52 protein-coding genes (1 of these 52 running past the window's edge) are annotated in these 57,671 nt (G+C 63.2%); 27 read left to right on the top strand and 25 right to left on the bottom strand.

Translation table 11 applies throughout. The annotated features are described in order from the left end of the window. The 5 genes from AC1DX0_RS02145 to AC1DX0_RS02125 form a co-directional block, all read left to right on the top strand. On the top strand, positions 1–2,298 hold the 3' portion of the coding sequence (locus tag AC1DX0_RS02145) for a sarcosine oxidase subunit alpha (protein WP_477220087.1). The gene continues 711 nt to the left of window position 1, outside the view; only the last 2,298 of its 3,009 coding nucleotides appear in the window; the start codon falls outside the window, past its left edge; the stop codon is at positions 2,296–2,298. After that, positions 2,291–2,875 (top strand): sarcosine oxidase subunit gamma, encoded by a 585-nt coding sequence (locus AC1DX0_RS02140; protein ID WP_477220086.1) that lies wholly within the window; start codon positions 2,291–2,293, stop codon positions 2,873–2,875. The genes AC1DX0_RS02145 and AC1DX0_RS02140 overlap by 8 nt, the downstream gene beginning before the upstream one ends. A 59-nt stretch (positions 2,876–2,934) precedes the next feature. After that, complete coding sequence (locus tag AC1DX0_RS02135) at positions 2,935–3,165, top strand: hypothetical protein (RefSeq protein ID WP_172348645.1); 231 nt, start codon at positions 2,935–2,937, stop codon at positions 3,163–3,165. A gap of 78 nt (positions 3,166–3,243) precedes the next feature. Then, the gene (locus tag AC1DX0_RS02130) at positions 3,244–4,029 is read left to right on the top strand and encodes a ThuA domain-containing protein (RefSeq protein WP_477220085.1); all 786 of its coding nucleotides are present in this window, start codon (positions 3,244–3,246) and stop codon (positions 4,027–4,029) included. Positions 4,030–4,060: 31 nt separating this feature from the next. Beyond that, a complete protein-coding gene (locus AC1DX0_RS02125; protein WP_477354150.1) occupies positions 4,061–5,110 on the top strand; it encodes a Gfo/Idh/MocA family protein in 1,050 nt (349 codons plus the stop codon). A 49-nt stretch (positions 5,111–5,159) separates the two neighbouring features. On the opposite strand, the gene AC1DX0_RS02120 is transcribed toward AC1DX0_RS02125, so the two are convergent. The 6 genes from AC1DX0_RS02120 to AC1DX0_RS02095 form a co-directional block, all read right to left on the bottom strand. Beyond that, on the bottom strand, positions 5,160–5,408 hold the full coding sequence (locus AC1DX0_RS02120; protein WP_477220083.1) for a DUF680 domain-containing protein: 249 nt from the start codon (positions 5,406–5,408) through the stop codon (positions 5,160–5,162). Between the two features lie 187 nt (positions 5,409–5,595). Beyond that, positions 5,596–6,240: a TetR/AcrR family transcriptional regulator gene (locus AC1DX0_RS02115; RefSeq protein ID WP_477220082.1), complete on the bottom strand. Its 645-nt coding sequence runs from the start codon at positions 6,238–6,240 to the stop codon at positions 5,596–5,598. A gap of 92 nt (positions 6,241–6,332) precedes the next feature. Next, positions 6,333–7,109, bottom strand: coding sequence for an SDR family NAD(P)-dependent oxidoreductase (locus AC1DX0_RS02110; protein ID WP_477354146.1), 777 nt, complete (start codon positions 7,107–7,109; stop codon positions 6,333–6,335). Further along, positions 7,109–8,143 (bottom strand): phosphotransferase, encoded by a 1,035-nt coding sequence (locus AC1DX0_RS02105; protein WP_477220080.1) that lies wholly within the window; start codon positions 8,141–8,143, stop codon positions 7,109–7,111. The genes AC1DX0_RS02110 and AC1DX0_RS02105 overlap by 1 nt, the downstream gene beginning before the upstream one ends. Then, a complete protein-coding gene (locus AC1DX0_RS02100; RefSeq protein WP_477354143.1) occupies positions 8,140–8,625 on the bottom strand; it encodes a MaoC family dehydratase in 486 nt (161 codons plus the stop codon). Before AC1DX0_RS02100 ends, AC1DX0_RS02105 begins: the two co-directional genes overlap by 4 nt. A 39-nt stretch (positions 8,626–8,664) precedes the next feature. Continuing rightward, positions 8,665–9,480, bottom strand: a complete 816-nt coding sequence (locus AC1DX0_RS02095; protein ID WP_477220078.1) for an SDR family oxidoreductase — start codon at positions 9,478–9,480, stop codon at positions 8,665–8,667. Between the two features lie 121 nt (positions 9,481–9,601). On the opposite strand from AC1DX0_RS02095, the gene AC1DX0_RS02090 reads away from it, so the two are divergent. The 7 genes from AC1DX0_RS02090 (at position 9,602) to AC1DX0_RS02060 (ending at position 16,054) form a co-directional block, all read left to right on the top strand. Further along, positions 9,602–10,843: an acyl-CoA dehydrogenase gene (locus AC1DX0_RS02090; protein WP_477354140.1), complete on the top strand. Its 1,242-nt coding sequence runs from the start codon at positions 9,602–9,604 to the stop codon at positions 10,841–10,843. 58 nt (positions 10,844–10,901) lie between these two features. Then, on the top strand, positions 10,902–11,939 hold the full coding sequence (locus tag AC1DX0_RS02085; protein ID WP_477220076.1) for a zinc-binding dehydrogenase: 1,038 nt from the start codon (positions 10,902–10,904) through the stop codon (positions 11,937–11,939). A 71-nt stretch (positions 11,940–12,010) separates the two neighbouring features. Further along, the gene (locus AC1DX0_RS02080; protein ID WP_477220075.1) at positions 12,011–12,490 is read left to right on the top strand and encodes a hypothetical protein; all 480 of its coding nucleotides are present in this window, start codon (positions 12,011–12,013) and stop codon (positions 12,488–12,490) included. A gap of 184 nt (positions 12,491–12,674) precedes the next feature. Beyond that, a complete protein-coding gene (locus AC1DX0_RS02075; RefSeq protein ID WP_477220074.1) occupies positions 12,675–13,856 on the top strand; it encodes a glycosyltransferase family 87 protein in 1,182 nt (393 codons plus the stop codon). Continuing rightward, positions 13,849–14,832: a glycosyltransferase family 2 protein gene (locus AC1DX0_RS02070; RefSeq protein ID WP_477220073.1), complete on the top strand. Its 984-nt coding sequence runs from the start codon at positions 13,849–13,851 to the stop codon at positions 14,830–14,832. Before AC1DX0_RS02075 ends, AC1DX0_RS02070 begins: the two co-directional genes overlap by 8 nt. Next, positions 14,829–15,647, top strand: coding sequence for a ChbG/HpnK family deacetylase (locus AC1DX0_RS02065; RefSeq protein WP_477220072.1), 819 nt, complete (start codon positions 14,829–14,831; stop codon positions 15,645–15,647). Before AC1DX0_RS02070 ends, AC1DX0_RS02065 begins: the two co-directional genes overlap by 4 nt. Further along, complete coding sequence (locus AC1DX0_RS02060) at positions 15,644–16,054, top strand: GtrA family protein (RefSeq protein WP_477220071.1); 411 nt, start codon at positions 15,644–15,646, stop codon at positions 16,052–16,054. The genes AC1DX0_RS02065 and AC1DX0_RS02060 overlap by 4 nt, the downstream gene beginning before the upstream one ends. 34 nt (positions 16,055–16,088) lie before the next feature. Here AC1DX0_RS02060 and AC1DX0_RS02055 read toward each other — a convergent pair whose 3' ends face one another. From AC1DX0_RS02055 to AC1DX0_RS02045, 3 genes are all read right to left on the bottom strand, one after another. After that, positions 16,089–19,220 (bottom strand): efflux RND transporter permease subunit, encoded by a 3,132-nt coding sequence (locus tag AC1DX0_RS02055; RefSeq protein WP_477220070.1) that lies wholly within the window; start codon positions 19,218–19,220, stop codon positions 16,089–16,091. Next, entirely contained in the window at positions 19,217–20,377 is a 1,161-nt protein-coding gene (locus tag AC1DX0_RS02050) for an efflux RND transporter periplasmic adaptor subunit (RefSeq protein WP_477220069.1), read from the bottom strand. The genes AC1DX0_RS02055 and AC1DX0_RS02050 overlap by 4 nt, the downstream gene beginning before the upstream one ends. Before the next feature lie 203 nt (positions 20,378–20,580). Beyond that, positions 20,581–21,408: a MurR/RpiR family transcriptional regulator gene (locus AC1DX0_RS02045; RefSeq protein ID WP_027030940.1), complete on the bottom strand. Its 828-nt coding sequence runs from the start codon at positions 21,406–21,408 to the stop codon at positions 20,581–20,583. Between the two features lie 137 nt (positions 21,409–21,545). Here AC1DX0_RS02045 and AC1DX0_RS02040 point away from each other — a divergent pair, with 137 nt between their 5' ends. From AC1DX0_RS02040 to AC1DX0_RS02000, 9 genes are all read left to right on the top strand, one after another. Beyond that, the gene (locus tag AC1DX0_RS02040; protein WP_477220068.1) at positions 21,546–22,364 is read left to right on the top strand and encodes an N-formylglutamate amidohydrolase; all 819 of its coding nucleotides are present in this window, start codon (positions 21,546–21,548) and stop codon (positions 22,362–22,364) included. Between the two features lie 23 nt (positions 22,365–22,387). Further along, positions 22,388–23,929 (top strand): amino acid permease, encoded by a 1,542-nt coding sequence (locus AC1DX0_RS02035; protein ID WP_477220067.1) that lies wholly within the window; start codon positions 22,388–22,390, stop codon positions 23,927–23,929. A 92-nt stretch (positions 23,930–24,021) separates the two neighbouring features. After that, positions 24,022–25,392: a glutamine synthetase family protein gene (locus AC1DX0_RS02030; protein ID WP_172224395.1), complete on the top strand. Its 1,371-nt coding sequence runs from the start codon at positions 24,022–24,024 to the stop codon at positions 25,390–25,392. Between the two features lie 88 nt (positions 25,393–25,480). Further along, the gene (locus AC1DX0_RS02025; RefSeq protein WP_477354137.1) at positions 25,481–26,869 is read left to right on the top strand and encodes an aldehyde dehydrogenase family protein; all 1,389 of its coding nucleotides are present in this window, start codon (positions 25,481–25,483) and stop codon (positions 26,867–26,869) included. Between the two features lie 18 nt (positions 26,870–26,887). Beyond that, the gene (locus tag AC1DX0_RS02020; RefSeq protein WP_477354134.1) at positions 26,888–28,060 is read left to right on the top strand and encodes an iron-containing alcohol dehydrogenase; all 1,173 of its coding nucleotides are present in this window, start codon (positions 26,888–26,890) and stop codon (positions 28,058–28,060) included. Between the two features lie 243 nt (positions 28,061–28,303). Next, positions 28,304–29,410, top strand: a complete 1,107-nt coding sequence (locus tag AC1DX0_RS02015) for an ABC transporter substrate-binding protein (protein ID WP_477354132.1) — start codon at positions 28,304–28,306, stop codon at positions 29,408–29,410. A gap of 78 nt (positions 29,411–29,488) precedes the next feature. Continuing rightward, positions 29,489–30,403 (top strand): ABC transporter permease, encoded by a 915-nt coding sequence (locus AC1DX0_RS02010; RefSeq protein ID WP_477354129.1) that lies wholly within the window; start codon positions 29,489–29,491, stop codon positions 30,401–30,403. Continuing rightward, positions 30,400–31,191: an ABC transporter permease gene (locus AC1DX0_RS02005; RefSeq protein ID WP_477220063.1), complete on the top strand. Its 792-nt coding sequence runs from the start codon at positions 30,400–30,402 to the stop codon at positions 31,189–31,191. Before AC1DX0_RS02010 ends, AC1DX0_RS02005 begins: the two co-directional genes overlap by 4 nt. Positions 31,192–31,221: 30 nt before the next feature. Further along, positions 31,222–32,286: an ABC transporter ATP-binding protein gene (locus AC1DX0_RS02000; protein ID WP_477354126.1), complete on the top strand. Its 1,065-nt coding sequence runs from the start codon at positions 31,222–31,224 to the stop codon at positions 32,284–32,286. Positions 32,287–32,479: 193 nt separating this feature from the next. On the opposite strand, the gene AC1DX0_RS01995 is transcribed toward AC1DX0_RS02000, so the two are convergent. Continuing rightward, on the bottom strand, positions 32,480–33,106 hold the full coding sequence (locus AC1DX0_RS01995) for a glutathione S-transferase family protein (protein WP_477220061.1): 627 nt from the start codon (positions 33,104–33,106) through the stop codon (positions 32,480–32,482). A gap of 124 nt (positions 33,107–33,230) precedes the next feature. On the opposite strand from AC1DX0_RS01995, the gene AC1DX0_RS01990 reads away from it, so the two are divergent. The 3 genes from AC1DX0_RS01990 to AC1DX0_RS01980 all read left to right on the top strand — a co-directional run bounded on the left by AC1DX0_RS01990 (position 33,231) and on the right by AC1DX0_RS01980 (position 36,760). Then, a complete protein-coding gene (locus AC1DX0_RS01990) occupies positions 33,231–34,784 on the top strand; it encodes a cation:proton antiporter (RefSeq protein WP_477354122.1) in 1,554 nt (517 codons plus the stop codon). 214 nt (positions 34,785–34,998) lie between these two features. Further along, positions 34,999–35,907 carry an endonuclease/exonuclease/phosphatase family protein gene (locus AC1DX0_RS01985; protein WP_477220059.1) on the top strand — a complete coding sequence of 303 codons (909 nt, stop codon included), beginning with the start codon at positions 34,999–35,001 and terminating at the stop codon, positions 35,905–35,907. Positions 35,908–35,914: 7 nt separating this feature from the next. Continuing rightward, positions 35,915–36,760 carry an EamA family transporter gene (locus tag AC1DX0_RS01980; protein ID WP_477354119.1) on the top strand — a complete coding sequence of 282 codons (846 nt, stop codon included), beginning with the start codon at positions 35,915–35,917 and terminating at the stop codon, positions 36,758–36,760. On the opposite strand, the gene AC1DX0_RS01975 is transcribed toward AC1DX0_RS01980, so the two are convergent. The 14 genes from AC1DX0_RS01975 to AC1DX0_RS01910 all read right to left on the bottom strand — a co-directional run bounded on the left by AC1DX0_RS01975 (position 36,757) and on the right by AC1DX0_RS01910 (position 52,848). Continuing rightward, on the bottom strand, positions 36,757–37,980 hold the full coding sequence (locus AC1DX0_RS01975) for an MFS transporter (RefSeq protein ID WP_477220057.1): 1,224 nt from the start codon (positions 37,978–37,980) through the stop codon (positions 36,757–36,759). The genes AC1DX0_RS01980 and AC1DX0_RS01975 overlap by 4 nt on opposite strands. A gap of 89 nt (positions 37,981–38,069) precedes the next feature. Further along, positions 38,070–38,387, bottom strand: coding sequence for a Dabb family protein (locus tag AC1DX0_RS01970; RefSeq protein WP_477354117.1), 318 nt, complete (start codon positions 38,385–38,387; stop codon positions 38,070–38,072). 11 nt (positions 38,388–38,398) lie between these two features. Then, on the bottom strand, positions 38,399–40,027 hold the full coding sequence (locus tag AC1DX0_RS01965; RefSeq protein WP_477220055.1) for a GMC family oxidoreductase: 1,629 nt from the start codon (positions 40,025–40,027) through the stop codon (positions 38,399–38,401). 12 nt (positions 40,028–40,039) lie between these two features. Beyond that, positions 40,040–40,801 carry a 3-ketoacyl-ACP reductase gene (locus AC1DX0_RS01960; RefSeq protein ID WP_477220054.1) on the bottom strand — a complete coding sequence of 254 codons (762 nt, stop codon included), beginning with the start codon at positions 40,799–40,801 and terminating at the stop codon, positions 40,040–40,042. Further along, positions 40,798–42,300 (bottom strand): GMC oxidoreductase, encoded by a 1,503-nt coding sequence (locus AC1DX0_RS01955; RefSeq protein WP_477354114.1) that lies wholly within the window; start codon positions 42,298–42,300, stop codon positions 40,798–40,800. The genes AC1DX0_RS01960 and AC1DX0_RS01955 overlap by 4 nt, the downstream gene beginning before the upstream one ends. An 89-nt stretch (positions 42,301–42,389) precedes the next feature. Continuing rightward, positions 42,390–43,505, bottom strand: a complete 1,116-nt coding sequence (locus AC1DX0_RS01950; RefSeq protein ID WP_477220052.1) for an ABC transporter ATP-binding protein — start codon at positions 43,503–43,505, stop codon at positions 42,390–42,392. A 21-nt stretch (positions 43,506–43,526) separates the two neighbouring features. Then, entirely contained in the window at positions 43,527–44,471 is a 945-nt protein-coding gene (locus AC1DX0_RS01945) for a carbohydrate ABC transporter permease (protein ID WP_477220051.1), read from the bottom strand. After that, a complete protein-coding gene (locus AC1DX0_RS01940) occupies positions 44,468–45,418 on the bottom strand; it encodes a carbohydrate ABC transporter permease (protein WP_172224447.1) in 951 nt (316 codons plus the stop codon). The genes AC1DX0_RS01945 and AC1DX0_RS01940 overlap by 4 nt, the downstream gene beginning before the upstream one ends. Positions 45,419–45,571: 153 nt before the next feature. After that, on the bottom strand, positions 45,572–46,825 hold the full coding sequence (locus tag AC1DX0_RS01935; protein WP_032938068.1) for an ABC transporter substrate-binding protein: 1,254 nt from the start codon (positions 46,823–46,825) through the stop codon (positions 45,572–45,574). A 58-nt stretch (positions 46,826–46,883) separates the two neighbouring features. Then, entirely contained in the window at positions 46,884–48,395 is a 1,512-nt protein-coding gene (locus tag AC1DX0_RS01930) for an aldehyde dehydrogenase family protein (RefSeq protein WP_477354111.1), read from the bottom strand. 14 nt (positions 48,396–48,409) lie between these two features. After that, complete coding sequence (locus AC1DX0_RS01925) at positions 48,410–49,186, bottom strand: enoyl-CoA hydratase/isomerase family protein (RefSeq protein WP_477220049.1); 777 nt, start codon at positions 49,184–49,186, stop codon at positions 48,410–48,412. After that, a complete protein-coding gene (locus AC1DX0_RS01920; protein WP_477354109.1) occupies positions 49,179–50,780 on the bottom strand; it encodes an acyl CoA:acetate/3-ketoacid CoA transferase in 1,602 nt (533 codons plus the stop codon). The genes AC1DX0_RS01925 and AC1DX0_RS01920 overlap by 8 nt, the downstream gene beginning before the upstream one ends. Beyond that, positions 50,777–51,793 (bottom strand): Gfo/Idh/MocA family protein, encoded by a 1,017-nt coding sequence (locus AC1DX0_RS01915; RefSeq protein ID WP_477220047.1) that lies wholly within the window; start codon positions 51,791–51,793, stop codon positions 50,777–50,779. The genes AC1DX0_RS01920 and AC1DX0_RS01915 overlap by 4 nt, the downstream gene beginning before the upstream one ends. Next, positions 51,790–52,848 (bottom strand): LacI family DNA-binding transcriptional regulator, encoded by a 1,059-nt coding sequence (locus tag AC1DX0_RS01910; RefSeq protein WP_477220046.1) that lies wholly within the window; start codon positions 52,846–52,848, stop codon positions 51,790–51,792. The genes AC1DX0_RS01915 and AC1DX0_RS01910 overlap by 4 nt, the downstream gene beginning before the upstream one ends. A gap of 241 nt (positions 52,849–53,089) precedes the next feature. Between AC1DX0_RS01910 and AC1DX0_RS01905 the strand changes: the two genes are divergently transcribed. From AC1DX0_RS01905 to AC1DX0_RS01895, 3 genes are all read left to right on the top strand, one after another. After that, entirely contained in the window at positions 53,090–54,244 is a 1,155-nt protein-coding gene (locus tag AC1DX0_RS01905; protein ID WP_477354106.1) for a dihydrodipicolinate synthase family protein, read from the top strand. A 193-nt stretch (positions 54,245–54,437) separates the two neighbouring features. After that, positions 54,438–55,412 (top strand): GDP-L-fucose synthase, encoded by a 975-nt coding sequence (gene fcl, locus AC1DX0_RS01900; RefSeq protein ID WP_477220044.1) that lies wholly within the window; start codon positions 54,438–54,440, stop codon positions 55,410–55,412. A 6-nt stretch (positions 55,413–55,418) separates the two neighbouring features. Continuing rightward, positions 55,419–56,834, top strand: a complete 1,416-nt coding sequence (locus AC1DX0_RS01895) for an O-fucosyltransferase family protein (RefSeq protein WP_477220043.1) — start codon at positions 55,419–55,421, stop codon at positions 56,832–56,834. 41 nt (positions 56,835–56,875) lie between these two features. Here the strand turns inward: AC1DX0_RS01895 and AC1DX0_RS01890 are convergent. After that, positions 56,876–57,671, bottom strand: a 796-nt coding sequence (locus tag AC1DX0_RS01890) for a rhomboid family intramembrane serine protease (RefSeq protein ID WP_477354103.1), incomplete at its 5' end; no start/stop codon positions are given.

The raw sequence follows: 57,671 nt of genomic DNA, 5'->3' as shown, positions 1-57,671 counted from the left end.
AATGTCCGCGTCCTCTCGCGCACGACCGCCTTTGGCTATTACGCGCAGAATTTCGTCGGCCTGGTCGAGCGCGTCAGCGATCATCTGAAGGCCCCCGGCCATGATTTGCCACGCGAGCGGCTGTGGCAGGTGCGCGCCAAGCGCGTCGTGCTGGCCTCGGGCGCCATCGAGCGCCACATGGTGTTCGCCAACAATGACCGGCCGGGCATCATGCTGGCCGGTGCGGCCCGCACATTCCTCAACCAGTATGGCGTGGCGGTCGGCAGGAATGTCGGCGTCTACACGGCCAATGATTCCGCCTACGCGGCGGCGATCGACCTGAAGAAGGCCGGCGTCAATGTCGCGGCGATCGTCGATCTGCGCGACAACCCGACCGGACCGGTGATCGACGAGGCGCGGGCGCTCGGCATCGAGATCAATTTCGGCCGCGCTGTGATCCGCGCCGGCGGCAAATTGCGTGTATCCTCTATGACCGTGCAGCCGAAGAATGGMGGCGGCGAGCGCACYATTCCSGTCGATGCGATCCTGATGTCGGCCGGCTGGACGCCGTCGGTGCACCTGTTCTCGCAATCGCGCGGCAAGGTCGCCTTCAACGACGAGACCAAGCGCTTCGTGCCCGGTACCTATGCGCAGGACTGCGTCTCGGTCGGCGCCTGCAACGGCACTGACGGGCTGTCAGCGACAGTGGACGAAGCCTATGCGGCTGGGGCCAAGGCAGCGAAAGATGCCGGCGCGAAGGATTCCAGCGCCAAGACCGCCAAGGGCACGAAGCCGAAGGTCGACGCCTCGGAAAGCTGGTCGCGCGGCATGCTGGGCGCGGCACCCGGCGCCGGGCCAGACACCACGGTCAAGGCCTTCGTCGATTTCCAGAACGACGTTACCGCCAAGGACATCCGCCAGGCGGTGCATGAAGGCATGCGCTCGATCGAGCACGTCAAGCGCTTCACCACCAACGGCATGGCGACCGACCAGGGCAAGACCTCCAACATGCACGGCCTGGCGATTGCGGCCGAGACGTTGGGCAAGCCGATCCCCGAAGTCGGCCTGACCACGTTCCGCGCGCCCTACACGCCGGTCACCTTCGGCGCGATCGTCAGCCATGCGCGCGGGCCGCTGTTCGACCCGACGCGCAAGACCGCGATCCATCCCTGGGCCGAAGCGCAAGGCGCGGTGTTCGAGGATGTCGGCCAGTGGAAGCGCGCCTGGTATTTCCCGAAGGCCGGCGAGGACATGCATGCGGCGGTCGACCGCGAATGCGTAGCGGTGCGTACCAATGCTGGCCTGTTCGATGCCTCGACGCTCGGCAAGATCGAGGTCGTCGGGCCGGATGCGGCCAAGTTCATGGAACTGCTCTACACCAATCCGTGGGAGAAGCTGGAACCCGGTCGCTGCCGCTATGGCATCATGCTGCGCGAGGACGGCTTCATCTATGATGACGGTGTCGTCGGCAGGCTGGCGCCGGACCGTTTCCATGTGACGACGACGACCGGCGGCGCGCCGCGCGTCATGAACCATATGGAGGACTATCTCCAGACCGAGTTCCCGCATCTCAATGTCTGGCTGACCTCGATCACCGAGCAGTGGGCGGTCATCGCGGTGCAGGGTCCGAAGTCGCGCGACATCATCGCCCCGCTGGTCGAAGGCATCGACATGTCCGACGAGGGGCTGCCGCATATGTCGGTGCGCGAAGGCAAGATCTGCGGCGTGCCGACCAGGCTGTTCCGCATGTCGTTCACCGGCGAGCGCGGCTTCGAGGTCAATGTGCCGGCCGATTACGGCCAGGCCGTCTGGGAAGCGCTGTGGGCCGAGGGCCAGAAGCATGGCGCCGCCGCTTACGGCACCGAGGCCATGCACGTGCTGCGCGCCGAAAAGGGCTACATCATCGTCGGCCAGGATACGGACGGCACCGTGACGCCGAACGACGCCGGCCTCGACTGGGCGGTCGGCAAGAAGAAGACCGACTTCGTTGGCATCCGCGGCCTGACGCGGCCCGATCTGGTCGCCAAGGGCCGCAAGCAGCTGGTTGGTCTCAAGACCAAGGACCCGAAGGTGGTGCTGGAAGAGGGCGCGCAGATTGTCGAGGATCCCAAGCAGCCGATCCCGATGAAGATGATCGGCCACGTCTCCTCGAGTTACTGGTCGCAGAATTGCGGCCGCTCGATTGCGCTGGCGCTGGTCGCCGGCGGTCGCGACCGTATGGGCGACACGCTCTATGTGCCGATGCCGAACGGGGTGATCGAAGTGGAGGTTACCGGCATGGTGTTCTTCGACGAGACGGGAGGCCGCCTCAATGGCTAAGGCTGCTGCGAAAAAAGTAACAACCACCGCAACGCCTTCGGTCGAGCGCCGCCCTGCACTGGCTGGACGCACCGTCTCCGCGACGGGTGTCAAGGTCGCGGTGCTGCCGCCGGCGGAGCGCATCTCATTGCGCGCGCCGGAGGCTTCGGTCGCTGCCCTATCGAAGGCGCTTGGCCTGACCTTGCCGAAGAAGCCGAAGACTTCGGCGTCGAAGGCAGGGCGCACGGCGCTGTGGCTCGGCCCTGACGAGTGGCTGGTCATCGACGAAGCCGGCAAGGACCCGCTGGCCGATTGCGCAGGGGTTGCCGCGTTGCATTCGGCGGTCGGCATCTCTCACCGCAACATTGCGATATCGGTCACCGGTCCGGCGGCCGAAGCCGCGATCAATTCGGGCTGCCCGCAGGACCTTTCGCTCGATGCCTTCCCGGTGGGCGCGGCCTCGCGCACCATTCTCGGCAAGACTGAGATCGTGCTGTTGCGCACGGCCGAGGACGCCTTCCGGGTGGAGTGCTGGCGTTCCTTCTCGGACTATGTCTTTACTTTCCTGTCCGAGGGAGCACGCGACGCGGCGGGCTGATCCCGGAACGTTTGCCGCCCGCGCCCGTTGTGCGGCAACAGGTCGAGGGAGAAGTGCCGATGCCATCAAAATCCGCGCCGAAGTCGCCGGTGAAAAAGACGTCGGCAGTCCGTTCGCTCGAGCATGAGCAACACGAAGCGCCAAGCGCTGAACAGGAACTCGAGGAAGGCCTCGAGGACACCTTTCCGGCCAGCGACCCGGTGTCCATCACCAGTTCGGCGATCCCCGGCGCGCCCGCAAAGCCGGGTAAGGCCAAGACCGTCCCCGGGCGGAAACCCCGCAAGCCCTGATTTTCCGCAATTTTGGTTGAAAGGCATCTTCCCAAGGCATCGCCAGTTGAGATATTCAAAGCGCTTTGGAGAGGAAAAATGCCGATCAAAGCTGTCGTCTGGGGCGAGAACGTCCATGAGCAGACCAATGCCGCCGTGCGTGACCTCTATCCCCTGACCATGCATGGCACGATTGCCGCGGCGCTCAACCAGGACAAGGGCATCGAGGCGACCACAGCCACCTTGCAGGAACCCGAGCACGGCCTGAGCGAGAAGCGTCTTGCCGCCACCGATGTGCTGCTGTGGTGGGGCCATGCGGCGCATGGCGAGGTCAAGGACGAAATCGTCGAGCGCGTGCAGAAGCGGGTCTGGGAAGGCATGGGGCTGATCGTGCTGCATTCCGGCCATTACTCGAAGATTTTCAAGCGGCTGATGGGCACGCCCTGTTCGCTGAAGTGGCGCGAGGCGGGCGAGCGCGAGCGGGTCTGGGCGATCAACCGCAGCCACCCGATCGCGCAAGGCATCGGCGAATGCCTGGAGATCGGCGAAACGGAAATGTACGGCGAGCCGTTCGCGGTGCCGGAGCCGCTGGAGACGGTGTTTGTCTCCTGGTACGAGGGAGGCGAGGTGTTCCGGTCGGGGCTGACCTACCAGCGTGGCGCGGGCCGCATCTTCTATTTTTCACCCGGCCACGAGACCTATCCGATCTATCACAATGAAGGCGTGCGGCAGGTGCTGCGCAACGCCGTGCACTGGGCGCACAACCCGGCGCCCGCATGGTCCGGCATCACCAACGCGCCCAACGTGCCGACGGACAAGGCCAAGGAGAAGATCGTCCAGAAGGGCCTGCGCCTGCATGCCGATGGCGACAAGGGCCTGAGTTGATGGGGGTTGAGTTAATGGGGGACCTGATCTGATGCATCGCCTGCTCTTGCTCGGCACCGGCTGGATCGCCGGACATCATATCGAAGAGTTCGCAAAAGTTCCTGGCTGCAGCATTGTCGCCTGTGTCGATCAGCTGCCTGGCCGCGCGGCGGCGTTTGCCGCCGCCAACAAGATCGGCGACTTCTTCGAGAGCCTTGAAGCGGCGATCGCCTGGGGCGATTTCGACGCCGCCATCAACGCCACTCCGGACGGTGTGCACAAGGCGACGACGCTGGCGTTGCTTGCCGCGGGAAAACATGTCTTTTGCGAAAAGCCGCTGGCACCGAACCACGCCGATGCACTTGCCATGACCGAAGCGGCAGAGGCCGCCGGTCTCGTCAACATGGTCAATCTAACCTACCGCAATTCACCGGCGATCCAGGAAGCACGGCGTCTGGTGCTGGCAGGCGCGATCGGCGAATTGCGCCATGTCGAGGCGAGCTACAAGCAGAGCTGGCTGGTCAGCAAATCCTGGGGGGACTGGCGCGTCGAGGACAAGTGGCTGTGGCGCCTGTCGAGCCGGCACGGTTCGACAGGCGTTCTGGGCGATGTCGGCATCCACATTCTCGACTTCGCCACCTATGGCGCGGCCCAGGATATTGTCAGCCTGCACGCCGATCTGGTGACGTTTCCGAAGGCCGACGGCAACCGGATCGGCGACTATGTGCTGGACGCCAATGACAGTGTGGCGATGACGGCACGGCTGACATCCGGCGCGCTGGCGACGATCATGGCGAGCCGCTACACAACCGGCCATGGCAATGATTTGTCTCTGGCGCTGCATGGCACCAAAGGAGCGCTCAAGGTCGAGACCGATGGCAAGGTGGYACGGCTCTCGGCTTGCCTGGGAGAGGACGTCGATGTTCAGCTCTGGCGGGAGCTAGCCCTGCCGGATGTCAAGCGCAACGCCCAGCGTTTTGTCGATGCGCTGGATGCCGGGCAGAATGGCGCCCCGTCCTTCCGGCGCGCCGCGGACATGCAGAGGCTGATCGACGCGGCCTTTGAAAGTTCAGCCGCCAGACTGCCGGTTACATCAGGCTGAAATATCCGCCTGGCCGGCTTGTGCCGGCCAGAAGTGTTTCACGCAAATCTTAGAACGCGCTCGGCACGATCCACGGGTTGATGCTGATGCCGAGGCGCGGGCCGTTGCCTTCAGCGGTATTTTCCGTGGCGCCCTTCTTCTCGACCGACCCGGTCGAGGCGCAATCGAGCTTCACATTGGTCTTGGTGTCGACGCAGCTCGCGGCCGGCACGTGCTTGACCGGCTGGGTGGCGCTGGCGGCAAAGGCCGAGCCGGAAAGGGCCAACACGGCGGCGAGGGTGAGGAGGGTCTTTTTCATCGTCAGTCTCCGTTTTCAACGGTTAAATTCTTTCCGTACATGTACGGTATGACGTACAAATACGACCGCTGATCGCGAAGTTCAAGTCAAAATCGTACGCGTACGATAAATTGTTTGTTAACCAAGAAATTGCCCTCGGTTTGGTTGGGAGGGATGGCGAGGAGGTGTGGAGCGAAGGAGATGTCGTTCAGCAGTCGACCGGAGTCTCGGTCAATGGCGGCACGTTCTGGGTGCTGAGTGCGGCCAGTTGGAGATCGCACATCCGTTTCACGAAAGCATATGGGTCGCCGAAGGGGTAGAAGGGGAAGGTGATCAGCAGCGAGATCGTGCCGTGGCCGACCGCCCACAGCATGGTGGCGATGGCGCGCGGATCGCCTTGCAATTTGCCGGCGACGACGCAGGCTTCGACCCGGGTGATCAGCGCCTTCATCGCCGGGTTGGCCTCGTGCATTTCTTCAAAACTCCGGCCTTCCGGCAGCGTGGTCTTTTCGGTCATGAAAACGGTGCGGTATTCATTGGGATTGCCGAGGCCGAAAGCGGCATATTCAGTCATCACCGCCCGCAGGGCCTCGATCGGATCGTCGGACGGATGCTCCTCGATGCGGCGGGCAAGCGTCTCGAAGGCGTCTTCGGCAAGTGCAAACAGAATGTCCTGCTTGTCGGCGAAATAGGAATAGACCGACATCGGCGCATAGCCGACCCGCTTGGCAAGTTTGCGGATGGTCAGGCCCTCATAGCCTTCTTCCTGGACGAGCTTGTGCGCGGCTTCGAGCAGTTCGGAGCGCAGTTCGGCCTTTTGTTTTTCGCGGCGTTTCTGGACGCTCGGCGGCAAAATCTGGTGCCTTCGTTTGGTTGGTGCGTGGCTAAATCATATACGCTGTACGGAAACGGACAAGGGCACGGGAAGTTCCCATGCGGCATGGTTCAGATGGCGCCAACACCGCCGTCGATGGCCAGTGCGTGGCCGGTCATGAAGGAATTGGCCGGGTCGGCGGCGAACAGGATGGCGGTGATGACTTCGTCGACTTCCGCCACGCGCTTCATCGGCACGCCGCGTGTCAGTTCGGCCAACGCCTCTGCCTCCGGCGCGCCGGATASGYGCACGAAGCYGTCGACCATYGCYGTYCTGGTGTGGGCMGGGCAGATGGCGTTGATGCGCACRCCCTTGGTGGCGTATTCGGCGGCSGCCGATTTGGTCARSCCGACGACGCCATGCTTGGCGGCAGCATAGACCGAAAGTTTCGGCGCGCCGACCAGCCCGGCAACCGAGGCGATGTTGACGATGGCGCCACCCTTGGCCGTAGCCTTGAACTGCCGCTCCATCTGCGGGATCTGGTGCTTCATGGCATAGAAGACACCGAACAGGTCGATCTCCAGGATGCGGCGGGCTTCGTCCGACGCGACCTGCGGCAGGCGCACGAAACTCTGGACGATGCCGGCATTGTTGACGGCGACATCCAGCCGGCCGAATTGTTCGACAGCCAGCCTGACCAGATCCTCGGAGAGTTTCTCGTCGGCTATGTTGCCGGCCAGGATCGCCATTTCGGCCGGCAAGGTCGAGGCAAGATCGGCGAGTGCCTTTTCGTCGATGTCCGACAGCACCAGCCGCGCACCCTCGGCGGCAAAGCCTTTCGCGGCGCCACGGCCGAGCCCGCCGGCGGCACCCGTGATCAGCACTGTTGCCCCGTCAAAGCGGCCCATCACGCCGCCTTATCGATCAGTCTGGCGGCGAGATGCGAAAGCAGCTTTACCGCTTCGCCGTAGGTTCTGGCCTTTTCGGGATTGGAGGCGTTGCCGTCCAGCGCGCGCTTGTAGACGCCCTGGCAGATCGCCGCCAAGCGGAAGAAGGAGAAGGCGAGGAAGAAGGTCCAGTTGCCGATGCCGCTGAGCCCGCGCCGCCGGCAATAGGCGGCGACATAGTCTTCTTCGGAGGGCAGGCCGAGCGCAGCGCGGTCGATACCGCCTAGGCCGCGAAAACCGGAGGCATGCGGCAGGCGCCATTGCATGCATTGATAGGCGATGTCGGCGAAGGGGTGGCCCGATGTCGACAGTTCCCAGTCGAGCACCGCGATGACCCTTGGCTGGTCCGGCGCGAAGATCAGATTGTCCAGTCGGTAGTCGCCATGCACCAGCGATATCAGGCCGTCGTCTGCGGGCATGTGCGTTTCCAGCCAGGCGATCAGCTGGTCCATGTCGGCAATGCTGCCGGTTTCCGAGGCGCGGTATTGGCTGGTCCAGCGCGCCAGCTGCCGTTCGAAATAATTGCCTGGCCGGCCGAAATCGCCGAGACCCACGGCCTCGACATCGACGTCGTGCAGGGCCGCGAGCGTGCCGTTCATGGCGTCATAGATCGCGGCGCGCTCGTCGTTGTCGCACGCTTCCGGCAGCGCCGGATCCCAGAAGATGCGGCCGTCGAGGAAATCCATGACATAGAACATGCGGCCGATCGGCGAGTCCTCTGCCGACAGATGCAGCATTGCGGGCACCGGCACGGCGGTGCCGGCGAGCGCCTTCATCACCCGGAATTCGCGGTCGACCTGATGCGCCGATTTCAGCAATTGCCCCGGCGGCTTGGCGCGCAACACATAGCGGCCGCTGGCCGCCGTCAGCAGATAGGTCGGGTTGGACTGGCCGGATTTGAACTTTTCGATGGCAGCGAGCCCGGAAAAGCCCGGGATTTCCGCCTCGAGGTAAGGCGCAAGCGCTGCCTGGTCGAGCGCGTTGGCGTCGTTCATGCGGTCTCGGGCTGGCGTTCGATCAGGGTGAGCGTCAGCCAGCGGGCGGTCAGCGCCGGTTTCTTGGAACCTTCGATTTCGATCGTCACGTCATGCGCGGTCTGCACCCAGCCTGACGGCCTGACCTTGACGTCGGCCAGCACGAAACGGGTGCGGATGCGCGCACCGGTCTTCACCGGCGCCAGGAAGCGCAGCGAATCGAAGCCGTGATTCACACCCATCTTGCCGTTTTCCAGCGGCGGCATGGTCTCGAAGGTCATTGCCGAGAGCAGCGACAGCGACAGGAAGCCGTGGGCGATGGTGCCGCCGAACGGCGTCTCGCGCTGGGCCCGCTCGGGGTCGCAGTGGATGAACTGATGGTCGTCGGTGGCGTCGGCGAATTGGTCTATCATGCGTTGCGTCACCACCCGCCAGGGTGAGACGCCRACTTCCTTGCCGACACTGGCCAMAAGCACATCGAGACTGATCGGTTCCAAGCTCATGTCCTCCAGTTCACCTCCGGCTTCTACGGCCGGAAAATGTCATTCCTTGAACAAGGTCAATCCATGCTGCACCGACTGCCCGCCGTCGATCGGCAGGATGGCGCCGGTGACATAGCTGCCTGCACGGCTGCACAAATAGAGCGTTGCGCCGGCAATGTCATCCGGCGCGCCGATACGGCCGATCGGAACATGATTGCCGACATGCCTGGCCTGTTCATCCGTACCCGTGGCAAAGGCCGTCATCCGGCTCTGGAAGGGGCCGGGAGCGAAGGCGTTGACGGTGATGCGGCGTGCGGCAAATTCGAGCGCGAGCGTGCGCGTCAGATGATGCACCGCGGCCTTGGACGCGGTGTAGGAATAGGCGTCGTCGGCCAGCGGCTGCGTGCCCATCACCGAACCCAGATTGATCACCCGGGCCGGATCGGCGTCGCTGGCGGCGGCTTCGAGCAGCGGCAGCAATTCGCGCGTCAGGTGGAAGACGGCTGTAACATTGACGCCAAGCACCTTGGCCCATGCCGAATAGGGGAAGCTCTCCAGCGGCGCGCCCCAGGAAACGCCGGCATTGTTGATCAGAATATCGAGCTTGCCGGTCCGCGCCTTGACCTCGGCGACAAGTGCGGCGATGCCGGCTTCGCTGGAGACGTCGCCGGTGAAGCCTTCGGCTGGGCCAGGCGCGCCAAGCCCGTTCAATTCATTGGCGACCTTGATGCAATCCTCGCCCTTGCGCGACGCGATCATGACGCTGGCGCCGGCTTTCACCAGTGCTGTTGCCGCCATCCGGCCGATGCCGGTTGCCGCTCCCGTCACCAGCGCGGTCTTGCCGGCCACGGAAAACAGCTCGTCGAGATAGGCCATCCCAATCCTCCGCGCTCTGCCTCGACATGCGGGCAAAGAGTTCGCGTTGACAAGGCTATCCGAAGTACGGTCATCCTTGCCACTGACAAAATGCCGGGCCTCTATGAAGGGTTAGCGACCGATGACGGAGATGAATCTCGGCATGACCGAGCGGCTGAAGCCGATCCATGCGCGCGTCGCGGCCATGGTGCGCGACGAGATCATGCCGCTCGACAAGGAATTCCTGGGCGAGGTGGGCAACGCAGGCGATCGCTGGGTCTACAGCACGCGCCAGAGCGAGATCCTCGAAGGGCTGAAGAAGACCGCCAGAGAGCGCGGCCTGTGGAACTTCTGGCTGACCGGCTCGGAACGCGGCTACGGCCTGTCCACTGTCGAATATGCCTATCTCGCCGAGGAGATGGGCAAGGCGCATCTCGGCGCCGAGACCTTCAACTGCTCGGCGCCCGACACCGGCAATATGGAGGTGCTGGAACGCTACGGYTCRGYSGACCACAAGAAAACATGGCTTGAACCGCTTTTGGATGGAAAAATCCGCTCGGCCTATCTGATGACCGAGCCKGATGTCGCCTCWTCCGACGCCACCAACATCGCGATGCGCTGCGAGCGGCAAGGCGACGACTATGTGCTCAATGGCGAGAAATGGTGGGCGTCGGGCGCCGGCGATCCACGCTGCGCCATCTACATCGTCATGGTACGGACCGGGGGCGACGGAGAACCGCAGCACCGCCGCCATTCGATGATCCTGGTGCCTGCGGACACCAAAGGCGTGACCAAGGTCCGCGCCATGCAGGTCTATGGCGACGATGACGCGCCGCATGGCCATATGCACCTTCGCTTCGACAATGTCAGGGTACCGGCCTCGAACCTGATCCTCGGCGAGGGCAGGGGGTTCGAAATCGCGCAGGGGCGGCTTGGCCCCGGCCGCATCCATCACTGCATGCGCGCCATCGGCCAGGCCGAGATGGCGCTGGAGATGCTGTGCCAGCGTTCGGTGCGCCGCGAGGCCTTCGGCCAGAAGCTGGCGAAACTCGGCGCCAATTTCGACATCGTCGCCGAATGCCGCATGGAGATCGAGATGGCSCGGCTGCTYTGYCTCAAGGCGGCGTGGATGATCGATCAGGGCGATGCGCGCGCCGCTGCCCCGTGGATCAGCCAGATCAAGGTSATCGCGCCGCGCGTCGCGCTCAAGGTTACCGACGAGGCGGTGCAGATGTTCGGCGCGCAAGGCATCAGCCAGGACACGCCGCTGGCGCGTTCGTGGACGCATCTGCGGACATTGCGCCTCGCCGATGGGCCCGATGCCGTGCATCGCCGCCAGGTGGCGCGGACGGAGCTGAAGAAATACACGCAGGAGAAGATCTGAGCGGCAGCTCGGCCCGCTGCGCTATGGTCCTTCTGCCAGCAACCAAGGAGTGTCACCGATGACCATTCCCTCCGAAATGAAGGCGCTGCTTCTGGTCGGCGACGGCTACACCAAGACGCCGAGCGGCAGTGTACTTGAGGCGATGGAGCCCTATCTCGAACCAGGCAGTATCGCTGTGCCGACGCCTGGACCGAGCCAGGTGCTGATCAAGGTCAGCCTGGCCTCGATCAATCCATCCGACGTCGCCTTCATCAAGGGCCAGTATGGCCAGCCGCGCGCCAAGGGCCGGCCGGCGGGCTTCGAGGGTGTCGGCACGGTTGTCGCCGGCGGCGACGAACCCTATCCCAGGAGCCTCGTCGGCAAGCGCGTCGCCTTCGCCACCGGCCTCAGCAACTGGGGTTCGTGGGCCGACTTTGCCGTCGCCGAGGCGGCAGCCTGCATTCCGCTTCTCGACACGGTTCGTGACGAGGATGGTGCGGCGATGATCGTCAATCCGCTCACCGCGATCGCCATGTTCGACATCGTCAAACAGGAGGGCGAAAAGGCCTTCATCATGACCGCCGGCGCCAGCCAGCTCTGCAAGCTGATCATCGGCCTGGCCAGGGAGGAGGGCTTTCGGCCAATCGTCACCGTGCGCCGCGATGAGCAGATCGCGTCTCTGAAAGAGATCGGCGCTGCGCATGTGCTCAACGAGAAAGCGCCGGATTTCGAGACCTCACTGCGCGAGGTGATGAAGGCCGAACAACCGCGCATCTTCCTCGACGCGGTCACCGGGCCGCTGGCCTCGGCCATCTTCCATGCGATGCCGAAACGGGCGCGCTGGATCATCTACGGCCGGCTCGACACGGACGCCACCATCATCCGCGAACCCGGCCAGCTGATCTTTCAGCACAAGCACATCGAAGGTTTTTGGCTGAGCGAATGGATGCGGCAATCCAAGGAGCGGCGTGGTCCGGCGATCCTAGAAGCGCAGAAGCGGTTTTCCGACGGGCGCTGGTCTACCGATGTGACGGCTATCGTGCCGCTCGCCGAGGCAATCGCGCGGGTGCCGACGGAACTGGCCAAGCCCAACGGCAAGGTTTTTATACGGCCTTGAGTGACCATGGCTGGGTGAGATGAAGTCCGGCAACTGAAAGAAATGGGCTGCTTATGAGAAGATGGTGGTTTGTGCCGATCGTCCTGCTGTCGATGGTCGGCACTATCGGCGCACAGGCGGCCGACAAATTTCCGCCGTTTTGGCGCAAGGCCATGACGAACGATCCGAATACGAATTACTTTCTCAAGAAATATTCCGCTCCCCTGGACGACCCCGCCGCGACCGCGGTCAGGAACATCATGCTGGCGCGGGTGATCGGCGCCGAATGTCAGTCGTCCAGGCTCAACAAGGCCAAGGTCAAAGCCTACCGCGACAGGACGATCGGCCCGCTCACGCCCGAGCAACTTAAAGCAGCAGCGTTCGAAGGCGGTAGTGCGTTGCGCAGTTTCAACTATCAGGATCTCGCTTACCTCTGTGCCGGCATCGACTATCAATTCGGACCGAAAGGGGTGCTGATCCCGGGTGCCGTATCGACTGGCAAGGGTGAGCCAAAGGATCCATACGACCCGCGCAATCCCTATTTTCGCCTGCCTGAATTTACAGGTGACTAGTCAGGTCGCCTGCTTCGGGTTGGCTAAGATGAAGACGGGTTCCGACATTCGAGGCGAATGAAGGTGTGGCCTTAGCGCCGATCACCCCCCTATGCCGCGCCGCTTTGTCCGTGATATGCCGCCGCCATCGAATGCCGGGATAGTGCTGGACTGAGCCTGTTCCGGGGTGTTGTGGGGTGTCTTGATGACGATGTCCAAGCCGGTTTTCGACCGTTTGGGACTTGGCCTGTGGATCGGAGCGTTCCTGATCGTTCTTGCCTTGGTCCTGTGGTCTCCGCACACGCGGACGGTCTGGCAAGCCTATATAGACGGCAGTGAGGCGCTGCTGGCCCGCCGGCCGCTCTACAATCTCCAATCCGAGATGGGCTATCTCTACGCGCCGGCCTTTGCCGCGCTTTATGTTCCATTGGTAAAGCTCGGTCCGCATCTCGGCGGCCTGCTGTGGCATATTATCGGTTTCGCGGTGCTGACCTTCGCCGCGATGCGGCAGGTGCGCAAGCTCGGCGGCGGGGAATTGCCATGGCTGCTGTCCTTCGGGCTGTTCCTCGCTCTGCCGATGGCGCTGGGTGCGATCCGCAACGGCCAGGCGACGATCCTGTTGACCGGCGCCTGCTGGCTCCTCACTTTGTCTGCGCTCGAAGGCCGGCGCGCCGAAACCTTCTTCTGGGCCTCGCTTGCCATCATCGCCAAGCCGACCGCGATCATCATGCTGTTGTTGGTGGGAGCCCTGCGTTTCCGGCTGATACCGGTGCTGGTGCTGGCCGTGCTGTTCGTGCTCGCTTTGCCCTATGCTTTCGCTCCCGCCAGCTATCTCAACGACCAGTATCTTGCTTTTGCCGGGATGTTGACCTCGATGGCTGTCGACAACACCAGCCACTTCGTTCCCACCGACTTCACGGCGCCCTTCACGAAAATGGGGCTGCCCATCCCGGAATTCGGCGCTACGATCGTGCGGGTCGTGATGGCCCTGTTCACGCTCTCCGCGGTTATCTGGTTCGACCGCAAGCTCGAACGCGGGACCGCCGGGCTCGCCATCTTCCTGACGGCGACGTTCTACATGTGCGTCTTCAACCCGCGTGTCGAGCCCAACACCTATGCCATGATCGCCGTGCCTGCCGGTCTCGCTATCGCCTTGTTGTGGCGCGAGGAACGAGGCGGGGTCCTGGCCTCGGTGCTGGCGGTGACCCTGTTCCTCACAGGGCTAACCGGCGTCGAACGCCATATCCAGGATTTGACGTATCCCTGGTTCCGGCCGATCACCGTCACGGTTATCGCCGGTTCCCTGATCTGGTGGTTCTGGGCGAAAGCACGAGACAAGGTGACACGAGACAAGGTGATGAATGAAAGGCCTGTGGCAAATGGCTGAGTCGCGGCCTGTTCTCGATATCGTGGCGCCGTTCTTCAACGAGGCGCAATCGGCATCGGCGTTTGCCGCATTGCTCGACAAGCTGGAAGCCACGGTGGCGCAGCGCTTCGGCATGGCAGTCCACAAGATCCTGGTCGACGACGGCAGCCGCGACGATAGCGCGGAGCGGTTTTCGCGGGCACTGTCGGGGTCCTGGGAGATCGTGCGGCTCAGCCGCAATTTCGGCAAGGAGGTCGCGGTGCTCGCCGGCCTCGACCAGTCGCGCGGCGACATGGCGCTGGTCATGGACGCCGACCTCCAGCATTCGATGGACACCAGCCTGAAGATGATCGCCGAGCTGGTGGAAAACCGCGATATCGATGTCGTCTACGCGCAGAACGACCGCCGCGAGGCCAGCTGGCGGCGCAGCCAGCTGGCGCGGCTTTTCTACAGCCTGATCAACAGCAGCCAGCGTTTCGACATTCCCGAGAATGCGGGAGATTTTCGCGTCATGCGCGGTGCCGTGGTGCGCGCGCTGACGAGCCTGCGCGACAAGCGGCGCTTCAACAAGGGCCTGTTCGCCTGGGCGGGCTTTCGCCAGAAAGCCATGCCCTATTCGCCGGAGAATCGCGCCAGCGGCACCTCGAAATGGAGCCGGCTCAACCTGATTGCCTTCTCGCTGGAGGGATTTACGTCCTTTTCCGTCATCCCGTTGCGCATCATCAGCCTGAGCGGGATGCTGGCGGCATTGGCGGGCCTCGTTTACGGCGCCAAGGTGTTCTTCGAGGTGATGTTCTACGGCATCGCCGTCCCCGGCTATCCCAGCCTGATGGTCGCCGTCGTCCTGCTCGGCGGCCTCAACCTCACCTTGCTCGGCCTGATCGGCGAATATGTCTGGGTCACGCTTTCGGAGAGCAAGGATCGGCCGGTCTATATCGTGCGCGATGTCCTGCGCGGCGACGTTCCGGACAGGCCGACAGGCGCGCCCGGCGCATGACGCGGCGCATCCGCCTGATCGCTGACGACTACGGCCTGGCGCCGGGCGTCTCCACCGGGATTCTCGACCTGCTCGATCGCGGCCGCCTGACCGGCACCAGTTGCATGACCGGCTTTCCGGAATGGCCTGATGCGGCGACGCGGATCAAGCCGCTGTGCGGCCGCGCGGCGGTCGGGCTGCACCTGACCCTCACCGACCAGCCTGCCGTCACCGGCCGGTCGAGCCTGGCGCCGGAGGGCCGACTGCCGCCGCTGCGTTCGCTGGCATTGCCGGTCCTGCGCGGCAGCATTGACGAGCGGGATGTCCATGCCGAGCTCGACGCCCAGCACAACCGTTTCGTCGAGGCGCTTGGCCGCCAACCTGACTTCATCGACGGCCACCAGCACGTGCATTTCCTGCCGGTCGTGCGCAAATGGCTGCGCGCGCATTTTTCCGAAGCTGGCGGCAGGCCGATACTGCGCGGTGCGCCGGCACTTGGCAATGCCGTCGTGGCGCCGAAAGTCGCGGCAATCGCCGCCGTGGCTGCCGGTTTCAATGGGTCGATGCGGCGCGCCGGCTTCAGCCTTTTCGAGCCGCTCGCCGGCATCTATGACTGGCGGCAACCCGAGAGATTTGCGCCGGTTCTGCAGGCCGCCGTCGACGCACTGCCGGAACGAGCGCTATTCATGTGCCACCCCGGCCATGTCGACGAGACGCTGCGGGCGCGCGACCCGATGCAAGGCGTGCGCGAGGTGGAGTTCGCGGTCCTGGCCTCGGACGATTTCGGCGACAGCCTGGCCCGCGCCAATGTCGAGATCATGGACGGCCAGGGATGAGCGGCGCGGACCAGCCCCGACGTTCGACCGGCAGCAAGATCGTTCGCTTTGCCATCGTCGGACTGGTCAATACGGCCATCGACCTTGCCGGCTTCTTCGTGTTGCTCAAGCTGCATGTCCCGCCGCTGCCGGCCAATGTCACCTCCTGGTTCATTGCCGTCATCTTCTCTTTCACCGCCAACAGTTTGTGGTCGTTCGAGCGCGATCGGACCATTCGGCTGCGCGATGCCTTCCTTCGCTTCGTCTCGCTGGGTGCGCTGATTTCGCTCGGCGTCTCCAGCCTTTCGCTCGCGCTGTTCGCCGGCATCGCCGGCGTGTGGCCGGCCAAGATCGGCGGCGTCATCGTGGCGGCGGTGCTGAATTTCCTCGCCGCACGCTGGTCGATCGAGGGCCGGCTGCTGAAATAGACGGAAAACCGCAATCCATCTTGCCGGGATTGCTCTACTCCGCCGGCTCCATATTGGTGTAGGCGGCTTCCTCGAGCTCACGCTTGAGGCGCGCTTCTTCATGCGTCTTCGGGGTGACGAAGCGGCCAAGCAGGAGATAGGCGACCGGCGTCAGGAATAGCGTCGAGACGGTGGCCAGCCCCAACCCGCCGACGATCACCCAGCCGAGTGCCACGCGTGCCTCGGCCCCGGCGCCTGCCGCCAGCACCAGCGGTACGCCGCCAAGTATGGTGCAGATCATCGTCATCATCACCGGCCGCAAGCGGATGATCGAGGCCTGCTCGATCGCCTCGCGCACACCAAGCCCGCGGTCGCGCAGCTGGTTGGCGAATTCGACGATCAGGATGCCGTTCTTGGCCATGACGCCGACCAGAAGCACTAGGCCGATCTGGCTGTAGGCGTTGAGGCTGGTGCCCGACAGCAGCAAGGCGAAGATGGCGCAGGCGAGGCCAAGCGGCACCGTCGCCATGATGATGACGGCACTGACGAAGCTTTCGAACTGCGCGGCCAGCACCAGCAGGATGATGACCAGCGCGAAGCCGAAGATGGTGACCATGGCGCTGTTGGTTTCGCCCAGCGTCGCGGCCTCGGCCAGCGGCAGGATGCGGCTACCCGGCGGCAGCAGCGGCGTGGCGATCTCTTCGGCTTGGCTCAGCGCATCGCCAAGGGCGAAATTGCCTGAGAGGTTGGAGGTGATGGCCACCGATGGCTGCTGCTGTTCGCGCGACAGCGACGGCGGCACCGCGCGTTCGGTCAGCGTGGCGATGGTCGACATCGGCACGAAGCGGCCATCGGCTGTCTTCAGGAAGACATTTTCCAGATCGGTCGGATCGTTGATCGGATTGGTGGTCGAGACCAGCTTCACACCATAGCTGCGGTCGGCGATGTAGACGTCGACGACGTCGTTGCCGTCGAGCATGGCCTGCATGGTGTTGGCGAGGCCCGTAATATCGATGCCGAGGTCGGAGGCGCGCTCGCGGTCGATGGCGACGGCCAGCTGCGGCTGCGTCGGGTCGATCGACAGGCGCGGCGTCTGGAAGCGCGGGTCCTTCTGCATTTCGGCTATGATCTTCACCGCCGCGTCGCCGAGCGCCTTTCGGTCGTTGCCGACCAGCGCGAATTGCAGGCCGTTGCCGGCGCCACGGATGCCGAGGCTGTTGGGCTGCACCGGGAAGATGCGCACGCTCGGCACCTGCTTGGTCAGCTGGCTGATCTCGGCCATGATCTCCTGCTGGCTGCGGCTGCGCTCGTTCCATGGCGCCAGCGTCATCACCATGAAGCCGGAATTATAGGAGCCGTTCTGGCCGGCATTCTCGAAGGTCGAACGGATCTCGCCGGAATCGCGCATCGGCTGGATCAGCTTCTCGATCTTCTGCATCTGCTGCGTCGTGTAATCGAGGCTGACGCCTTGCGGGGCATTGATGCGCAACAGCACGGCCGCGCGATCCTCGGTTGGCGTCAGTTCCTGGCGGATGGTGCCGAACAGCGCGAAAGCGGTGCCGGCAAACAGCACCGCAACCAGAACCACGATCCAGGGCGCATCGAGGCAAGCGTGCAGGATCCGCTTGTAGGCGGCATTCAACGCGCCGCCGATACGAGCGCCAATGCCGTGGCCGCCTTCATGGTGGAGCGAGGCGCTGGTCAGCATGCGCGAGGCGAGCATCGGGCAAAGTGTCAGCGCCACCACGCAGGACAGAAGCACCGACATGGCAAGCACGAAGCCGAATTCGCGGAACAGCCCGCCGGTCTGGCCGGGCAGGAAGGAGATCGGCACGAAGACGGCGACCAGCGTCAGCGTCGTGGCAACGACGGCGAAGAACACTTCCTGCGCGCCGAGCACGGCAGCCGCACGCGGCCCCATGCCTTCGTTGCGTCGTCGCACGATGTTTTCCAGGACGACGATGGCGTCATCGACGACAAGGCCCGTGGCCAGCACCATGGCGAGCAGCGTCAGGATGTTGACGGAGAAGCCGGCCAGGTAGATGGCGGCGATGGTGCCGATCATGGCGACCGGCATCGACAGGCCTGGGATGAGCGTGGCGCGCCAGTCGAGCAGGAAGATGTAGATGACGATCAGCACCATGGTCACCGACAGGCCGAGCGCGATTTCGACCTCGTGCACGGCGCCCTTGACGAAGACGGCGTCGTCGCTGGTGATCTTGATCGCCATGCCCTTGGGCAGGTTTTCCTGCAATTTGGCGACGGCGGCCTGGACGCCGGTGGAAATATCCAGCGTGTTCGATTCCGCCTGGCGGATGATGCCGATACCGATGCCGGTCTTGCCGTCCGAGCGCAGCGTGGTCTGGCCGACATCGGGGCCGAGCGTGACGGTGGCGACGTCGCGGATGCGCGTCGTGCCGCCGATGATGATGTTTTCGAATTCCTCGGGCGTCGTCACATCGGCCGTCGTGCGGACGATCAGGTCCTGGTTGGTGGTGGTGATCGACCCGGCCGGGGAATCGAAGGCGACCGAGGCAAGGGCTGTCCTGAGATCGGCCACCGTGAAGCCGAGGCTGGCGAGCTTGTTCTGGTCGACGTCGATGCGGAAGATCTTGTCGCGGTCGCCATAGACCTGGACGTCGGCAACGCCAGGCACGGCGGCCAGTTCATCCTCGATCTGGTCCTGGACGACGACCGTCATGTCCTGGATCGACATGTTGTCGGAGGTCACCGCCAGGCGCATCACAGCGTCGGAATTGGCATCGGCCTTGACGATGCGCGGCGGGTCGGCGGTGTCCGGCATCTGGTTGGCGACGCGGCCGACGGCGTCACGCACATCGGAGGCGGCGACATTGAGGTCGACACCGTCGTTGAATTCGATGGTGACGCGGCTCGAGCCGAAGGAGGAGGAAGACGAGATCGACTTGACGCCGGAGACGCGGGCTACAGCGCCCTCGATCGTGTCGGTCAGTTCGCGGTCGACGGTTTCGGCAGCCGCCCCTTCGAAGGTGGTCGAGACGGTAACCACGGCGCGGTCGACGTCGGGCAATTCGCGGATCTCGACGCCGTAGAAGGCGGCGAGGCCCGCAACCGCGATGAGGACGTTGAGCACGAAGGCCATGACCGGCCTGCGGATGAACAGGGCGGTAAAGCCGGTATCGCTGGCAGCGTTGACGGGTCCGGTCATGAGCCTTCGGCGGCGTTGGCGGCACGCGGTTCCTGGCCGGCGATGCGGACTTCGCCGCCCTCGCTGACGTTCTGCGTGCCTTCGGTGACAACCATGTCGCCGCTGTCGATCTCGGCGTCGATCAGTACGGTCTCGGTGTTGCGCTGGATGATGCGCACCGGCACGCGTTTGGCCTTGCCGTCCTCGATCTGCCAGACATAGGCGCCGTCCGATCCCCACAGGATCGCCAGCGGGCTGACGGCCGGATAGGTTTCGCCGGGGAATTTCATGGTGATGGAGAACGACATGCCGGCGCGCAGCGAATCGGCGGGATTGGCGATCTTGGCCTTGACCAGCAGCGTGCGGCTCTTTTCGTCGATATGATTGTCGATGGCCGAAATCGTGCCGGTATAGGCGTTGCTCGGATTGGCGATCGGCGTTGCCGTCAATTGCCCACCGACCTTGACCGCGGCGGCGAAACGCTCGGGCACCTGGAAATCCACCAGGATCGAGGAGCGGTCATCGAGCGTGGCGATCGCCGACTGGTTGGTGACATAGTTGCCGGCCGAGATCGGCAGGATGCCGACAGTGCCGGCGATCGGCGCCAGGATGGAGCGCCGCTGCAGCGCAAGCTCGGCATCCTGGAGCGCCAGCTTCGCGCCTGCCAGCACCACTTCGGCGTCGGCAACGGCGACAGGCGTCGCGGCATTGGAAGCGCGCAGCGACTTGACGCGATCAAGTTTAGATTGCGCATCCTGCAAGGCGAGCTTGGCCCGGTCCTGGGAGATGATCTCGGTTTCGGAATCAAGCGTCGCGATGATCTGCCCCTTGTCGACATGAGTACCGGATTCGACCAGCAGTTCGGCAAGGCGGCCGGAGCTGTAAGGGTTGACGGTCACCGAAGCGTTGGCGCGGCCGGTGCCGATCGCCTGCAGGCGGTCGTTGATAACAGCCGAGGCGGCCGGCGATGCAACGATGGTGGCAATCTGGGCGCCGTTGCGCCCTGCCTGCCGGGAACCAGCCGCCGCCGTGTCCTTCGCCCGAGGTGTGGCGCCATAGGCCCAGTCGATGCCCCAGCGCGCCAGCACTTCGGGAGCGCCGGGATAGAAGCGAGCCCACGCGGCCGTGGCGGCGACCACGACGACAAGCGCAAGGACAATCTGTTTCCAACTCGACATCGGCACTCCAGCGGCAAGAATCGTTCTGCTGGTTCCAAGTGGAAGTGGATGCAGCGACGACAAGGGCTGGGGGGCAAAACCGGCCACTCCCACTCCCGATATCATCGGTTTATGGCAATTATCACGCAATCGTGCACATTAAATCGCGGTAACGTGATGTCCGCACGCTTGCTTTGGGGTGGATGAGACTGCGCGGAGCCCGCTTAACGCAGCCCTTCCATTTCCCGAATACGCCGTGCGCCGTCGGCCTCGAGCTGCCTGGTGACGGCGCCGATCAGCGTTTCGGCGACGACGAAAAGTGCTGCCGAGGAATCCCATGCCGACGGCACAGCGGTCCGTCCGGCGATGACATGGCGGGCGAAGCGGGCGATCGGCGACAGCCACTGATCGGTGAACAGCACGATCTGCACGCCGCGCTGATGCGCCTTCTCGGCGAAGCGCACGAGGCTGTCCTGGTAGCGCCTGATGTCGAAGATCACCAGCACGTCGCGCTTGCCCATGTCGATCAGCCGGTCGCGCCACATGCTCTCCTGGCCGGCGAGATGAAAGACATCGGGCTGGATGACGGCGAGGTGGGCGGCCATGTAGCGCGCCAGCGGGTCGGTGAAGCGGCCGCCGATGAGGAATGTCTTGCCCCGCCGGTCGGCAAGCCGTGCGGCGATGTCGGCAAGCTGCTTGTCGGAGAGGTGGCGGAAGGTCTCGCGCATATTGTCGAGCGTCGCTTCCAGCATTGGCGACACTGTACCGCCGCCGGGCGAGGGCGGGTTGAGCGTCCGTATCGCCGGCGACTGCAGCTGCGCCGCCAGTTCGTCCTGCAGGCTCGACTGGAATTCCGGATAGTTCTGGAAGCCGAGCCGAGCCACGAAGCGTAGGATCGTCGGCGAGGAGACGCCGGCCGCGGTCGAGAATTCGGCGACCGTCTTCAGGCCGATCATCGGATAGCTGGCGATCAGCGTCTGCGCCGCGCGCCGTTCGCTGGCCGGCATCGTGCCGATGCGGTCGGCGATCAGTTCGGCAATGCTGGAAATCATCTTTTCCCCCACCCGTTGGCCCGCCCCCTGAGATCGCATTTGACAAAGCCGGGCAAACTGTATGAAATCATCCATAGGGACGCAATGATACAAAATACGTAACATACGGTACAGCGCTCCCCGGGGACGGCAGGACTATGGAGACAGCGCGGCGTACCAGCCTTGCATCGCCTGATTCCGTGGGGGTGACGAACCCACGCGGAGCGAGCCCGTTCGTACTGACCTGCGATCACGCTTCCAATTTCCTGCCCGCCGAATTCGGCACGCTCGGTCTTGCCGCCGAGGACCTGTCCCGCCATATCGCCTGGGATCCGGGTGCGCTGCCGGTGGCAACGCGCATGGCGCATGCGCTCGATGCGACGCTGGTCGAAACCCGCATTTCGCGTCTGGTCGTCGACTGCAACCGGCCGCTCGATGCGCCGGACCTGGTGCCGCCGGTCAGCGAGACGACAGCCATACCAGGCAATACCGGCCTGTCGGAAAAACAGCTTGCGGCGCGGGTCGCCCTGTCATGGCAGCCGTTTCACAGCACCATCGAAGGCATCGTCGAGGAGCGGCTGGCCCGCGGCCAGGAGACCCGGCTGGTTTCCGTCCATTCTTTCACGCCGGTCTACAAGGGCCGCAACCGGCCCTGGCATATCGGCATCATCCACGATGACGATCAGCGGCTGGCGTCGCCGCTGATATCGGCGCTCAAGCGGCTTGCCGGCGTCACCGTCGGCGTCAACGAACCCTATTCGCCTGATGACCGCGTCTATTTCACGCTGGAACGGCATGCACGCTCGCGCGGGCTGCCCTGCGCCATGATCGAAATCCGCAACGATGAAATCTCCGGCGAGACCGGGCAGCGGAAATGGGCGGATCTGCTCACGGGCATTTTTTCGGATCTGGAGCCAGAGGAGGCCAAGGGCTCTCGACGAAGCGTAGTCGGAAAGTCAGTTCAATCGGCCAGCTAAGAACCAATAAGGGGAATTCTGACATGACAACACCGGATCATTCTGACAAGTCGGAGGACACAAAAATCCTTCACAGTATGGGCTACGCCCAGGAATTGTCTCGCCGCATGAGCGGCTTCTCCAACTTCGCCATTTCCTTCTCGATCATCTGCATTCTGGCTGGCGGCATCACGTCATTCCCGCTGGCGATGGCCACCGGCAGCGGTTTCGAGGCGACCATCGGCTGGGTAATCGGCGGTGTCTTTGCGCTCGTGGTCGCGGCTTCCCTCGGCCAGATCGGATCAGCCTATCCGACAGCCGGCGGCCTGTATCACTGGTCGTCGATCCTGGGCGGACGCGGCTGGGGTTGGGCCACGGCCTGGATCAACCTGCTCGGCCTGATCTTCGTCGTCGCCTCGGTGAATGTCGGCGTCTACCTGCTGTTTCAAGGGCTCGTAGCGGGCCCGATCTTCGGTTGGGACACATCGAGCTGGGGCTTCTGGCAGCAGACGGCGGCAGTCGTCATGATTACCGTAACCCAAGGCCTCTTCAATCATCTCGGCATCAAGACGACGACGATGTTGACGGACTTTTCCGGCTACCTCATCCTCGTCGTTGCGGTCGTGCTGACGCTGACCTTCCTGATCTGGGGCGCGCATGGCTTCGATCTTTCGCGGCTGACGACTTTCGTCAACACGACCGGCGATCCCGGCGGTGCCTATGTTCCGACGGCCCGCACCGCACTTGTGGCCTTCCTTATCGGCCTTCTCTACCCGCTTTATACCATCACCGGCTTCGACGCCTCGGCGCATACCGCCGAGGAAACGCACAATGCCCGCGTCGCCGTGCCAAGAGGCATGATCCACGCGGTCCTGTGGTCTCTCGTCTTCGGTTTCATCATGGCGGTCTCCTTCGTCCTTGCCAGCCCCGATCTCGTGGCGACCGCCAAGGACGGCGGCAATGCCTGGTTCAACCTGTTCAACAATCTGCCGGCGCCAACCTGGCTCAAGGCTCTGCTCGGCATCGCCATCGTGCTGGCGAACTATCTGTGCGCGCTGGCCGGGCTCACCTCGACCTCGCGCATGATCTTCGCCTTTTCGCGTGACGGAGGTCTGCCGGGTTCATCTCTGTGGAAGCAGGTTTCGCCAACCTGGCGCACGCCCGTCCCGGCCATCTGGCTCGGCGTCGTGCTGTCGATTGCCGCCACGCTCTATTCGCCGGCTTTCGCGGCGCTGGCAGCTGGCTGCGCTCTCTTCCTCTATGTCTCCTACGCCATGCCGATCGCAGCCGGACTTCTTGCGGAAGGAAAGAGCTGGACCGAATTCGGGCCGTTCCGGCTCGGCATCTGGTCAAAGCCGTTCGCTGTGATCACGGTGATCGGTGTTCTGGTGTTGATGTATGCCGGCATCCAGCCGCCCTTCGACATCCTGATCAACTATGCCATCGGCTTGATCGTTCTGCTCATTGTCTTGTGGTTCGCCGTTGAAAATCGCCGCTTCCAGGGGCCGCCCATCGGCGAGGCGGCAATCGCCAAGCGCACGGCGACCATCGCAGCGGCCGAAAAGGCCGTCGGCGAATCCGCCTAAACAGCCAATCAAACCGTGGCGGGCTCGCTCGCCACGGTTTTTTCCGTTCAATATGACAAGCCCGAAACGACAAGCGCTGGAGTGCCAAAGGAATGGCCGGAAATTTCTCATTCGATCAGTTGAAGAAAGCGGTCTCCAGCGGTGAGATCGACACGGTGCTGGCCTGCATCGTCGACCTGCAGGGACGATTGGCCGGAAAGCGCTTCCTGGCGCAGTATTTCGTTGATTCCGCGCATGACGAAACGCATGGCTGCAACTATCTGCTGGCCGCCGACATCGATATGGAGCCGGTGCCAGGCTACAAGGCGGCAAGCTGGTCGAAGGGCTATGGCGACTTCGTCATGAAGCCGGATCTGGCGACGTTGCGGCGCATTCCTTGGCTGGAAAAGACGGCGCTGGTGATCTGCGACGTGCTCGACCACCACACCCATGACGACCTGCCGCATTCGCCGCGTGCCATCCTGAGGAAGCAGGTCAAGCGGCTGACGGAGCGCGGCTATATCGGCTATTTCGCCTCCGAGCTCGAATTCTATCTGTTCAACGAGACCTACGATTCCGCCCGCAAGAAGCATTGGCAGGGTCTCGACACGGCTTCGCCCTATATTGGCGACTACCAGATCGGCATCACCACCAAGGAAGAAGGGGTCATGCGCCGGCTTCGCAACGAGATGGATGCGGCCGGCATTCCGATCGAGAACTCCAAGGGCGAATGGGGCCCCGGCCAGGAAGAGATCAATGTGCGCTATGCCGAGGCGCTCGAGATGGCCGACCGCCACGTCATCCTGAAGAACGGCGCCAAGGAGATTGCCGAGTCCGAGGGCAAGGCGATCTCCTTCATGTCCAAGTACAATTACGGGCTCGCCGGCAATTCCAGCCATATCCACAATTCGCTGTGGAGCGCCGACGGCAAGACGGCTCTATTCTTCGACAAGAAGGCGGACTGGACGCTGTCGACGCTTGGCCAGCAATGGGGGGCAGGTCAGCTCAAATATGCCAAGGAATTCACCTGGTTCCTGGCGCCTTACATCAACTCCTACAAGCGCTTTCAGGCTGGCACCTTCGCGCCGACCAAGATCATGTGGAGCGAGGACAACCGCACCGCCGGCTTCCGACTGTGCGGCGAGGGCACCAAGGGCATCCGCATGGAATGCCGCATCGGCGGCGCCGACCTCAACCCTTATCTCGCCTTCGCGGCGCTGATCGCCGCCGGCCTTGCCGGCATCGACGAGAAGCTCGAACTGCAGAAGCCGTTCGTCGGCGATGCCTATCAGGCCTCGCGCCTGCCGGAGATCCCGAAGACGTTGCGCGATGCCACCGAAACGCTGGCGAAGTCGAAGATGCTGAAAGAGGCGCTCGGCGAGGATGTGCTCGAGCACTATGTCCACACCGCCAAGTGGGAGCAGTTCGAATACGACCGCCGCATTACGGATTGGGAACTGCACAGGGGTTTCGAGCGGTACTAGACTATGTCGGCGTCGCCCTCCCTTAGCCATCGTCTGAATGGCGGGCGACGTCAAAATCAAGATTTCATGAAGTGCGAGGACTGAARGAATGACCGAAACGGTCAAGTTGATATCCCCCGTCGATGGCTCGATCTATGCCGAGCGGCCCGTGGCTACGGACCAGGCGATCAACGCCGCTGTCGAGCGCGCCAAGGCGGCGCAGGAGAAGTGGGCCGAGACGCCGATCGTCGAGCGTGGCAAGTACATGCTGGCAATGCTCGAGGCGCTGGTGGCGATGACCGACGAGATCGTGCCGGAGATCGCCTGGCAGATGGGGCGTCCGGTGCGCTATGGCGGCGAGTTCGGCGGCGTCAGGGAACGCACCACTTACATGGTCGAGATCGCCGAGCAGGCGCTGAAATCCGTGCCGGCCTCCAACCCGAAGGACGGCTTTCGCCGCTACGTGAAGAAGGATCCGCTCGGCGTCGTCATAGTGATCGCGCCGTGGAACTATCCCTATCTCACCGCAGTCAACACCATCGTGCCGGCGCTGATGGCCGGCAATGCGGTTATCCTGAAACATGCTGCGCAGACACTGCTGGTCGGCGAGCGTTTTCAACAGGCTTTCGACAAGGTCGGGCTGCCCAAGGGCGTGTTCCAGAATGTCGTGCTCAACCATGCCCAGACCGAGAAGCTGCTTGGCTCGGGCAAGATCGACCATGTCAACTTCACCGGTTCGGTCGGCGGCGGCCGTGCCATTGAAAAGGCGGCGGCGGGCACCTTCATGACGCTCGGTCTCGAGCTTGGCGGCAAGGATCCGGCCTATGTGCTGCCTGACGCCAAACTGGACCATGCGGTCGCCAATCTGGTCGACGGCGCCTTCTACAATTCCGGCCAATGCTGCTGCGGCATCGAGCGCGTCTATGTGCATGAAAAGGTCTATGACGAGTTCGTCGAGGGCTTCATCGCCGAGACCAAGAACTATGTCGTCGGCAATCCGTTGGAACAGGCGACGACGATGGGGCCGATGGCGCAGGCGCGGTTCGCCGACCTGATCCGCGAGCAGAAGGCCGAAGCGCTGCGCAAAGGTGCGGTGGCGCACATCAACATGAAGGTGGCCAACGACAAGGCCGGCTCGCCCTATCTGGCGCCTGAGGTGCTGACGCAAGTCGACCACCAGATGAGCGTCATGCGCGAGGAAAGTTTTGGCCCGATCGTCGGCATCATGAAGGTGCGCAACGATGAGGAGGCGATCGCGCTGATGAACGACAGTCAGTATGGCCTGACGGCCTCGATCTGGACGCGCGATACCGAGCATGCGGTGGCGATCGGCRACCGCATCGARACCGGTACGGTGTTCATGAACCGCTGCGACTATCTCGATCCGGCGCTGGTCTGGACCGGCGTCAAGGACACCGGCAAGGGTGCGGGACTGTCGGCCATCGGCTACGATAACCTGACCCGGCCGAAATCCTTCCACCTGCGCGAAGCCATCTGATTTTTTGAAAGACAAGCAATGTCCAAGCTGATCTCCAAATGGAACTATCCCACCACCGTTCGCTTCGGCGCCGGGCGCATCAACGAGCTGCCCGAGGTGCTGGCGGCAACCGGCATCAAGCGGCCGTTGTTCGTCACCGACCCGGGCCTGGCCAAGCTGCCGGTCGTCGCTTCCACGCTGAAAATCCTCGACGATGCCAAGGTGCCTTATGGCGTGTTTTCCGAGGTGAAGCCGAACCCTGTCGAGTCCAACCTCACCGCCGGCATCGCCGTGTTCAAGAAGGGCAAGCATGACGGCGTCATCGCCTTCGGTGGCGGCTCGGCGCTCGATCTCGRCAAGCTGATCGCCTTCCAGGCGGGGCAGACGCGGCCGGTGTGGGATTTCGAGGATGTCGGCGACTGGTGGACGCGCGCCAATTCGGACGCGATCGCACCGATCATCGCGGTGCCGACCACGGCCGGCACCGGCTCGGAAGTCGGCCGCGCCGGCGTCATTACCAATGAGGAGACGCACACCAAGAAGGTCATCTTCCATCCGAAGCTTTTGCCGGCGATCGTCATCGCCGACCCGGAACTGTCGGTCGGCATGCCGGGCTTCATCACCGCCGGCACCGGCATGGATGCGCTTGCCCATTGCCTCGAGGCTTATTGCGCACCGGGCTACCACCCGATGGCCGACGGTATTGCCGTCGAAGGTGTCCGGCTGGTGTTCGAGAACCTGCCCAAGGCCTATGCCAACGGCAAGGACCTTGTCGCGCGCGCCCAYATGATGAGTGCGGCSGCCATGGGCGCCGCCGCCTTCCAGAAGGGGCTCGGCGCCATTCACTCGCTGTCGCATCCGATCGGCGCGCTCTACGATACCCATCACGGCATGACCAACGCCGTGTTCATGCCCTATGTGCTCGCCTTCAACCGGGACTCCATCGAGGAGCGTATTGCCCGGCTCGCCGCCTATTGCGGCATCAAGGGCGGCTTTGACGGCTTCTCCAAGGCGATCATCAAGCTGCGCAAGGAGTTGAAGGTGCCGCACGCGCTGCCGGGCCTGATCAAGGGGCTCGACATGGACAAGAAGCGCAAGGCGCTGATCGCGGATATGGCGGTGGTCGATCCTACCGCCGGTGGCAACCCGGTCAAGCTGACCAAGAAGGCGGCGCTGACATTGCTCGAAAACGCCATCGCCGGCACGGTCTGAGACGCTTTCCGCATAGGAAATTGATCTGAAAAAGGGGTAGAAAAACAAGGGGAGGGGATGAAGGGCAAGGCACAAACTAATTAGCCGGAAAAAGAATCGCGAGGCGATTGCTACAACCGGTTAAAAAGAGTTTACTTTTTCGCACTGCGAGCAGCCGGTTTCACAAAGCTTTCATCTGGCTGTCACATGAAAACGATACCGCATCGCAGGCGTCCAACGGCGTCAGTTCAACGGAGAGAACACATGTTCAAATTCACGGGGAAGGTGCTTTCCCTTTCGGCCGCGACCCTTATGGTGTCGTCGGTGATTTCGTCCGCCGCTTCGCTGGACGATCTCGTCAAGGCCGCGAAGGCCGAAGGCCAGCTCACCACCATCGCGCTGCCGCATGACTGGTGCGGTTACGGCGACGTCATCGCCGGCTTCAAGGCGAAGTATCCGGAAATCACCATCAACGAACTCAACCCCGATGCCGGTTCCGGCGACGAGGTCGAGGCGATCAAGGCCAACAAGGACAATAAGGGCCCGCAGGCGCCCGACGTTATCGACGTCGGTCTGTCCTTCGGTCCGTCCGCCAAGAAGGACGGTCTGATCCAGGCCTACAAGGTTTCGACCTGGGACTCGATCCCCGACAGCGCCAAGGATGCCGACGGCTTCTGGACGGGCGACTACTACGGCGTGCTTTCCTTCCAGGTGAACAAGGACCTGGTGAAGACGTCGCCGACGGACTGGGCWGACCTGCTGAAGCCGGAATTCGCCAACWCGGTSGCTCTTGCCGGYGAYCCGCGCGCYTCGAACCAGGCCATCCAGGCGGTGTATGCCGCCGGCTTGTCGACGGGTGCGGCTGCTGGTGAAGCTGCCGGCACCGCTGGCCTYGACTTCTTCAAGAAGCTCAAYGCCGCCGGCAATTTCGTGCCGGTCATCGGCAAGSCSGCGACSCTGGCYCARGGCCAGACGCCGATCCTCGTCACCTGGGACTACAACGCGCTCGCCGGCCGCGACACGCTGAAGGGCAACCCGCCCGTCGACGTCGTCGTGCCGAAGACCGGTGTCGTCGCCGGTGTCTACGTGCAGGCGATCAGCGCCTACGCGCCGCATCCGAATGCAGCCAAGCTCTGGCTGGAATACCTGTATTCCGACGAAGGCCAGATCGCCTGGCTGAAGGGCTATTGCCACCCGATCCGCTTCAACGATCTCGCCAAGAACGGCAAGATTCCGGCGGACGTGCTGGCCAAGCTGCCGCCGGCTGAGTCCTACGCGGCCGCGGTGTTCCCGACGCTCGACGAGCAGGGCAAGGCCAAGGAAGCCATCACCAAGAACTGGGACGCCGTTGTCGGTGCCAACGTCAAGTAACAGTTGAAATCGACCGGGCGGCTTCACGGCCGCCCGGTTTTCTCTCGAAGTCTTTCTCTCGAAGACGGTAGCCGGCGCATGACCGATATCTCAATGTCCGACCACGCTGTTTCCGGGAAGACCGCGCCTCCCGCCGAGGCGCGCAGCATGAGGCTGCCGACGCAATGGCTCGGCGTTGCGCCCTTCTTCATCTTCGCCATCATGTTCCTGATCCTGCCCACGCTCTACCTGATGCTGGGCGCATTCCAGAACGATGCTGGTGAATTCACACTCGAAAACATAGTTGCATTGGCGCAGCCGTCGATCGTTGCCGCCTACTGGATTTCGATCAAGGTCAGCCTTGCTTCATCGCTGATTGGCGCCTTTGCAGGGCTGGCGATTGCCATTGCCATCGTACGCGGCGGCCTGCCGGACTGGATACGCTCGGCRACGCTRACSTTTTCCGGCGTYGCCTCSAATTTYGCSGGCGTRCCGCTGGCCTTCGCCTTCCTYGCSACACTYGGMCGGCTCGGCCTTGCGACCGTGATACTGAACACGCTGTTCGGTCTCAACATCTACGCGCATGGCTTCAACATCCTGTCGTTCTGGGGCCTGACATTGACCTATGTCTACTTCCAGATTCCGCTGATGGTGGTCATCATCGTGCCGGCCATCGACGGGCTGAAGAAGGAATGGGGCGAGGCCGCCGCAACGCTGGGTGCGACCATGTCCCAGTATTGGCGCRTGGTGGTCATTCCGGTGATCTGGCCGAGCTTCCTCGGCACGGTGATCCTGTTGTTCGCCAATGCCTTCGGCGCCATCGCCACCGCCTATGCGCTGACCGGGTCGTCGCTCAACATCGTGCCGATCCTGCTCTATGCCCAGATCCGTGGCGACGTGCTGCACAATGCYCATCTCGGCTATGCSATCGCCTTCGGCATGATCCTCATCACCGGTCTTGCCAATGTCTTCTACATCTGGTTCCGCACCCGTTCCGAGAGGTGGCTCAAATGAAGGCTGGCAAGTTCTGGGCCTGGGTCGTCTTCGCGCTGGGCGCGGCCTATTTCTTCATTCCGCTGATCGCGACGGTGGAGTTCTCCATGCGCATGCGGCGCGGCGCCTATTCCTTTGACGCCTACAAGGTCGTGCTGGGTGACGAACGCTTCCAGGCGACCTTCGGCTATTCGGTGCTTGCCGCCGTCTTCACCATCATTCTCGGCGTGCTCATCGTGGTGCCCGCCGCCTACTGGATCCGGTTGCGCCTGCCGCAGCTGCGCCCCATCGTCGAGTTCATCACCTTGCTGCCGCTGGTCATCCCGGCCATCGTCATCGTTTTCGGCTACATCAGAATGTACGGCTCGAATTCGCCGCTGCCCTTCCTGGCGACCGACACGGGCACCAATGCCTTGCTGGTCATCGGCTATGCCACGCTGGCGCTGCCCTATATGTATCGCGCGGTGGACACCGGGCTTCGCACCATCGACGTGCGTACGTTGACGGAAGCGGCGCAGATTCTCGGCGCTGGCTGGGGGACGATCATCACCCGGGTTATCCTGCCCAATGTGCTGATCGCGGTGTTGTCGGGTGCATTCCTGACCTTCGCGATCGTTATCGGCGAGTTCACCATGGCAAGCCTGCTCAACCGTCCGGCCTTCGGCCCTTATCTGCAGAACATCGGCGCCAACCGCGCCTATGAACCGGCGGCGCTTGCCATCATCGCCTTCGCAATCACCTGGGGCTGCATGTCGCTGATCCAGATATTGTCCCGCTTTGCGCCGAGATCGGCGAACCGCCCCAATTGATCGAAAAGTACTGATCGAAAGAACAACACCATGGCCGACCCGTTCCTCTCCATCCAGCACGTTCGGAAATCCTTCGGCACCACCACGGTGGTCGAGGATTTCAATCTCGACGTCGAACGTGGCGAATTCGTCTCTTTCCTCGGACCATCCGGCTGCGGCAAGACAACGGTGCTGCGCATGGTCGCGGGTTTCGAGGAGCCGAGCGCCGGCAAGATCGTCGTTGGCRGCAAGGATATTACGAGGCTGAAGCCCAATCAGCGCAATGTCGGGATGGTGTTCCAGGCCTATGCCCTGTTTCCGAACCTGACCGTGGCGCAGAACATCGGTTTCGGCCTGAAGGTCGCCGGCATGCCCAAAGCGGACATCGACGCCCGCGTTGCCGAGATGCTGGGTATCATCAAGCTGCCGCAGATGGCGGACCGCTACCCCTACCAGCTCTCGGGCGGCCAGCAGCAGCGTATCGCGCTGGCGCGTGCGATCGCGCCGAAACCGAAGCTGCTGCTGCTCGACGAGCCGCTGTCGGCGCTGGATGCCAAGGTCCGTGTCTCGCTGCGTGAAGAAATCCGTTCGATCCAGAAGAAGCTCGGCATCACCACCATCTTCGTCACCCATGACCAGGAAGAGGCGCTGTCGATCTCCGACCGCATCGCGGTCATGTATGGCGGCAAGGCCGAGCAGGTTGGTACGCCGTTCGAGATCTACAACCGGCCGGCGACCAAATTCGTCGCCAATTTCGTCGGCACGCTGAATGTGCTCGAGGGCAAGGTCACCGATGCCGCGGCCGGCACGGTGCAGGTCAACACGCAGCAAGTCTCGCTCAAGGGCAAGCTCAACGGCTCGAAGTCCGGCGACACGCTGTCGCTGGCGCTGCGGCCGGAAGCGATTTCACTCGGCCGTCAGCCTGGCCGCGATTCCAGCCTGTCCGGCGAGATTTCCGAAGTGCACTTCCTTGGTTCGGTGATCCGCGTCCGCGTCGGCATCGGCGGCAATACGGTCTCGCTCGATACGTTCAACAGCCCGGCGACGCCGCCACCCGCCGTTGGCGAGAAGGCCGAGATTTCGTTCTCGTCCGACGATATGCTGGTGCTGCACTAGGCTGTGCCGATATTCAGGTGAGGCCGGCCTGCAAATGGCGGCTTCCTGTGCTTCCGGTGCTCACGTACCCAAAAGTACACTCCGCTCCGGTTCTCGGAAGCCACCCAGTTTGGTCGCTTCGCGCCCGTCTCGACTCCGGCTCGGCCTGACCTGAATCTCAGCACACCCGGAGCCTGTCCAAAAGTGGGCGCTCTCAAGCCGGTGCGATGAACGGCTGTGATATCTCCTGAAAGACCGGGAGGGCTTCCATTCGTGCCGCGTGCGCGTCCAGCGCCGGGAAGTCAGCCAGCGCAATGAGCACTGGATGCGCCTCGCCGATGAAGCGCAGCACGGCGGCAACTGCGATATCGGCATGGCCGATGCGCTCGCCGAACCAGTAAGGTGTCGACCATTTGGCACGGTCGGCCTCCAGCACGGCAAGCACGGCCTCGATCTGCGTGCGACAGCGCCCGGCCCAGACGTCGGAGACCTTCTCGTGCAGCCGCTTCTCGTAGAACAGGCTCACCGCCTTGTCGCCGAGCCCGGTGGCCAGGGCTGACACCTTCAGCGCCTGATGGCGCGCCGGCTCCGTCTTCGGAAACATGCTTCGATCGGCTGGGACCAAACTATCGAGATAGTCGAGCATCAAATGGCTTTCGATCAGTACCTCGCCATTGTCCAGCACCAGGGTCGGCACCCGCGTCAGCGGGTTGTAGGGCCGAATCTCATCGGCATCGCCGAAGGCCGACCACGGACGGTGCTCGAAGGCGATGCTATAGAGGGTCAGCGCGATGCCGACACGGCGCACGAAAGGCGAGTCATATTGGCCGATGAGGATCATGCCGTGTTGTACGGCAAGAGGTGGTTTGAGGCGTATGGCCAGAGGGCTTGAGTTTGATGGCCAATCCACCGCATCCTGCAGGTATATCTGCGCCGGCAATCCCGTCTCACTGAAGTAACAGCCCATGGCTCTTTTTGAACTCACCCTTATCCTGCTTTTGACAGCCGTTGCGCTGACGGCGCTGTCGCGGCGGCTGGAGATACCCTATCCGTCCCTGCTGGCCTTGGCCGGGGTCGCGATTGCCTTCGTGCCTGGCGCGCCAACGATCGAGATCGATCCGGAACTGGCGCTTGCCCTGTTCATCGCGCCGGTGCTTCTCGATGCCGCCTATGACACGTCGCTGCGCGACCTCAAGCGCTACCGGCTGTCGCTGGCGCTGTTGGCGCTTGGCGCCGTCGTCTTCACCACTGTCGTGGTTGCCTTCGTCGGCTGGAAGATGGCCGGCCTGCCGATAGCCGCGGCAATCGCGCTCGGCGCCATCGTCGCGCCGCCGGATGCGGTGGCGGCATCCGCCGTGCTAGGGCAATTCAAGGTGCCGCACCGCATCACCGCCATCCTGCAAGGCGAGAGCCTGCTCAACGATGCCACAGCGCTCTTGATCTACCGCCTGGCGGTTTCGGCGGCGCTCGGCACGATCATGCTGAGCAACGCCATTCCGACGATCCTTTTATCCACCATAGGCAGCCTCATCGCCGGCTATCTGCTTGGCCGCTTCTCGCTGCTGACGCTCACGAAGATAGAGGATGCGGCGAGCAGCACGGTGGTGCAATTCGCTGGAACTTTCGGGGTCTGGATCCTGGCCGACAAGCTCGGCCTTTCGGCCATCATCACCATCGTCGTCTACGCCATGACGCTTGCACGCCGGGCGCCACGCCACATGTCGGCAAGGCGGCGCGTCAGCACCTATTCGGTSTGGGAGWCGGCGGTSTTCGTGCTCAACGTGCTGGCYTTCGTGCTGATGGGCCTGCAGGCRCGRTCRATCGTCGGCCGGCTTTCGGGCGAGGGGCAAGGCCAGGCCTTTCTGTTCGCCGCCACGGTGCTCGTCGTCGTCATCGTGGCGCGTCTCGTCTGGGTGGCGAGTTACGTTGCGATCATTCGGTGGGTTTCCCGCTTCGGCAGCGAAGACGCAAGGCGGGATGCGCCGACATTTGGCGGCGCCGTGCTCGTCGGTTGGTGCGGCATGCGCGGGCTGGTGACGCTGGTGGTGGCCATTGCTCTGCCGGCCGGCTTTCCCGGCCGCGACCCGATCGTGCTTGCCGCTTTTGCCGTGGTTCTGGGCACGCTGGTGCTGCAGGGGATGACGCTCAAGCCTCTGCTGCGGATACTCAACTTCGACCCGGATACGACCGTTGATCGCGAAGTGGCGCAGGCGCGCGTTGCCATCATGCAGGCAGCACTCGATGTGCTGAGCCGCAAGACATCGGCCGCGGCGGCTGTCGTGCGCGAGCAGTACGAAGCTCAGCGCGTCATCGCGGAAAACCCGGAGGACGCTCAAGCCGCGACCGAATACGACCGGCTGCGTCTCTATGCCATCAACCGCCAGCGCGACACGCTGGAGGAATTGCGCCGCAACGGTACGATCGGCGATGAAGCCTATCACCGGCTTGAGGAAGAGATCGACTGGGCGGAACTGGCGGCGTCTCCGGCTGGCCGGTTCCAGCCGCTGACGACCTATTAGGACGGTTCACCGGGCAGACCTGACCCAATGGTGTCGCGAAAAACTCGCGGCGTTTTCCGGCGCGCGGAGGATACCGAAGCGGCCCGGAATCGTTGCATGATCGCGCAGCAAGGGGCGGGGGAGGCGTCTGGCACAAGCCGCTGCCATTCTCCTGCACATTGCAACCAATCCATTGAACCGCTACTGCCATCACCGAAAGTGAGCCGGATAAGCAATGAAGCTGGTCAGCTACAACATCCAGTACGGGTTCGGCAGTGATGGTCGCTACGACCTTTCGCGCGCGGCGCGGATCGTTGCTGGCGCCGACATCATTGCGCTGCAGGAGGTCGAGCGGCACTGGCAGCGCAGCAATTTCGACGACCAGCCGGAGCTGCTGTCGCGCCTGCTGCCCGACTATCACTGGGTCTACGGCCCGGCCTTCGACATGGATGCCAGCGAGCGGCGCGACGGCCGCCTGGTCAACCGGCGCCGACAGTTCGGCACCATGGTGCTGTCGAAGTTGCCGATCGTCTGGTCGCGGCTGCATGCGCTGCCAATGCGCCGCACTCTGCAGCCGCTCAACACCCGCAATGCRGCRCTCGAATGCATGATCCGCACGCCSGCYGGYCCGGTGCGGATACTGTCGCTGCATCTCGCGCATATCGCGGCCGAAGAGCGGCTGGAGCAGATCGACTATCTGCTCGCGCAACACCGCCGCGCGCCCACCGACGGCGGGCCGTGGAGCGGTACCGACGACGAGCCTGCGCGCAACTGGACCAGCGGCGAGCCCGAGCCGGAAAACCCGCTGGCGGCGATCTGGATGGGCGATTTCAACATGGAGCCGGGCAGCGCCGAATACCGGCGCATCGTCGGCAGCACGCCCTATCATCGCGGTGCGGCCTATCTCGACGGCTTCGTCGATGCCGCCGCGGTGGCGATCGAATCGGCTGATGACTTCCACACCCATGAGAAGATCATCGATGGCAGACTGGCAAAGCGTCGGCTCGACCACTGTTTCGTCGGCGGCATGTTCGCCGGGCGAGTGCGTTCGGTCGGATCTGATATAGGCGAGGTGGCGTCCGATCACTTCCCGGTCAGGATCGATGTCGATCTTGAACCGCCGCTCGGCTTGGGAGGTCGGTAAGCCCGAAATGACGCTTTTCGTCTTCTTCGCGGTGCTTGCCGCCGCCGCCATGCACGCGATCTGGAACGCGCTGGTCAAGGTCCACCTCGACCGCTTTCTGTCGATCACGCTGATGACGCTCGGCATGGGCGCCGCCGCCCTCGTGGTGCTGCCCTTCGTCGAGTTTCCGAAAGCGGAGGTGTGGCCCTACATCATCGCCTCTGTCATTTTCCACATGGGCTACCGCACCTTCCTGATCGGCGCCTACAAGGCCGGTGATTTCGCCCAGACCTATCCGCTGGCGCGGGGCACGGCGCCCCTGCTGACCGCGCTCGGCGGCGTTGTTGTGGTGCAGGAGATGCCGGCGCCGTTCGCCATCCTCGGCATATTGCTACTGTCGGCCGGCACGCTGGTGATGTCGTTTCGCGGCGGCGCGCATCTGGAGCGGATCAATCTGCGCGCGGTCGGCTTTGCGCTCGGCACTTCGATTTTCATCTCCAGCTATACGCTCTCGGACGGCAGCGGCGCGCGGCTGGCAGCAACCGCGCAGAGCTATGCCGCCTGGCTGTTCATCTGCGACGCCTTTGGCGCGCTGGTGCTGTGCCTCATCTTCCGTGGGCCCAAGGCACTGCCTGTGCTGGCGCGCGACTGGAAAGCCGGGCTGTTCACCGGCGTGCTCAGTGGTGCCGCCTACTGGATTGTGATGTGGGCTATGACCAARGCGCCGATCGCCTCKGTGGCATCGCTGCGCGARACCTCGATCCTGTTYGCCATGATGATCTCGGTSTWCGCGCTCGGCGAGAAGATGACGGGCTGGCGCGGTGCYGCCGCGCTCAGCATYGTCGCCGGSGTYATCGCGCTGCGGCTGGGTTAGCTGCGCTCCAGAACCGTCATCACCTGGCCACGCCGTTCCGGACTGAAGCGGATGACGACGATGATGCAGACGGCAACCACGCCGGCAAAGAGCGCCAGCGCATAGCCGTAGCTGCCTCCGGCGCTTTCCGCGATCCCGGCCTGATACGGACCGCCATAGGAGGCAGCGAGATTGCCGGCCTGGTAGATGAAGCCGGGCAAGGTCGCGCGCACCGCGCCGGGCGAGAGTTCATTGAGGTGCACCGGAATGACGCCCCAGGCCCCCTGGACCGAGACCTGCATGATGAAGGCGCCGATGGCCAGCATGAACGGCGTGGTCGAGTAGGCCCACAGCGGGATCGACGGCAGGGCGATCACGCAGGCGAGCGTGATGGCGTTGACGCGGCCGATCTTCTCCGACAGTGCGCCGAATGTCAGGCCGCCGACAATGGCGCCGAGATTGGCGACGATGGTGATCCAACTCACCGTGTGCGGATCGAAGCCGTGCTGCTTCTTCAGGAAGGTCGGGTAGAGGTCCTGCGTGCCATGGCTGAAGAAGTTGAAGAACATCATCAGCACGACGGCATAGAGCGCGACACCCCAATGCTTCTGCAGCGTTTCCAGCAAGCCAGGCCTGGGTGCCTTCTGCGCCTCGACGAAGGCAGGCGATTCCGGCACGTGCGAGCGGATGAAGAGCACGATCAGCGCCGGGATGAAGGAGAGCAGGAACATGGCGCGCCAGCCGATCGTGTAGCCGCCGATCGTCTGCTGATAGAGCAGGCCATAGACCACGGCCGCCAGGAGGTAGCCGGCCGGATAGCCGCATTGCAGGATGCCCGAGACAATGCCGCGTGCGCTGGGCGGGACGGATTCCATGGCGAGCGAACTGCCAAGCCCCCATTCGCCACCCATGGCGATGCCGAACAAGGCACGCAAGGCGAGGAAAATGCCGAGATTGGGCGAGAAGGCGGCGAGCGCGCCGATCACCGAATAGCTGACAATGTTGAGCATGAGGATGGGCTTGCGCCCATATTTGTCGGCGAGCATGCCAAAGAAGAACGCGCCGATGAAGCGCGTTGCCAAGGTCAGGAACAATGCCTTTGAGACTGCCGGGACATCCGTCTGGAATTCACTCGCAATATCGGTGAGCAGGAATGTCAGAAGGAAGAAATCAAAAGCATCGAGCGTCCAGCCCAGGAATGAGGCCAGAACGGTTTTCTTCTGCTCGGCAGTGAGATTCAAGGCGTCCTCCTTTGGCTCCCCGGAGCAACGATATGTCGCCCGGTTAGCAAAAGAGAACAGCGATCAGCCGGCTTTCGAAGAACCGGCGGTCACTTTTTCGTAAGATCGAGATCGAAGACCATCAAACCGTCGGTGCTGCCTTCGAGTGCGGCCACCAGCCGGGCGCCGGCGCGCCGATGSGCTTCRTGCACSAGATAGGCRTCGCGCGCGGCGGCATCGCGRAARTCGATGGTGAAGCCATGSSTGAARCCGCGYGCGAASGGTTCRGGRCTGACATTGGCGCTGAACTGGACGGTGTCCATGCCATCGATCACCTTTCGCAGCGCCTCGAGGTCGGCATGGATCGCCGCGCGCTCACCGTCGGGGACATCGTCGCGAAACCTGACGAAGACACAGTGCCTGATCATCTTTTTTGCTCCTAAGCAGCCCGGTTTCCGGAAAACACAGCCGGCGGCAGCGGCTCGCGGCCGAGCACCAGATCGGCACCCTTTTCGCCGACCATGATGGTCGGGGCATTGGTGTTGGAGGAGGGCACACGCGGCATCACCGAGGCGTCGCAGACGCGCAGACCTTCGATGCCGCGCAGCCGCAGGTCCGGGGTCACGACGGCCATGTCGTCATGGCCCATGCGGCAGGTGCCGACGGGGTGATGGTCGGTCTTGGAGGTGCGGCAGGCATAGTCGAAGAGTTCGTCGTCGCTGGCGAGTGACGGGCCAGGCAACACTTCGCGCAGCACGTAAGGGGCAAGCGCCTTTTGCCGCATGATCTCGCGCGCCAACCGCAGCCCTTTGATCGACATGGCGCGATCATAGGGATCGGACCAGTAGTTGGGATCGATCAGCGGATGGTCGGCCGGATTGGCACTCTTCAGCCGCACCGTGCCGCGTGAGCGCGGCCGCAGGAAGGCCGAGTTCAAGGTGACCCCGGGATTGTTCAGCTTCTCGACACCGGCTTCGATGCCGGAGCCCAGGCCGAGATGGAACTGGATGTCGGGCGAGGCGGCGGTGGGGTCGGCGTACCAGAAGCCGCCGGTCTCGAACAGGCTGGAGGCCACCGGTCCTTTCTTCAAAAGCAGATATTGCAGGCCGGCCCAGGCCGTGCGGTGCAGCTTGGCGTAGTTGTCATAGGTGTGATCGCCGGTGCATTCGGCGATGACGAACAAATCGAGATGATCCTGCATGTTTGAGCCGACCCCGGGCAGGTCATGCACCGGCGTGACGCCGACCGACTTCAGGTGATCGGCCGGGCCGATGCCTGACTGCATCAGCAGCTTGGGCGAGCCGATGGCGCCGGACGAGACGATCACCTCGCGCTCGGCGCGCAGGATTTTTGTCTGACCGCCCGGTTTGTCGATGATCTCGACGCCGATGGCGCGACCCTTTTCGACGACGATTCGGGTCACCAGCACGTCGGTCCTGACGGTGAGATTCTTGCGCGCGCGGATCGGCTTGAGATAGGCGACCGAGGCGGAGGAACGCCGGGCGTCTTTCTGGGTCAGCTGGTAGTAGCCGACGCCYTCCTGGCTGGCGCCGTTGAAATCCGGRTTGAAGGGRATRCCCATCTCCTGGCCGGCGCGGAAATAGGCCTCGCAGATCGGCAGCGGCGAAATCGGGTTGGACACGCCGAGCGGACCCTGGTCGCCGTGAAAATCGTTGGCGTAGCGCTGGTTGTTTTCGGCGCGCTTGAAGTAGGGCAGCACGTCGCGATAGCCCCAGCCGGCGAGACCCTCTTCCTTCTCCCAGGCGTCGTAGTCGCGGGCGTTGCCGCGCGTGTAGATCTGGGCGTTGATGGAGGAGCCGCCGCCAACCACCTTGGCCTGCGTGTACCGGAAGACGCGATCCTTCATGTTTCTCTGCGGCACGGTCGACCAGCCCCAGGAGGCGATGCCCTTGGTCATCTTGGCGAAGCCCGCTGGCATATGGATGTAGGGATGCCAGTCCTTGCCGCCGGCTTCCAGCAGCAGCACGGAATTCAAGGGATCCTCGCTCAGCCGGTTGGCCAGAACACAGCCGGCCGGGCCGGCGCCCACGATGATATAGTCGGTCATTTTTTCATCCGTTCAGAGCCGCGGCACGGAGAGCGCGCCGTCGACATTGATGATCGAGCCGGTCGAAAAGCCGAGCTTGCCGGCAGCGAGCGTCGCCACCACCGCGCCGATGTCTGACGCTTCGCCCCAGCGTTTTGCCGGCACCAGTCCACCTTCGATGAGGGCGTCATATTTGGCGGTCACGCCTGCCGTCATGTCGGTGCGGATGATGCCCGGCCGCAACTCGAACACGCCGATGTTTTCCGGGGCGAGCCGCAGCGCCAGGTTCTTCACCCACATCGATAGGCCGGCCTTCGAGATGCAATAGTCGGAGCGTTCCGGCGAGGCCATCTCGGCGCTGACCGATGTGATGGTGATGATCGATCGGGGATGATCGCCAGGGGTGGTCAGCATCGCCTTGGCGACGGCCTGGCTGAGGAACACGGTGCCGCGCAGATTGATGCCCAGTGTGCGGTCGAAATTGTCGGGCTTGAGCTCCAGCAGGTCGCCGCGCACCACGGCGCCCACGCCGGCATTGTTGACGAGACAGTCGATGCGGCCGAAGGCGCTGATGGCGGCGTCGACAAGTATGGCGTGGCTGTCGAGATTGGCGATGTCACAGCTGCCATAGGCGAATTTCGCGCCACGCGCTGTGATGTTGGCGGCCAGCCCATCAGGCGCCTGTTCGGCAAGGTCGGCGACCAGAATGTCGAAGCCGGCATCGGCCAGAGCCTCGGCGCAAGCCAGCCCAATGCCGCGCGCGCCGCCGGTGACGATGGCCGCGGGGCGGCTCATGCGGCAAGCTCCGTCCTGCGGATGTGGTCGGCGACACGCAGCGCCTGGGCGGCGATCGACAGTGCCGGATTCACCGCAGCCGAGTTCGGCAGAAAACTGCCGTCGACGACGAACAGGTTCTGGTGGTCGAAGGCGCGGCAGAACGGATCGAGCGGCGCGGTCGCCGGATCGTCGCCCATCTTGACCGTGCCGCACTGGTGCGAGGGCGTGCGCTTGTCGAACGGGCGCGACAGCACAAGGGGATAACCGCAGGCGCGGAAGTTTTCGCGCATCACCTTGGTCAGCCCGTCGAGCGACTGCATGTTGGAGCGCCGCCACTGCATGACGATGTCCTTGCCGTCGACCATGATGCGGCTTTCCGGATCGGGCAGGTCCTCGCACATCAGGTACCAGTCGACGGCATGGCCGGCCATGTAATCGAGYGCGAATTTYGGCRCSRRCTTSACATTGGCCTTCAGCATGTTGCCGTCGATCTTGCCGAGAAGCTGAACATTGCCGAGCGGTTTGCCGCCCTTGCCGTCGGAGAGATAATAGTCGTTCAGCATCAACGTCTTCTGGTAGACGGAATCGTTCCTGCGGCGCGGGTCGATGGCCAGCATGGCGCTGGAATTGTGGTTCATGAAATTACGACCGACCTGGTCGGAACGATTGGCAAGGCCCTTGCCATCCGGTGAAGGCGAACGCAGCAGGATGACGGCCGAATTGACCGCGCCCGCGGACAGAATGACCAGCTTCGGCGACACTATCTTCGCCTCGCCATTCTGGCGGTAATGGATCGCGGCGATGGTTTTGCCATCGGGTGCCGCTTCGAGATACTCGACATAGCAGCCGGTCTCGAGCCGGATGTTGCTGTCCTTCAGCGCCGCCACCAGCGGTGCTGTCTGGGCGTCCATCTTGCCCTGGCCGGTGTTGGGGAAAGCGTCCCAGCCGGTCTTGCCTTCCTTCAACCAGGTGTCGATGTCGACGCCGAGCGGCAGCGAGGCCGGATGCAGGCCGAGTCCCCTAAGCTCGGCGCGGGCGCGCGCGATCGGCGCTTCGTCGGGCACCGGCTTGAAGGCATAAGGGATCGAGTGGAACGGTTCGGTCGGATCCTCGCCCAGCGTGCCGCGCACGCGAAACAGCTGCTCGGCCCTGGAATACCAGGGCTCGAATTCGTCATAGGAAAATGGCCAGGCTGGCGAGACGCCGCCAAAGTGTTCCATGGCCGAAAAATCTTCCTTGCGGTAGCGGATCAGCACCGCGCCGTAGAATTTCGAATTGCCGCCGACATAGTAGTAATTGCCGGGGTTGAAGGCGGCACCGCCGGCCTCGCGCCACATCTCCTTTGGCCGGTAGTGGCCGTCGACGAAGATGGAGCGCGTGTCGCGCGCATGCGGGGTTGCCGGCAAAGGCTCGCCGCGCTCCAGCATCAGGATGGAGGCACCGCTGCCGGCCAGACCGGAGGCGATCGTGGCGCCGCCGATGCCGGAGCCGATGATGACGATGTCCGGATTTGTCATGGCCTAAATCGCGTCCCGACGCGCTTTAGGTTTTTTGTTTTGATGCATGTCGTTGCCCCAAAACCGGATCCATTTTTGGGCGACATACATTAGCGAATGCGGCTCTCTGTCGCCGGATCGAAGAACACCGCCTTGGTCAGGTTGAAGGCGAGCGGCGTGCTGGTGCCCGGCTGGATGTTGGCGTCGGCGCGCAGCCGCGCGACAACGCCCTTGCCGCCGAGATTGGTGACGGCGAAGGTATCGGATCCCGCCGGCTCGACGACCTCGATGTGCAGTTCGGCGGTAGCGATGTTCGAGGCATTGCGCTCGGCGCCTTCCGGATCGGTCAGCGCTTCGGGGCGGACGCCGAAGATGATCGGCTTGCCCTGGAATGCCGAGAGACCCGCCGGCGCATTGGCCATCGGCAGCGTGATCGGCTCGCGTGCCTCGCGCTGCAGCACGACGGACAGCGCATTGCCCGATGTGGCGATGGTCGCCGGGATCAGGTTCATCGCCGGCGAGCCCATGAAGTCGGCGACGAACAGGTTGGTGGGGTTGTTGTAGATTTCGGCCGGTGTGCCGAACTGCTGCACCTCGCCGTCGCGCATGACGGCGATCTTGGTCGCCAGCGTCATCGCCTCGATCTGGTCGTGGGTGACGTAGACGATTGTTGTGCCTGTCGTGGCATGCAGGCGCTTGATTTCAATGCGCATGTCGACGCGCAGCTTGGCGTCAAGGTTGGACAAAGGCTCGTCGAACAGGAACAGCTTGGGGTCGCGCACCAACGCCCGGCCCATGGCAACGCGTTGGCGTTGGCCGCCGGACAACTGGCTCGGCTTGCGCTGCAGCAAGTGGCCGATCTGCAGGACCTTGGCCACCTTGTCGATCGCCTTCTGGCGCTCGTCGGCCGGCACGCCGCGCATCTCCATGCCAAACGAGATGTTCCCGGCCACCGTCATGTTCGGATAGAGCGCGTAGCTCTGGAACACCATGGCGATATCGCGCTTGGAAGGGTGCAGATCGTTGATGGCGCGGCCGTCGACGCGGATCTCGCCCTCGGTGATCTGCTCCAGGCCGGCGATGGTGTTGAGCAGTGTGGACTTGCCGCAGCCGGACGGACCGACCAGCACCAGGAAGCCGCCCTTTTCGAGCTCGACATCGATGCCCTTCAGGATCTCAACATTCCCGAAGCGCTTCTTCAGCCCATCAATTTCCAGAAAAGCCATGGGTCGTTCCTTCCTGATAGCTCAGCCTTTGACCGCGCCCGCCATCAGSCCGCGCACGAARTAGCGGCCGGCGACGACATAGACGATCAGGGTGGGCAGAGCCGCGATCATCGCGGCCGCCATGTTGACATTGTATTCGACGACGCCAGTCGAGGTGTTGACGACGTTGTTCAGCGCCACCGTCATCGGCATGGCGTCGCCGGTGCCGGCGTAGGCGGAAGCGAACAGGAAGTCGTTCCAGATGTTGGTGAACTGGTAGATCACGGTGACGACGAAGATCGGCATCGAATTCGGCAGCATGATGCGGCGGAAGATCTGGAAGAAGGAGGCGCCGTCGACTTGTGCGGCCTTGATCAGCTCGGTCGGGAACGCCTCGTAGTAGTTGCGGAAGAACAGCGTGGTGAAGCCGAGGCCGTAGACGACATGGACGAAGACCAGATTGACCGTCGGGTTGCCGAGGCCGAAGCTTGTGCCGACCGAGTTCTGCAAGGTCACGCCGAAGCGGCCGAGGCTGCCGAGGATCGTCGCCATCGGTAGCAGCACCGACTGGAACGGGATGAAGCAGGCAAACAGCATCAGCCCGAAGACCAGCGTTGCGCCGCGAAAGCGCCATTTGGTCAGCACGTAGCCGTTGAGCGCGCCAAGCATGGTCGAGATCAGCACGGCCGGAACCACCATCTTAATGGAGTTCCAGAAATAGCCCTTGATGCCGGCGCAGGTGAGGCCGACGCAGGTCTCGCCCCACGCCTTCAGCCACGGGTCGAAAGTCGGTGCCTTGGGCAGCGCCAGCATGTTGCCGTTCTGGATCTCGTCCATGGTCTTGAACGAGGTGACCAGCATGACGAAGAGCGGCATCAGATAGAACAGCGCAAACAGCGCCAGCAGTCCGTAGATGACGACACGGTTGAGGGTCTTGGTGCTCATGCCGCTAGAGGCCTGGCGGGCGGGGGTGGTGACAGCGCTCATCGCGGCTTCTCCCGCAGTTCCGAATAGAGATAGGGCACGATGATGGCGACGATGGTCATCAGCATGATCACCGCACTGGCCGAACCGACGGCCATCTCGTTGCGCTTGAAAGTGTACTCATACATGAAGTTGGACGGCAGCCAGGCCGAGCCGCCGGGGCCGCCGGAGGTCAGCGCGACCACCAGATCGTACGACTTGATGGCGAGGTGCGCGAGCACGATGAAGGCCGACAGGAAGATCGGCCGCAGCAGCGGAATGACGATGCGGCGATAGAGCTGGAAGGTGGTGGCGCCGTCGATCTGCGCCGCCTTCATGATCTCGCCGTCGATGCCGCGCAGGCCGGCCAGGAACATCGCCATGATGAAGCCGGAGGCCTGCCAGACGCCGGCGATGACCACCGTGTAGATGACGAAATCCTTGTTCTTGATCCAGTCGAAGTGGAAGCTCGTCCAGCCCCACTGATGCAAGGTCTGTTCAAGGCCTAGGCCGGGATCGAGGAACCATTTCCAGGCGACGCCGGTGACGATGAAGGACAGCGCCATCGGATAGAGGTAGATCGGCCGCAGCACGCCTTCGCCACGGATCTTCTGGTCGAGCAGGATGGCCAGGAACAGGCCGAGCGCCAGGCAGATGGCGATGTAGAGAAAGCCGAAAATGCCCATATTGGTGATCGACGTGTACCAGCTCGATGGCGGGTCGGTGTCGAAAGTCCAGCCCCACAGCCGCTGATAGGCGCGCGAGCCGGTGATGACATAGGACGGGAAGGTCTTGGAATTGGTGAAGGACAGATAGATCGTCCACAGGATGAATCCGTAGACGAAGACGATGGTGATGGCGAAGCTCGGCGCCAGCACGATCTTGGGCAGAGCGTCCTGCAGGCGCGAGCGCACCGAGGCACGCGGCCGCTCCGGCGTCAGCTTGATCTGTGTTGTCGCTACACTGCTCATTGAGGCTCCTCCCGTTTCGGGTCGTCCGTGCTCTGCCGTCAGGCGGCAAGGCGGCCCGTGCGTACGGGTCTTCGGTCGGCATGGTGTCGAGCCGGCCAATCCTGGGATAAAACCTTCCCCGCCGAAGCGGGGAAGGTGTTTTAGCCGTAGCGCTTACTTGGCGTCGTCGATCGCCTTGACCAGTTCGGTCACGGCTTCGTCCGAGGTCTTGATCTGACCATGGACGAACTTCGAGACGACATCCTTGTAGGCATTGGCGACCGCCGGAGGCGCGCCATAGCCCTGGGCCAGCGAGCCGAACAGCGTGCCGCCGTCATTGGCTGCCTTCAGGTCGGCGATGCCCTTCTTGCCGCAAGCGTCGAAGTCGGTGTCCGGAACGTCGGTACGGGCCGGAACCGAACCCTTGACGACGTTGAAGGCCGACTGGAAGCTCTTCGACAAAGTGGCGGTGGCCAGTGCGATCTGGGCGGCCTTGCGGTCGTCCGGAACGTTGAACATGCCGAACATGTCGGAGTTGTAGATCACGGAGCCGTCAGTGCCCGGGAAGCGATAGCACAGGAAGTCCGTGCCCGGGGTCTTCTTGGCGGCGTGGAACTCACCCTTGGCCCARTCGCCCATGACCTGCACCAGGGCATCGCCCTTGATGACCATGGCGGTGGCAAGGTTCCAGTCGCGGCCCGAGAAGTTCGGGTCGACATAGGTGACGAGCTTGGCCAGATTGTCGAACGACTTCTTCATCGTGTCGGACTTGAGCGAGGCGTCATCGAGGTCGTTGAAGGCCTTCTTGTAGAACTCAGGTCCGCCGGTCGACAGCACGACCGAATCGAACATGGTGGCTTCCTGCCAGTTCTGGCCGCCGAGAGCGAGCGGGATCACGCCTGCCGCCTTGGCCTTGTCGAGCAGGGCAACGAAGTCGTCGAAGGTCTTCGGCTCGGTGCCGCCGATCTTGTCCATGACGGCCTTGTTGATCCACAGCCAGTTGACCGAGTGGACGTTGACCGGAGCCGCGACCCACTTGCCTTCATAGACCGAGAACTTCTGCAGGGCYGCCGGAACCGACTTGTCCCAGCCTTCCTTCTTCGCCGTCTCGGTCAGGTCGCCCATCACGCCGGCCGCCGCATAGTCGAGCACGGTGTAGCCGAGCATCTGCGAGGCGGTTGGGTAGTTGCCGGCCGCGACCATCGCCTTCAGCGCGGTCATGGCAGCGTCGCCGCCACCGCCGGCGACAGGGACGTCCTTCCAGGCATAGCCTTCCTTGGCCAGATCGCCCTTGAGGACGTTGAGAGCAGCCGCTTCGCCGCCCGACGTCCACCAATGCAGCATCTGCACTTCCTTGACGTCCTCGGCATGGGCCGCGAAAGCCAGGCCCGATGCGAGAGCCGTTCCGATAAGAAGTTTGCGCAACATGTACTTCCTCCCTTGTTGCATTACACGACCGGTGGCAGCCCACCGGGTTCTTCCAAACTCAGCCGACCCACCAWCCGGTGCGCTGGCCGCGATGAAACTGGATTGTCTTTTCCTCGGTATARTCCTCGACGGCGCGYTTGCCGAGTTCGCGTCCGAGACCGGACTGCTTGTAGCCTCCGAAAGGCAGCTCGGGATAACCTTCCATGAATGTGTTCACCCAAACCGTCCCCGAACGCACCCCACGCGCCACCGACATACACGTGTCGATGCTGGCGCTCCACACGCCTGCAGACAGACCATAGGGCGTGTTGTTGGCGATGTGCAACGCCTTTTCAATCGTTTCAAAAGTCAGCACSGAGAGCACCGGTCCGAACACTTCCTCGCGCGCGATGGCCATRTCTTCGGTGACGCCGCGGATGATCGTCGGATCGAGGTATTGGCCGGCATTTGAGGCCAATTGCCTGCCGCCGCTGAAGACGTTGCTGCCTTCGCCTGCGGCCGCCGTAATGTAACCAGTGACCTTGGTCAGATGATCCGAGGAGATCATCGCGCCGACCTTGGTTTGATCATCGAGCGGGTCGCCGACCTTCACCCTGGCGGTGAGTGCCTTGACGGCAGCTAGAAAATCGTCGGCGATCGCCTCGTGCACGATCAGCCGGCTGCCGGCATTGCAGCATTCGCCGGCGTTGAAGAAGCCGCCGAACACCGCCGCGTCGGCGGCGGCTTCGAGGTCGGCGTCGGGGAAGACGATCTGGCCGTTCTTGCCGCCGAGTTCCATCGAGACCTTCTTTAGCGACTGCGCGGCCGAGGCCATGGTCATCTTGCCGACGCGGGTCGAGCCGGTGAACGACACCATCTCGACCAGGGGATGGCTGACCATCGGCGCGCCGACATCGGCGCCGAGACCCGCGAGGATGTTGACGACGCCGGCAGGCAGGCCGGCCTCAAGCAGAATGTCGCCCAGCACGAAGGTCGAGGCCGATGTCATTTCACTCGGCTTGACTACCGCCGTGCAGCCGGCGGCGAGCGCGAAAGGCAGTTTCTGGCTGACGATGAGGAACGGGAAATTCCATGGCGTGATGATCGAGACGACACCGATCGGCTCACGCACGACCACGCCCAGCATGGCGTCGCCAAGATTGGCGTAGCTCTCGCCATGCAACGTGCGGGCGAGCGATGCCGCGTAGCGCCAGATGTCGACGGCGCCGCCGATCTCGCCGCGCGCCTGGGCGATCGGCTTGCCGGATTCCAGCGCGTCGAGCCGGGCGATGTCTTCCAGCCGCGCCTCGATCAGGTCGGCCGCCTTGAGCAGGATCGCGGCGCGTTCGGAGGCTTTCATGCGCGGCCAGGGGCCGGTCTCGAACGCTTTGTGCGCGGCCTGCATCGCGGCCTCCACTTCGGCCTCGCCGGCCTGTGCATAGCGCGAAACGGTGAAGCCATGGCCGGGGCTCTTGCGCTCAAGGATACGGCCATCGCGAGCGTCGACATGCTGGCCGTCGATCAGCAGCCGATAAGTTTTCGGTGCGGCTGACGCCTCGGCGRGCATGGCGATGTTGAGGGGAGCGTTCATCGGGACTGTTTTCTCTAGCTTCTTGAAAATGCCGGCTTCTGCTTGGTCTTGAAAGCAGTCACGCCAGCCTTGAGATCGCCGGTGAGCGCGATGAAGCCGCTGGCCAGCGCTTCGGTCGCGGCGGCACTTTCCTCGCCTTCGGCAACCGCGATCATCAGCTTGGCCGCCTCCGTCGCCAGCGGGCCGCGCTCGGCGATTTTTTCGGCCCAGTTTCTGGCTTCGGCCAACCCGCTACCGGTTTCGACAACTCTGTCGACGATGCCCAAAACGAGTGCCTGGGCCGCCAGGAAAACTTCACCACCCAGCGCCATGCGCCGCACGGTCTGTGCACCAAAGCGGCGCACGGCGCGCTGCGTGCCGGACCAGCCGGGCACGACGCCGATAGAGGTTTCGGGGAAGCCGAGCTTGACGTGCGTTTCCGCGACGCGGAAATCGCAGGCGACCGCCAATTCCAACCCGCCGCCCAGCGCATGGCCCGACAGCACGGCGATGGTCGGTTGCCTGAGCCTGGCCAGCCGGTCGAAGACGCGGTGTCCGTAGCGCACCCATTGCACCTGAAAATCAGCGGCGCTCATCGCGGCCCAGGCCTCGACATCGCCGCCGGCGCAAAAGCCCTTGCCGTCGCCGCGGATCAACACGACGCGGACACCTTCGGCCAGTTCCGCTTCGTCGAGCGCGACTTCCAGAGCGCGCAGCATCGGAATGTCCAGCGCGTTGAATTTTTCTGGCCGGCGCAGCGTAACGGTGCCGATGGCGCCGTCCTGCTCGAAGGTGACGAGGCGCTCAGCCATGCGCGCCTCCAAGCGAGGCGCCGCCATTGAGCGACAGGCCGATCGGCTGCTCCTGATACAGCGCCGCCGGCGTCACCTTGAGATCGTTGGCGATGCCGAGTGGAATTTCGGACTGCGCCAGCACATCGCGCTCGAGGTCGATGCCGGGCGCCAGTTCCGTCACCATCAGCCCATCAGGCGTCAGCTTCATCACGCAGCGCTCGGTGACATAGGTGATGTCCTGTCCCTGCGCGACCGCTCGCTTGCCGGAGAAGGAGATGTGCTCGACCTCGTTGACCACCTTCTTGACCTTGCCCTCCTGGTCGATGCGGATACCGCCATCGGCCAGCGACAGTTTGGCCCCGGCGTTGAAGAAGCCCGAGAAAACAATCTTCTTTGCCCGCGCGGTGATRTCGACAAAGCCRCCGGCGCCGGCGGTGACATGCGGCCGCGCCGATAGTTTCGAGACGTTGACAGAGCCGTGGCGGTCGATCTGCAGGAAGGACAGCAGCGAGGCGTCGAAMCCRCCGGCCTGGAAATAGATRAACTGGTGCGGCGAGGGCATGAAGGCGTCTGCGTTGGACGAGCAGCCGAACTTGAAGTCGAGCAGCGGCACGCCGCCGACGGCACCCTGCTCGATCACCCAGGTGACCTTGCCGTGCTGACCTTCTTCCAGAAGGATGCGCGGCACATTGGCCGAGATGCCGAAGCCGATGTTGACGGCCATGCCGTCGCGCAGCTCCATGGCAACGCGGCGCGCGATCACCTTCTGCACGTTCATCTCGGCATTGCGGAAGGTAGACAGCGGCCGGAAGATCTCGCCCGAAATCGCCGGGTCGTAAGGCGTCAGCGTCGTCTGCAACTGATCGGGCGCGACGACGATGTGGTCGACCAGCACGCCCGGCACCCGCACATCATGCGGCTTCAGCGTGCCGTTCTCGACTACGCGCTTGACCTGCGCRATGACRAYGCCGCCATTGTTGCGGGCGGCSAGCGCCTGTTCGAGGCCGCCGAGATAGGCGCCCTCATGCTCATAGGTGAGATTGCCGCGCTCGTCTGCCGTGGTGGCGCGGATGATCGAGACCTGCGGCACGATCGAACGGAAGTAGAGCCATTCCTCGCCGTCGAACTGCTGCACCGACACGATCGGCTCGCTGGCGGCAGCGTTCATGGCGCAGCCCTGGTTACGCGGGTCTGCGAAGGTGTCGAGACCGACCTTGGTCAGCACGCCCGGCCGCTTGGCGGCAGCCTCGCGATGCATGTCGAACATGATGCCGGACGGCACGTTATAGGCGGCAACCGAATTGTCGCCGATCATCTTCCAGATCTGCGGCGGTTCGGACGAAGAGGGGCCGGACGGATAGGAGCCGCACAAAGTGCGCTTCAGCAGGCCGGGTTTCGCCAAATGGTCGATGCCCTTGATGCCATACATGTCGCCGGCGGCGATCGGGTGCAGCGTGGTGATGTTCTTCGGGTGACCTTCCGTATCGAAGCGTTCGCCGATGGCGGCCAGCACCGCGTCCGGACAGCCGAGGCCGCTCGACGACGATACGGAAACAACCATACCGTCCTTGATCAGGCTGGCTGCCTGCGCTGCGGAAACGACCTTGCTCAATTCATGCTCCCGAGTTTCGGGTCGATCTTGACGGCCTTGCCGGAGCTGGCCGATTGCAGTGCCGCCTCGGCTGATGCCAGCGACCAGATGCCGTCCTCGCCAGTGGCGGAAGGCTGGCCGTCGCCGTGGATCGCGGCATGGAACCGCCGCACGGACCTGACATAGAGGTTCTCGTGGTCGAAGCTCAGCTGCTCCTCACCCTTGTCAGTGCGCAACAGCACCGAGCCGTCCGGCTTCTGGGTCATCACATTGCTGGCGATCAGCGAGCCTTCCGAACCATGCACCTCGAAGCCGGTGCCGGCGAATTTGGTGGTGAAGCCTTCATGCGACTGGGCGATCAGGCCCGACTTGAAGCGCCAGATGCACATGGCGCCATCCTCCAGCCCGCTGCCGGCCATGCCTGCGGCTTGCGTGAAGGCCGAGACCTCGACCGGATCGTCACCCAGCACGAAGCGCAGCGTGTCGGCATCGTGCACGGTGATGTCGAGCACGACACCGCCGCCGGCTTCGGGCCTGGTGATACGCCAGCCCTGCAGAGTCTCGGGCAGATAGACGGAATGGAAGACGCGTGCGGCGATCGGCTTGCCGATGCGGCCGGAGGCGATGGCATCCCGCATGGCGCGGTGCGCTCCGGCGTTGCGCAGATGATGGTTGGTGCCGAGCACGATGCCCGCCGCGTTGGCGGCTGCTACCATTGTGCGGGCATCAGCGCTGGTCAGCGCCAGCGGCTTTTCGCACAGCACATGCTTTCCCGCTCTGATGGCGGCGAGCGCCTGTTCGAGATGCAATTCGTTGGTGGTCGAGATGTAGACGGCGTCGATATCCTCATCGAGGAGATCGTTAAGCGTCGAGACCGCAAGCGGAATGTTGTTTTCCACGGCATACGCCTGGGCCCGCTCCGGGTTGGAACTCATCACCGCCGCGATCCTGCCATCGGCCTGCGCACGGATGGCATTGATCATGAATTGCCTGGCGATCGTGCTGGCGCCGATCAATCCCCATTTGACGCTCATGCAGCGCCTCCGGTTCCCGTAGGTCTGTTTCGCGTGCGGCGATCAGGACCGCAGCTTTCCCTGACCACGAGATTGACCGCGCCGATATGATCCTCGGCCCTAGTGGTGCGCGACTGGATCATTTTCAGCATGACGTGGGCGGCGCGTTCGCCGAGGCCCGCCGAGTCCACCGCGACGCTGGTCAAGGCGGGCATGTAGTGCTCGGCCTCGGCGACGTCGTCGAAACCGACGATGGCGAAATCCGTACCGGGCTCAAGTCCACGCTTGCGCAAAGCCAACATGGCGCCGAAGGCGACGGCGTCGTTGAAGCAGAGGGCGGCGGTCGGCGGTTCAGCCATCGACAGAGCCGTTTCGAGGCAAGCGATACCGCCTCTGCGGCTGGTTTCCCCCTCGACGACCAGCGTGTCGCGCGCGGCGATGCCTTGCGTCTCGCAGGCTTCGCGAAATCCGCCAAGGCGCTCGTGATAGACCACCAGGTCGGACGAGCCGCCGAAGAAGACCAGCCGGCGATGTCCCTTGCCGATGAGATGAGCGGTAGCGAGATAGGCGCCGCGATGATTGTCGGGCGCAATCACCGGGATGCGGCTCTCAGGCAAGCGGCGCATGGCGAAGACCACCGGCAAGCCCGCCATCTCCAGACGGCGGAAGGCGCCTGGCGTGGTGCCGCGCGCCGGCGACACGATGAGGCCGGCAACGCCTTGCTCCATCAGCGACTTCAGAACCTCTTCCTGACGCACCGGATTCTCCGCCGTGTTGGCGATGAACGGCACGATGCCGGCCGACTGGAAGACGCGCTCCATGCCGACCGCCAGTTCGGCGAAAAAGGGATTGGTGAGATCGTTGATGACCATGCCGATGACGTTGGAATGGGCCTTGCGCAGATTGGCGGCGCCGCGGTTGTAGACATAGCCGACATCCTCGATCGCCTTGCGCACTTTGACCGCGGTTTCAGGCCGGATCAGCCCGCTGCCCTGGAGCACGAGCGATACCGTCGATTTGGACACGCCCGCCTCGCGGGCAATGTCGAAGATCGTCGCCTTGGCCCGGCTGGCCATCCTGATATCTCCTCCCGGTTTTCTTAATCAGATTTATTGGAACGTTCTAATCTCTGCTCCATGGAGGAGTCAATCGGGATTTTTTCTCGGCCTGAAAGACCGATTGTGCGTACTCGAATGGCCTAGCTTATAAGGCTTTCAGTGTTGCAACGCAGCATTTGGTCGTCAATGCGCTCTCAATCTAAAGTTTCTTGATTTATTGGAACGTTCCATTTAATAGGCGCTGCGAAGGGAGAGATCGATGGACATTGCCTTGCCTGGTGAGGGTGCCCGCGGCACCGGTTACGTGCTTGTCGGACAACCGGTACAGCCTGACATCGGCGCGCGGTTTTCGCGCATCGCCTACGCCGCCGCGCATGTCGTTGCCGATCCCCACGAAATGACCGATCCATGGTCGCGGCCCGTCGTCGACTGGGACAGGACGATGGCGTTCCGCCATCATTTGTGGCGGCTCGGCTTCCGCATCGCCGAAGCCATGGACACGTCGCAGCGCGGCATGGGTTTCGACTGGGCCAACGCGAAGGAATTGATCCGCCGTTCGATCGCCGAGGCGCGAACGGTTCCGGGCGCCGATCTTGCCTCGGGCGCCGGAACCGACCATCTGGCGCCGTCCGCCGCCATGACGCTCGACGATGTAATCGCCGCCTATGAGGAGCAGTTCGCTTTCATCGAAGGGCAGGGCGGCAAGGCGATCATGATGGCCAGCCGCGCGCTGGCTGAAGTKGCGAAGGGGCCGGACGACTACGCCGCCGTCTATGACCGCATCTTAAGCCAGGCGTCCGGCAAGGTCATCCTGCACTGGCTGGGCGACATGTTCGAYCCGGCCYTGAAGGGCTAYTGGGGCAGCSRCGATTTCGASRCCGCGCTCGATACGGTGGTCGCCATCATCGAGCGCCACGCAAACAAGGTCGAAGGCATAAAGATATCGCTGCTCGATGCCGGCAAGGAGGTCGCGCTGCGCAACCGGCTACCGGACGGCGTCGTGATGTTCACCGGCGACGACTTCAACTATCCCGAACTGATCGCCGGAGACGGCAACAGGCATTCGCACGCGCTGCTTGGCATTTTCGACGCCATCGCGCCGGTCGCCAACGCCGCCCTGGCAAGGCTCGCCGCGGGCGACCATGCCGGCTATGATGCGCTGATGGCGCCGACGGTGCCGCTATCGCGAAAAATCTTCGAGGCGCCGACCGAATATTACAAGGCCGGCATCGTCTTCATGGCGTGGCTGAACGGCCATCAGGACCATTTTACGATGGTAGGCGGCATGCAGTCGGCGCGCGGCATCCGCCACTACGCCGAAATCTTTCGCCTTGCCGACCAGGCAGGCCTGCTGGCGGATCCCGACCTTGCCATATCGCGGATGAAGAGCCTGTGCGCCGTGGCGGGCGTTTGATTCGAGCGAGATTAGGTCATAAGAATCCCCACGCAGGGGATTTGTATTGCGGGAGCTTAGAAAAAGGGGCCCGCATTACCGGGTAAACGGCCAGGATGGGTCTATCTGGCGCAGTTGTCGTTACAGAGAGCTATGTGGTTCCATGGTGTCGAGCGCCGGTCGTCAGGCCGCCGCTCTTCATAAGGGCAGGGTTATGGGCGAAACCTTCGACCTCAGGGGCAAGCGGGTATTCGTGGCCGGGCATCGCGGCATGGTCGGTTCGGCCATCGTGCGCAGGCTGGCTGTCGAGGATTGCGAGATCCTGACGGCGACGCGCGCCGAGCTCGATCTCCTGGATCAGGCTGGTGTGCGGCGCTGGATGGCCGATCATCGGCCGGATGCCGTGGTGATGGCCGCGGCCAAGGTCGGCGGCATCCTGGCGAATGATCGGCTTCCGGCCGATTTCCTGTATGACAATGTCGTCGTGCAGACCAATCTCATCGAGGGGGCCTTTCGCGCCGAAGTGGGTAAATTCCTGTTCCTCGGTTCGTCCTGCATCTATCCGAAATTCGCGCCGCAGCCGATTTCCGAGGAAGCCCTGCTGACTGGTCCGCTCGAACCAACCAATGAATGGTATGCGATCGCCAAGATCGCCGGCCTGAAGCTATGCCAGGCCTACCGGCGCCAATACGGCGTCGACTATATCTCTGCGATGCCAACCAATCTCTACGGTCCAGGTGACAATTTCCACCTCGAATCCAGTCACGTCGTACCCGCGTTGATGCGCAAGGCACATGAAGCGAAGCAGGTCGGTCGCAAGACGCTGACAGTGTGGGGAACGGGCACGCCAATGCGCGAGTTCCTGTATGTCGACGATGCAGCCGATGCCCTGGTTTGCCTCCTGAAAACCTACAGCAGCGACAGCCATGTCAATGTCGGCTCGGGTCAGGATATCACCATCGCCGAATTGGCCAGGACGGTCGCTTCGATCGTCGGCGGGGACGTCGAGATTGCGTTCGATCCGACCAAGCCGGACGGCACACCGCGCAAGCTGCTGGACGTGACGCGGCTGTTTGCCACCGGCTGGCGTCCCCGATACTCGCTGCGCAGCGGGCTGGAGCAGACATATGCGTGGTTCCTCCAGCATATGGAAGCCGGTCAGGTCCGGCTGACAGCACCCGAAAGTTGATGCCGCTTGAGCGATTTCTCCATGAAGACATTGGCGGCGACCAGGGCAGATGGCCTTGGAGGGCGCCTGCTTGCCATGGTGAATGCAAAATGTCTCGCCGACAAAATGGGGTGCCGTTTCGGCTTCACCTGGAACCGCGGATCCATCGACGACATGCAGTTCCACATTGTCGATTCCGTCGACAAGGTTTTTGCCGCCGATTTCATCGAAAAATACTGGCTGGGAGAGAAGATCGACACCAGCCGGTTTGGGGTCCTCGACGGTGGTCGGTTCAGCCGATCCAGCCTGATTGTCGATGCCCGTCGGAACGGATACGAGGGGTGGATCTGCGATAGTTTCCGCATTCTGAGATCGTTCCGGCAGAGCTGGTTCAGGGCGATGCTGCCCGCCAACAGGTCGGCCCGATCGAGGCATCGGACGTTTGGCACGTTTGGCTTTTCCGAACCCGTGCGAGCAACGATCGCCGCCGCCGCGGAGATTCGGCTTTCCCGACCGATGGCCGCGTTGCATCTGCGCAGCGGCGATATTGTCCACGGCAACTACCGCTCGCAACTGGAGTTTTGCGACAAGGTCATTCCCGCGCCGCTAGCCAAGGCGATCGTGGCGAAACTGGCGTCAAAAGGCCTGGCGACGCTGGTGATCGGCCAGGACCGGGCAACGCTCGACTATCTCAAATCGGAGACCGGAGCCTTCCTCGCCGACGACTTCGGCGCCAGTCAGTTTGAAGACGAGACACTCAAGGCTTTTTTCGAAATGGCACTGATGGCCCGGTGTCGGCAAATCCATGCGGGAAGCAGCGTGTTCGCGACAATCGCGTCGGTGATGGGTGGCATCAGGGTTATCAGGCCAAAAGCTGTGTTTGGCGATCGCGGAACAGCAATGGCCATACTGGACGAATTGAAGGCCCGACAATCCGGTTACCATCCGCTGGAGGCGGCCTTTGGCTATCAGTCGGCCTTCGTGCTGATGGAAAACAGCGTTGGCCCAGCGCAGGCGAGGATAATTCTCGAAAATGCGGCCAAGCTCGATCCACTAAACCCCGCCTATGCGCTGAAGCTGGCGGCCGGTTATTTTCGAGAACAGAATTACCGAGACGGCGAAGCGGTCCTGAAAGCGTTCATGCTTAGGGAAGTCGATGTCCGCGCCGAAAATTCCATGCGGATTTTGGAGGTTCTGACCAGCCCCTCATCTCGCGGCCACACCATGGCGGGCGACTTCGAATTCTACTTTGCCGCGGCCAGGGCCGGCTATCCCTACGCTGCGGCATGCTCGGCCCATATCCTTCACACGGCTCTGGGCAGAACCGACGACGCTCTTGCAATGGCTGCGCTGTCACTCAAGGCAGAACCCGGAAACCGGCTTTTCCGGGACATCGAATTGGCGGTTCGGGCAGCCAATGTCGCAAATGGCGGCTCGCTCTAAACTCTTTGTTTTGAGGCAATCCCCAAGCCACTTCGTCCCCGTTAATGCAGCCGTTGCAATTCCCACTTTGCACCGTCAAATTCGATAAACGTCTTTGGGCATATCGATAACGCATTCTTCAAGAGCGGCTTTGCGTCTTCGATATGCCCTCCGATCAGATCTTCCTCAGCGCCATAAAAAACCGCCTCGCACAATTGATCGTTGCCGATGGCTTTCATTTGCAAGTCCTGCGGAGGCAGCTTGCCCATAAACAGATCGAAGACCGGATAGGGCCAAGTGGCAGGGGTGAGTTTGGCCTGTGCCTGCTGTGCTTGCGTCTGCAAATCCGGGTCTTTCGCGTACCCCATGGCCATGATGCGCCACAGATCAGCATAAGCCACCTGTGCGTCCGGCATTTCGCTTTGCTGCCGGAACATCCGCACGGCATCGCTGTAGCGGCCGTTGAAGAAGGCTGCAAAGGCATTCTCTGTCGGATAGGCAGCATAGGTGGCATAGGCAGCATAGGTTTGTGTGATCGGCACAAGCGCGCCCACCGCTACCAAGGCGAAAGCGCCGGCAACAACGCCTGCAGCGCGCGTGTAGAGCGGACGAGCCTGGTCGCGGGACCAGAACGACATCAGCGCCAGAGCCAGCACGGCGCCCACGATCGCACCGCCAATATGGGCGGAATAGTCGATCCTCAGGCCTTTATTGGAAGCCGAAAGAAACGGCAGCACTGCAGGAACCAGAATCGACATCGCGCGCGCTTGCATCATGCTGCGCTGGGCGCTGGAGCGGAAATGAAAGCTGAGCACGATTGCCGCAGCAAAAAGGCCGACAATGCCGCCTGACGCGCCA

This window comes from Mesorhizobium sp. P3_A9 (genome assembly GCF_056402975.1).
This window is presented reverse-complemented; position numbering and strand designations above follow the sequence as displayed.

Excerpts from the sequence above, each read along its gene's own strand:
- AC1DX0_RS02140 (WP_477220086.1), top strand. The coding sequence starts at position 2,291 with ATGGCTAAGGCTGCTGCGAAAAAAGTAACAACCACCGCAACGCCTTCG.
- AC1DX0_RS02135 (WP_172348645.1), top strand. The coding sequence starts at position 2,935 with ATGCCATCAAAATCCGCGCCGAAGTCGCCGGTGAAAAAGACGTCGGCA.
- AC1DX0_RS02130 (WP_477220085.1), top strand. The coding sequence starts at position 3,244 with ATGCCGATCAAAGCTGTCGTCTGGGGCGAGAACGTCCATGAGCAGACC.
- AC1DX0_RS02120 (WP_477220083.1), bottom strand. The coding sequence starts at position 5,408 with ATGAAAAAGACCCTCCTCACCCTCGCCGCCGTGTTGGCCCTTTCCGGC.
- AC1DX0_RS02105 (WP_477220080.1), bottom strand. The coding sequence starts at position 8,143 with ATGAACGACGCCAACGCGCTCGACCAGGCAGCGCTTGCGCCTTACCTC.
- AC1DX0_RS02095 (WP_477220078.1), bottom strand. The coding sequence starts at position 9,480 with ATGGCCTATCTCGACGAGCTGTTTTCCGTGGCCGGCAAGACCGCGCTG.
- AC1DX0_RS02085 (WP_477220076.1), top strand. The coding sequence starts at position 10,902 with ATGACCATTCCCTCCGAAATGAAGGCGCTGCTTCTGGTCGGCGACGGC.
- AC1DX0_RS02075 (WP_477220074.1), top strand. The coding sequence starts at position 12,675 with ATGACGATGTCCAAGCCGGTTTTCGACCGTTTGGGACTTGGCCTGTGG.
- AC1DX0_RS02070 (WP_477220073.1), top strand. The coding sequence starts at position 13,849 with ATGGCTGAGTCGCGGCCTGTTCTCGATATCGTGGCGCCGTTCTTCAAC.
- AC1DX0_RS02065 (WP_477220072.1), top strand. The coding sequence starts at position 14,829 with ATGACGCGGCGCATCCGCCTGATCGCTGACGACTACGGCCTGGCGCCG.
- AC1DX0_RS02060 (WP_477220071.1), top strand. The coding sequence starts at position 15,644 with ATGAGCGGCGCGGACCAGCCCCGACGTTCGACCGGCAGCAAGATCGTT.
- AC1DX0_RS02055 (WP_477220070.1), bottom strand. The coding sequence starts at position 19,220 with ATGACCGGACCCGTCAACGCTGCCAGCGATACCGGCTTTACCGCCCTG.
- AC1DX0_RS02050 (WP_477220069.1), bottom strand. The coding sequence starts at position 20,377 with ATGTCGAGTTGGAAACAGATTGTCCTTGCGCTTGTCGTCGTGGTCGCC.
- AC1DX0_RS02045 (WP_027030940.1), bottom strand. The coding sequence starts at position 21,408 with ATGATTTCCAGCATTGCCGAACTGATCGCCGACCGCATCGGCACGATG.
- AC1DX0_RS02040 (WP_477220068.1), top strand. The coding sequence starts at position 21,546 with ATGGAGACAGCGCGGCGTACCAGCCTTGCATCGCCTGATTCCGTGGGG.
- AC1DX0_RS02035 (WP_477220067.1), top strand. The coding sequence starts at position 22,388 with ATGACAACACCGGATCATTCTGACAAGTCGGAGGACACAAAAATCCTT.
- AC1DX0_RS02030 (WP_172224395.1), top strand. The coding sequence starts at position 24,022 with ATGGCCGGAAATTTCTCATTCGATCAGTTGAAGAAAGCGGTCTCCAGC.
- AC1DX0_RS02005 (WP_477220063.1), top strand. The coding sequence starts at position 30,400 with ATGAAGGCTGGCAAGTTCTGGGCCTGGGTCGTCTTCGCGCTGGGCGCG.
- AC1DX0_RS01995 (WP_477220061.1), bottom strand. The coding sequence starts at position 33,106 with ATGATCCTCATCGGCCAATATGACTCGCCTTTCGTGCGCCGTGTCGGC.
- AC1DX0_RS01960 (WP_477220054.1), bottom strand. The coding sequence starts at position 40,801 with ATGAGCCGCCCCGCGGCCATCGTCACCGGCGGCGCGCGCGGCATTGGG.
- AC1DX0_RS01950 (WP_477220052.1), bottom strand. The coding sequence starts at position 43,505 with ATGGCTTTTCTGGAAATTGATGGGCTGAAGAAGCGCTTCGGGAATGTT.
- AC1DX0_RS01940 (WP_172224447.1), bottom strand. The coding sequence starts at position 45,418 with ATGAGCAGTGTAGCGACAACACAGATCAAGCTGACGCCGGAGCGGCCG.
- AC1DX0_RS01925 (WP_477220049.1), bottom strand. The coding sequence starts at position 49,186 with ATGGCTGAGCGCCTCGTCACCTTCGAGCAGGACGGCGCCATCGGCACC.
- AC1DX0_RS01915 (WP_477220047.1), bottom strand. The coding sequence starts at position 51,793 with ATGAGCGTCAAATGGGGATTGATCGGCGCCAGCACGATCGCCAGGCAA.
- AC1DX0_RS01910 (WP_477220046.1), bottom strand. The coding sequence starts at position 52,848 with ATGGCCAGCCGGGCCAAGGCGACGATCTTCGACATTGCCCGCGAGGCG.
- fcl (WP_477220044.1), top strand. The coding sequence starts at position 54,438 with ATGGGCGAAACCTTCGACCTCAGGGGCAAGCGGGTATTCGTGGCCGGG.